The sequence below is a fragment of the Bradyrhizobium diversitatis genome, assembly GCF_016031635.1.
In the GTDB taxonomy this organism is placed as follows: domain Bacteria; phylum Pseudomonadota; class Alphaproteobacteria; order Rhizobiales; family Xanthobacteraceae; genus Bradyrhizobium; species Bradyrhizobium diversitatis.
This window is the reverse complement of the sequence record NZ_JACEGD010000017.1, coordinates 115,344-173,014: the sequence shown is the minus strand read 5'-3', so window position 1 is coordinate 173,014 and position 57,671 is coordinate 115,344. Positions and strand designations below refer to the sequence as shown.

Here is a 57,671-nt window from a genome sequence, read left to right as displayed (position 1 = left end):
GCGCTGCTTATTCTCAACCAGTCGTCGGCCGGAACGTCCGCGCTCCACGTCATGAGACCACGGGAGGCGATCGCGGCCTCCGTGCGCTCAGAGGTCAACAAGCCCGGCACCCGGAAAAAGGGAGCGAGTTTCTCCGGACTTCCGAGCGCAGTCCCGACTGCAGCGATCCCCCCGTCGATTTCCTGGCCTGCCTGGCCTTCCGTCATTCTTCCGAATGTGAACGGGTGACTTAAGCTATGCGTCCCAATGGTATGGCCTTCGGCCTCAACCTTTCGAGCTTCGTCCGGAAAGGTCGCCGCCATCCGGCCAACCATGAAAAACGTCGCTTTGACGCATCCCGAAGCGAGTATCTCAAGGACACGGTCCGTGTATCGCGGCGACGGCCCGTCATCAAAGGTGATGACGACCTCGTGGTCGGCGAGAGGCAGCGTTTCCGGATATTGCATGGTGCCAATCCGCGGATGGTCCTTCGGATCGACGGCGATGACGCGACTGGTGCCGAGCGCATCGGGCTTGCCATTGCACTCCGTCGCCGAACAAGATGTACTTACGCCAAGGCTCGCGAGGACCAGACCGACAAGAAACCTGCGCCCAACAGGTTGAACGGGCTTCTGCTTCGCTGCACTTCGGAAGATACGGATGGGAGAGACAATGCTCATTGATCGCGCTCCCCTCATACCGGCTCTCTCGGAGCCTGGACCTGCGCATTGGGAGATCGGTGGGGCGCCCAGCCGCGGCTGACGAAATAGGCAAGCGCGCTTAGCAATGCGATGCAGAAGCTGACGGGCCAATCGGTATAATAGGCGATGGCGATCCCGACCCAAGCCTCGGCCAAAGCAAAACCGATCGACAGCGCAATTCCGCTCCAAAGCCCGCCGACGAGCAGTTGCGCGGTTGCCGGCGGACCCACCATAAGGCTGAATACCAGGAGAATGCCGACGATCTGGGCACTCTCCGACACCGCCAGTGCGACGATTGCCAGGAAGGCTGTGGAAACAAAGCGCAGCGGCACACCCTTGGCTTCGGCGAGTTCCGGCTGCAGGCTGGCAAAAATGAGGGGCCGCATGATCGCGGAGAGAGCAGCCACCGTGATCAGGGCCAGCCCGGCAAGGACCGCGATCGTCGGACGGTCAACTGCAAGCACATTGCCAAACAGCAGCGAAGTGGCTTGGGCCGCGAAGGACGTATAGTAGTGCAGGAACAAAAGCCCAAGGCCGAGCGACAGCGCTAACACTACACCAATGGCTACATCGCGGTCGCTAACGCGTTCGCCCATCATTCCCATACCGACACCGGCGGCGACCGTGAGGCCGACAAGCCCCCAGACCGGTGGCACGCCGATCAGGATTGCGCCGGTGGCGCCCGCGAACCCGATATGCCCAAGTGCGTGTCCGGCAAAGGTTTGCCCACGCAGCACGAGGAAATAGCCCACCAAACCCGATACCACAGCTGCAACTCCGGAAGCAGCGAAAGCGTTTCTCATGAAATCGTATTCAAGCATGGCGTGCACGATCATGAGCAGGATGATCATGCATATCGCCGGAGCGCTCGAGGTCGCGGCCTCGCGACAGGACGAAGATGTGTCCATCGGCGTGCACAACGTCGATATCCGCGCCATACAGCTTCGATAACACCGGTGCCGTCACCACCTCCGACACGGTCCCTAGCGCAGCGTGGCCGTTACCGAGATAGAGCACGCGGTCGAGCGCGCCGATCAGCTGATTGAGCTCGTGCGCGCTGAATAACACCGTAATGTTGCGGTTGTGGACGAAGCGGCCAACCAGCTCGATGATCGACTCCTGATGGCGCTGATCAAGGCTGATCAGGGGTTCATCGAGCAGCAGCAGTCTCGGTTCGCCGAGCAGCGCTTGAGCCAGCAGCAGACGCTGACGCTCGCCGCCCGACATGTCCGAGAGCGCACGATCGGCGAGGTCGCGCGCGCCCACCGCCGTGAGCGTCTCGTCAATCGTCCTGCGGTCCGCGCGCCCAAGTGTCGGCAGACCCCACCGATCGCCGCGGATCGAGCTTGCGACGAAATCGAAGCCACGCACGCGCAAACCCGGCATGACCGTGCGCACCTGTGGAACGTACCCGATATCCGCATCGCCGCGCTGCGGGGTACGGCCGAACACGCGGATAGTTCCCGTGCTTGGCCGCAACAGGCCAAGGATGGCGCGCATCAGCGTGGTTTTGCCGGCCCCATTGGGGCCTAGGACGCCGATGAATTCGCCAGGCTCGATCGCGAAGCTGGCGTTCTCCAGGACGACCTGACCGCCAATTTCAATTGTTACGCGATCGAACTCGATGACGTTCATCAGCGGTTTCCGGCCAGCGCCTTCTCGGTCGCTTCAAGCTGTGTAAGCATCCAATCCTGGTATGAAAGCCCGGCCGGGGCAGTCTCCGTCACCCCCACGACTGGAACGTCGGATTGATGCGCAAGACCGACCAGACGCTGCACCATGTTGTCCGAAACCTGCTTGTTATAGAACAGGACGCGTACCTTGTGCATTTTCAGATCCTGTTCGAACGCGGCGATGTCGCTGGCGCTCGGCTGGGTATCATTCATGACCGCGAGCTGAAATTTTTGGTCGAGCATCGTCAGACCTAGCGAGGCCGCCATGTAGCCGAAGACCGGTTCTGTGGCCGTGACGGGGAGCCCGCCATATCTGCTGCGAATGGAAGTGATTTTGTCGTCGAGAGGCTGGAGCGAGGCAAGGAAGGATTTCAGCCGCGCCTCGTAATTGTCCGCCTGGGCGGGGTCAGCAGCTTTCAACGCTTGGGCGACCGCTTTTGCGACCGCAGGCATTGTGGCAGGGTCGTACCACAGATGCGGGTTGTCCCCGGCGTTCTTGTGCAAGAGGTCGGAGACCCTGATCAGAACGCGCCCGGGTTTCGGCGTAACCTTGAGCAGCCCTTCCATCCATGAATCGTAGTTGGCGCCATTCTGGATGACGACCTGCGCAGCGGCGACATCGCGAACGATGGAAGGGGAGGTCTCGAACAGATGCGGGTCCTGATCCCGGTTCTTCAGTATACTGGTGACCGAGACCGAATCATCCCCGATCTGCTGCGCGACGTCACCGTAAAAGTTCTCAGCCGCGGCAATTGCGATCTTGCCTTCGGCGGCGCATGCGTTCGTGAGAGCGCCAAGCATGATGAGGGCCGCCATCATGCTGATGTTCATCTTGTTCGTGACTAGTCGGGCTGCGCCGAGACACCTCATGGCTCACCCGGTGGTTTGGGTACGAGGGCCCGCTCGAATGCTGCTTGTAGTTCCTGGAGACTGACATCTGGAATTGGCTTATGCACGCGAGCGATGGTTGGCTTTTCTCCCTCTCTCAGAATCGCAACGACAGTTTCGACATCGTGACACCCTGCCTCACGACAGGAAAGTTCCGACACCGAGATCGTAACACCATCCGACAAGCCGAGCAGCTTCTGCGTCTGCAGCTTGAGGTGCTGAACTGCCTCAGGATAGCCGGTTCTCTGGATACGTCGGCCCAAGGCAAAAGCAGTTTTTGACACGATCAACCTCTGGGAATTTGTGTTGTCCGGGTCTTGCACAGGATGGCAAGAGACCCAGTCTCCTGCCATGCTGCGAATTTCATCAATGACCTGGACTCTGGCAGCGGCTAAAGCCCTCCTTGAGAATATCCTCGGGCAAGTCGCGCCCGATGAAGACCAGACGGCTTGTCCTCTGCTCGTCGGGCTTCCAGGGACGCTGATGGTCTCCTTCGAGCAACATGTGAACGCCCTGAATGACGAAGCGATCGGGGTCGTCCTGGAACTGAATGATTCCCTTCAGCCGCAGAATATCAGTCCCGAACTGACGAACGGTCTCCTGCATCCAGGGAAGAAATTTCGCGGGAATGAGAGGCGTCTGAGACGTTAATGACAGGCTTTTGACGTGGGCGTCGTGCTCATGGTCGTGGGCCTCTGTGAGAAAGCCCGGCTCGAACTCAAGAACCCTGTTGAGATCGAACGCGTTTCGATCCAGGACTTTCTCTAGGTCGAGCGCGCAGCGCTCCGTACGATGGATGACGGTATAAGGATTGATTGAACGAATTTTTGCCTCGACAAGCTTGAGGTCCGCTTCCGAAACCAGATCCGTCTTGTTGAGCAAGACAACGTCGGCGAATGCGATCTGCTCCTGCGCTTCGTGCGCCTGGTCGATCTCTGCGAGGAGATGCTTTGCGTCGATGACCGTGACGATCGCGTCAAGCTTCGTGTTGCGGCGAACGTCGTCATCGACAAGGAAGGTTTGTGCCACCGGCGCCGGATCGGCAAGCCCGGTGGTCTCCACGATGATTCCGTCGAACTTGCCACGCCGCTTCATCAGCCCTTCGAGAATCCTGATGAGGTCACCTCTCACGGTGCAGCAGATGCACCCGTTGTTCATCTCGAATATTTCTTCGTCCGCGTTGACGATCAGATCGTTGTCGATTCCGACCTCGCCGAACTCGTTCACAATCACCGCATAGCGCTTGCCATGGGTCTCGGTCAGGATCCGGTTCAGCAAAGTCGTCTTCCCCGCGCCCAGGTACCCGGTGAGGACGGTGACCGGCGTTTGTGAAATCGTGTCGTTCATGCTTAGTCCTTTTCAGCCTTTGGGGTTCGGTACGTCGTGGATCACGGCAGAGGGTTCGAACGGGGCGGTGGCGCGCCCGTGGAAGATGAGCAAGATTCCGGCGACCAGCGCCACGCCGAGAAGGCTCAAGCCAGCGGCAGTCAACACCAGTTCCGCTTTTGCGCGCGTCGAGAGGCCTGTTATCGTCGTGAACAGGTTCTTGACCGTCGCTTCATCGATGCCGTGGGTGATGACGACCATGCGCGTGCGACGATCGTCCGACGGCCAGGCCGGCAGCCGATATTGATGAATTGCATGCTGAACGCCGTGCACGACGAGCGGCCGATCCGGATCGTCCTCGAGTCCAACAAGGCCCTTGAGACGGAGCAGTTGCGAGCCCGCCACGGCATTGAGCAGCTTAACGAACGTTGCGAGGTTTCGTGCCGATACGGGGCGGTCTTCCAGCAACGCCAGAGTCTGGATGCCGGCCGCCGCATGGCGGCTTGCGCCTGCGCCATTGTCGTGAGCTTGCCCTTGCTCGGCCAACGCCTGCTCGAGAGCCAGCCATCCTTCAACATCGGCCCCCTGCTCGGAGGGAACGTAGCCGCGCGGCGCAAACGCAGTGGCGAATTCGAATTCAGCCCCGTGACGGTCCACGATGGGAGCCGCCGCATTGATCTTGCGGATCTGTTGCACCAGTTCAGAAATAGGGCGACGTTCTGCGGGCTCTGGGCCAACGTCCGTCTTGGTGAGCACGATGAAATCCGCAAACGCCACCTGCTTCATGCATTCGAAGTGCCGTTCCATCGACTCTTCGATCGTCGTTACATCGATTGCGCAGACGACGCCGGACAGTCGGAAGCATCTTGCGACAACATGATCCCGAAACCCCGCTGCCGGAAGACCGCCCGGTGTGACCTGATTGATGATCGGGGCCGGATCGGCCAGCCCGGTCGTCTCGACGATCACGCGCTTGAACGGCGGGACAGCCTTGCTTTCCACAGCATCGTAAAGTTCGAACAGGGAAGTCCTGATGTCGCTCGCGACCGTGCAGCAGAGGCAGCCCGTTGTCGTCACCATCATCTCGCGCTTGTTGACCCGAACAAGATCGTGATCGATGGAAATGTCGCCAAACTCGTTGATGATGACGGCGGTGTCCGCAAAGGACTCGCTTTCGAGGAGCTCGTTGAGCAGCGTGGATTTCCCCGCGCCCAGGAAGCCCGTGAGGATCGTTACCGGAATCGGCTGGTCCAGCTTCATTGACACGCAATCGAATTGCCCCGAGTAGGTAATGTTATAACGTTACATACAGGTGCGCAACAGCCCCCGGAAGCTCATCACGATGGATTGTGGTCGCCGCCTCACAGCGCGCGGGAAAGAGGGCCAAATCCAAATCGGGTCAACGAAATTCCAGCCTCAGCCGCCGCCACGCGATCACGACTCCGGTGATGCTGAACGCGACTCCAAACGTGCACAGGACGACAACCATCGCCGTGCGTAAGCTTGGGCGTGCCATCAAGGTGGGGAGATCGAATGTGTGCAGCGCGCGGTACAGCCAGCGATAGGTTCGACGCTGGGCGTCAAGCTTTTCCAGGTTGGCGCCGCTCGCGCCGTCGATCTGGTACCATACGTCCCCGCAAATGGATCGATACACGGGAGCTGGCGCAACTTCAGATGCAATGAAGTAGTCGTCATCTCGCTCGACAGCACTGGTGCTCGAGCAGCCGCCAACTACCTGGGAAATGGCGGCATTGACCTCATCGGCCTGCAAGAATGAGGAAGAAGGACCAGCAGATGCTGGAGCCGCCACCGAGAGCTGCTGCGCATCGACGCCCGTTCGAATGCGTCGATAGATGCGATCGCCGAAAGCGAACCACTCGATCTCGCGGGCGGCCGGTGACACGGACTCGGGCACTGACGTCAGTTCGCCCCACGACGGCATCCCCGCGATCCGATCTGCTTCCGATCTGGTGAGCGCGCCGGTGGAGAAGAGACGGCCATGGTCCATCGATAGCCAGCCGCTGACGATCCAGGTCATCACGAAGACCGCACACGCCAAACCAAGCCAATGGTGCCAAGCATGCCACTTTCGGTAGGGAGACACGATCCGGTCGCGCACCCGCTTGAGGCGCAGAAGGCCTACGATCAGGCCCGACAGCGCGGCGATGACCGCAGCAAGCGACAGCCACCACACCGTGACGTTCCAGGCCATCCAGTCCTTGCGCAGCGCAGTCGGATATATCCAGTGCACAACGCTTCCAAGGTAGTTCCAGACGCGTTCGCCGTGCGTCGTATCTCTCACGACCTCGCCGGTGCGTGACGAGACGTACAGTTCCGTTCCCGCAGGATCGTTCAGAGCAATACGATAGAGCGGTCGGTGCCCGTCGAGCCCGTTCGGGACCGTCCATTGATCATAGTCCGCGAGTTCTGCCAAAGCGGCGGCAGAGGTGTTCAGTCCACGCAGGCGTGCATGTTCGGACGCGATTGCGAGTGCCACCTGCCCGGAGCCGATGTCGGCCGCGCTCAAATCGTCCGCATGCAGGGCTTTCATTCCGGACGCCGCCGACACCAGGTAGACCGGACCGTCGCTGCGCTGCCAGAGACGCACGCACCTGACGTATTTGAGCGTGCTCGCCGCGACAGCTTCGCCGGGACTGTGCTTCACCCCGGAAACGTCGATGACAGGCAATCCTGCGAAGCGCTCCGCTTCGGTCAACTCCGGAAACGGCACGAAGTGCATCACGATGCCGGATGCAAACCACATCGCGAACAGCAGACAGAGCGGGATGCTCAGCCAACGATGGACAAGGACCAAGACGCGCAACGGGCGAACGCCGACCATCAGAACTTGAAGGAGGTTTCGATTTCGTAGGTGCGCGCCGCGCCGAGGAAGATCTGATCCGGATAGAACGGATCGCTCCATGCCGCATATTTCTTGTCGGTGAGGTTTCGGACCCGGAACGTCACCCGGGTGTTGTCAAAGGTCGGGAAGGTCTTCGACTTCGGAATGTCGACAAACGCGAAGGCATCCGCGGTAGTATAGGCGAGCATCGTCACGGTATTGGCATCGGTGGTGTAGCGGTCGCCGACATGCCGGACCGATGCGCCGACCTCGACGGGCAGCCAGCCCGGATTGAGGAAGCGATAGGACGCCCCGCCGTTCACGATGAGCGCGGGGATGTTCGGTGGCGCATTGCCGGAAAACGAGCCGCCGGTGAAATCGTAGTCGGCGTAGCGCGCGTGGACGTAGGCGACATTGCCCCAGAGCTTGAGCTCGGGGATCGGACGGACTGCTGCTGCGAATTCGACACCCTGCGACTTCACTTTTCCCGCGAGATTCAGGGTCTGGCCGGCCTGTGCGGAGTATACGTTGTCGCGCTCGATGTCGAACGCCGAGAAGGTCCACTCTGCGCGCCCGTTCCACAGCAGATTTTTGACGCCGGTCTCATAGCTGCGAGCCGTCGTCAGGGTCAGCCGCTGGGTGGGGCTCAGCAGGAAAATACTGTCGGCGGACAAGTCGCTCGCCGTTGCGTATTGGCTGTAGAACGTCATTCCTGGAAGCGCTTCCCAGGTATAGCCGATGCGCCCCGTCACAGGTTGCCAGCTTGCCGAATAGGGAAATCCGGCGTTGCTCGCGCCGAACTTGTCAGTCGAGGTGCGATCGAGTTCAAATGGATTGTAACGCAGGCCACCGATCAGGGCGAACGTCGGCGTGATCTTTAGCCGATCCTCGAGATTGATGGCCACACTGTCGATCGTGGCGGTCTGTCGCTTCGTCGTCAGCAGGCCATAATATCCCCGATCGGGATCGACCAACGCGACGTGGTCGCTCGGGAAGTTTGCCGCCCCGGGCCGGGTGAAGTCCAGGTGATAGGCCTCAACGCCTGTTACCAGGCGGTTTTCCATGCCGAAGAAGCGGGAGTTCCAGGTCACATCGGTGCTGTTGCCAACCGTGTTCTGGTTGTGATGCACGAAGAAGCGCTCGCGGTCGATCGGATTGTTAACCCGTGTGGTGTCGGTGTTGAAGGCGCTCACCTCGTTGTTGTACCAGTCGCGGCTGGCATTGTACTCGTAGGTCTGGCTTCGCAGCGTGACGTCGTTCGTCAAATTCCATTCAAAGCCGCCGCGCGCCCATGTCTCCTTGATGGTCTTGTGGTTGTCGAGCACGTTGTAGTTCGTGGTGAGGGTCCGGCTGTCGATGGTCACTGCTCCGAGATTGCTGGGGTTATAGTCCGACACTTTGGTGCCGGACACGATCCCGTTCGTCGCGTACGGACCGCTGAATGCGACCGGGACCAGCGGCGTCCCCTCGTAGGGATGGGCTTGATAGTCCTTGTATTCGACCGCACCAAACACCTTGAATGATTCCGACAGGCGGTAGTCGAGCTGGCCGGAGACGTGCAGATTCCTGGCGTCGGTGTCGTTGATGAAGCCATTGACGTCCGACCGGCTGATGTCGAAGCGATAATCCAGGCCCTTGATGTTGGTGCTGCCGCCGGACCCGTAGCCGGTACGGTAGCTGCCAAAGGAGTCGAAGCCAACAAATGCTTCGTTCTGGATGGGCCCCGTGTGCGGCGCCTTGGTGACATAGTTGATGGCGCCGCCGACCGCGCCCTGCCCTGACATCAGCGACGATGGACCCTTCAGGAATTCGACGCGATCGAGATTGAACGTCTCCATGGTCAGGGCGGTGAAGCCGGTGGGACCTATGTTGATGCCATTGTAGGTGACGTTGACCTGGTTGCCCTGGAAACCACGCATGGAGAACGACACGTCGTTCGGCGCGTCGCCAGCGGTTACGCCGGTTGCACCTTTCACCGCGTCGATCGTGGTGTGGTAGCCCTGCTCGCGTATCGTGTCCGCCCCGACCACTTCGACGCTTGCCGGGATTTCCCGCGAAGTCAGTCCCAGCCGGCTCGCGCTCGGCGTCACCACATTGGTGTTGAGCGGCGTTGCCGGCCCCTGCTGGGGACCTTGCGACTGCGGTGATGTCTCAACGGTGGTTGAGGGTCGCGGAGTTCTGCTTGCCCGGGCGATGCGGCTACTCTGCGAATTCGATGGGCGGGTGGTTCTGGCAGTTGTTCGTTTTTGCGGCGCATCGACGGTCACGGGTGGCAGCGAGTTCGCCGCCGGTCTGGCGGACGACGAGGGCGTCTGAGCTTGCGCTTGAGCGACGAAAAGGGGGACACCTGCCCCGGCCATCAAGAGACCCGATACAGACACTGAACAGAAAAGATAACGCATACTTGCCCCCAACCCGCCGGCCGCCTAGTACGCCGGCCGCCTAGTACCCCGCGTCACGGCTTCACAGTCTTGACGTAATGTAATAACATTACATTCGTCAAGTCCCCACGGGGGCCGCTACCGGTCAGTTGGAGTTTATGAGATCCATGCTCGATGCGATTGGGGTGACCAAGCAATTTGGCGCCAAACGTGCCCTGGACAATGTTTCGCTCAACGTGCTGCCCGGCGAAATCTATTGCCTGCTGGGGGCCAACGGTGCGGGTAAGACGACACTGGTCAATCTGTTCTTGAATTTCCTCCAGCCGACATCCGGTAGCCTGCAAATCGGCATGATCGACGTCGTGCGCCATCCCTTGGAGACGAAGCGGCTTCTTGCGTACATCCCCGAACAGGTCACGCTTTACGGCGTGCTTTCCGGCCTGGAAAATCTCGCGTTTTTCTCGTCGCTCGCAATCGGGGAGCGCTTGCCTCGGCTGCGTTTGCTTGAGCTGCTCGAGGCCGCTGGCCTGCCTCGTGAAGCCGCTGATGACAGGGTCGCGACCTATTCGAAAGGCATGCGTCAGAAGGTGGGAATCGCCATCGCACTGGCCAAGAATGCCAAAGCACTGCTGCTAGATGAACCGACGTCAGGACTTGACCCATCCGCAGCCAACGAGTTCTCGGAGCTTCTCGTCAAGGCCAGCAACGACGGCGTGGCCGTGTTGACGACGACGCACGATCTGTTCCACGCCAAGCAGACCGGAACCCGCCTCGGCATCATGAAGCACGGACGGCTGGTGGAAGAACTCAAGAGCGAGGACGTCAGCCACGCCGATCTCGAGGCGCTCTACCTCAAGCACATGAAGAGCTGACGTGTTCGCGATCATTGCAGCCAAGGATATACGAGAGCTGGCCCGTGACGGGCGTCTGCTCTGGGCCGGAGGGCTGGTCGTCGTCCTCATGCTGGTGGCTCTCGCTGCAGGATGGAATCGGCAGGTTCAGCTGAACGGCGAACGGTCGGCAGGCCAGGCCCTCGACTATGATGCCTGGCTTCACCAGGGCTATCGGCACCCGCACGATGCGGCGGAACAGGGCATGCACGTGTTCAAGCCTGAACCGCCGCTCGGCGTCTTCGATCCGGGCATCGGGCCGTTTGTTGGCTCGACCGTCTGGCTACAGGCGCATCGCCAGAGCGAAGTCAAGTTCCGGCCGGCCCAGGATGCAACCGGATTGCAGCGATTCGGCGAATTGTCGCCGGCGTGGCTTCTTCAGGTCCTGCTTCCCCTGCTCATTATCATCATCGGCTTCAACGCGTTGAGCGGCGAGCGCGAACGCGGAACGTTGCGCCAGCTTCTCAGCCTGGGCGTTCCCGCGCGGAGCCTGCTTCTCGGCAAGGCGGCAGCACTTGCGAGCTGCGCCGGCCTTCTGATTGCGCCGGTCGGGGTCGGGTTCGCGGTATTCCTTGTTGCGCGTCTTCCGGCCAGCGAGCGCCTCGACGTGGTCTATCGGATTGGCTGGCTTGCAGCGGGATACGGCTTCTATCTCGGCTTTTTCGTGTTTCTGACGCTGGCAGTCTCAGCCCTCGTGCGTTCATCGCGGGCGGCTCTGGTCATACTGCTCGGCTTCTGGGTCGCAGCAACGCTGATCGCTCCGCGCACGGCATCCGAGGCGGTGAGTATGCTCCATCCGACACCATCGCGCCTCGCCTTCGACGATCATCTGTCCCACGACATTGCCGACGCCGCCGGCAAGGCGTGGGCCGCGCATTTCGGCGCGCGGTCGCAGTGGGATGCGTCACTCCCGCTCAGCAAATGGGGCGCGGCGCTGAAAGTCGACGACGAGGCTGGTTATGGTGCCCTTGATGACAATTTCGGCGCGCTCTGGGACACGTTCGAGCGCCAACAGCGCGCGCAAGAGTGGGTCGGTCTTGTTGCCCCCGTCGTTGCACTCCGCGGCTTCTCCATGGGCCTGACCGGAACGGACTTTTCACAACATCGCGACTTCTCTACCGCGGCCGAAACGCAGCGGCGGAAGATTCAGGACATTGTCAGCGAGGACCTGGTCGAACACGCCGATCCCTTGGGCAACGCGCATTTCACCTACAAGGCCGGCCCCGAGCTGTGGGCAACCGTGCCGCCATTCAAATATCAACTTCCCTCCGTGTCATTTGCCTTGGCGCACCATTGGACGAGCCTTGCGTTGCTCGCTGTCTTGTTCTGCCTCTCCGTCGCGCTCGCGCGGTATGCCGTTTCTCGTCCGCTCATGCGCTAGGCATTCGAAATGACGTTAGTGAAGTCTCGTCCGCTCTCCGCCCTGTCGCTGATTGTCCGGCACGAAGCCCGCATCCTTGTTCGCGATCGAACGTTGCCGCTGGTGTGCTGCCTTCTCGTTCTGATGGTAAGTTACGGACTATTCGTGGGACTGGCGCAAGCAACGCTCCGAGAGCGGATGGTCGCTCAGGTCTTGAAGCATGAACAGGAAACCCAAACGGCAAACACCGGAACGCTCCAATCCGCTCTCGCCGGTAGGAGTGCGCTGGTTCCCTTCTCGAATCCGGCGAACCCCGCTGCCATGGCCGGCACTCTTGCCGGGCGCTTTGCCACGATTCCCAATGCTCCGCTCGCAGCCATGGCGATCGGTCAGTCGGACATGATGCCCAACTACTACCGCATCAGCTATTTGAGCAAAGTCCAGTTCATGTACGACACGGAGATCGAAAACCCCTGGAATCTGCTCAGCGGGCACTTCGATCTCGCTTTCGTCATTGTATTCGTATTGCCTCTGCTGGTTACCACGCTCGGGTATAACCTGCTGTCGGCGGAACGCGAACATGGCACCTTGCGCATGCTGTGCTCGCAACCGCTTTCCGTCGCCACGTTGCTAACCGGGAAGATCATCGTGCGCATGCTCGCGCTGCTGGCGATCGCAGTTCCCTTGCCGCTCATTGTCCTGCTTTTGATCCGTCCCGAAACCCGTGGCGCAGAGCAACTGGGCTTGATGCTGTCGTGGTCAGCGCTGATCACGGCGTATACCTTGTTCTGGTTCGCGGTCGCGGCCCTGGTCAACGCGACCGGCCTTTCCTCCTCGACCAATGCCCTGATCATGGTGGCACTCTGGACAACTTTTGTGCTCATCTTGCCGGTCACGATGAACCTTGTTGTTGGTCTGGTCAGCCCCGCCCCGTCCCGGACTGAACTGGCCAGCCGCACGCGCGTCGCAACGGCGGAATCTTTGCGCGAGTTTGAGAACCTCTATAGTGCGGATTATCGCTACGCTTCGGATCCGGAAGCACTGCTGGTGAAGGGCGAGCGCATCGAAGTCCCTTCGCGAATGCGTGCATTTTTTCTCGCCAAGCAAAAGGTAGACGAGACAATCGAGCCCCTTCTGGAGCGCTTTGATCACCAGCTGTTGCAACAACAGAGGCTGGTCGACCGCCTGAGCCTGCTGTCACCCGCGATCCTCGTCAATGAAGCGCTGAACTCCATCGCCGGCACCGACTCACGCCGCTTCGTCGCCTTCAAGGATCAGACAGAGGCATTTCACGAGCGATGGAGACGTTATTTCTCTCCCCGAATCCTGGAAAGCCGCGCCATGACCGTGCAAGACCTTTCATCCCTGCCTCAGTGGCACTGGATTGAAATACCTGCGAGCGAAACCAGATCGAGCATCTGGTGGCGGACCGCATTGATGCTGGCGCTCGCGTTCATGGTTGGTGGCGTCGCGCTTGCGCGCTCATCGCGCGGTTCGGCGGGATTTTGATCGGTGCCGACAGTCAGGTGGATCGCAATGCGTCTTCCGATGAACCGCCGAGTACTCTTAATGACCTTGTGTTCCGCAGCCGTCCTGTGGGCGCATCCCGCGCTGGCCCAGGACAAGGGCACGCTGGATCCCAAACCGCTGCCGCCGCTGGCCAATCCCAACGATCCGCATATCGGCGCCAAGGAACTTTTTGGGCGAAGGACACTCCCGGCGCCGTTAGCCGTTCGCTCCATCGGCTTCTATGCCAAGGGCTGCCTTGCCGGCGCGCAGGCGCTGCCGATCAACGGCAAGACATGGCAGGTGATGCGGTTGTCGCGCAACCGCAACTGGGCTCATCCGGACATGATCGCGCTTTTGGAGCGGCTATCCGACAAGGTGCACCAGGTCGCGGGGTGGCCGGGACTGCTGGTTGGTGATCTCTCGCAGCCCCGCGGCGGTCCGATGCTAACCGGCCACGCCAGTCATCAGGTCGGGCTGGATGCCGATATCTGGCTAACGCCGATGCCGGACCGGGAGCTGGCGCCCGAGGAGCGTGAGGAGATGTCCGCCGTCATGATGGTCCGCCCGGATCGCCTCGACATCGATCCGAAGGTCTGGACTCCGAGCCATCTGCTCGTCATCCGCGCGGCAGCACAGGAGCCCGCCGTGGAGCGCATCTTTGTCAATGCGGCGATCAAGAAGGCGTTATGCCGCGAGGCCAAAGGCGACCGAAGCTGGCTCTCCAAGGTGCGCCCGATGTACGGGCACGACTATCATTTCCATGTCCGGATCAAATGCCCGGCGGGGAGCAGCGAATGTCAGCCGCAACCGCCGCCATCGGACAATGAGGGCTGCAGCGCGGGCGATCTCGCCTACTGGTTCAGCGAGCCGGTACTGCATCCAAAGCCATCGACAGCCCCGGTGAAGCCTCGACGGGGACTAACGCTTGCTGAGCTGCCAGCTGCTTGCCGGCAGATACTGATTGCTCCTTGAAGCAGGCAAGCGAAGCGCCGCCAGTTAGGCCATGGACCCGCAAACACCAGCGGCTATTGTCGGCGAAGGCAACATCACCGTGCACCCCTACAGCAACCAAGTGCTGCCAAATATGTCCGGCCTCAGTGTACGGCTAACAGGAGGACACGACTACAGCGAGTTATCTCGACGGTCGTAAGGTCGTACACCTCCACGCCTCAACTTCAAGCTCGATATTTCCGACAAAGAAAGCTGACGTAGCGTCGATCGAGGATCGCTCGGCAAAATTCCTGGATAGCGCAGAATGGCCCTCTCAGCTTCGTCTGCCGATTGTGCGGCTACGGCAAAGAAAACGGAGTCCGTTTTCTTATCGACCGTAATCGTCGCAACGACAATCCAGCCTGACCTCGCCAGCTGCGTCGGTGGCGTATTGCATGTCTCGTCGACTTTTGATTCGACTTCCCTTTGTTGAGTTTGAGACATCAGATACTTGGCCTCTCTTGATCGGGCTCTGCTTCTTTTCGAGCCGACGAGATTAGAGGTGCACAGCGTTTGGAGCTATCAGGCTACGGGCGTGTTCTTGACCCACGCCCTAATAACGCACGGGTTCGCTCGTGCAGTCCGCACACTCTCCCTCCAACTCGATAATCGGGTGCAGAGGCTTGAAGCCCGTGGTCTTGGCCACACCCCGCAAGCCCCGTGCAACCAGGTCGGAAGCAGCTTCCTGAACCGCACCGCATTGGCTGCAGACCATGAATACAACTGTCTCGCCATTCCCATGGAGATGATCGCAAGCGAAATATGACGACTGAGAGGCCAGCCGATGGACACACCCAGCCTCCTGCAGGAACTCGAGAGCACGATAGACTTGAACCGCCTGCACTCTGCGCGCATCGCTCAGCTTCTCGGCAATCTCGTAGGCGGCCATGGGTTTTCCGGACGCAGCAAGCAAGGCCAACACCCGCTGACGCATCGCCGTGAACGGAAGACCCTTCGATGTCGCGTAGGCGCGGGCGCGGCTCTGTACCGCATCGGCGTCGATGGCATGACGATGTGCATCTGGGTGCACGCCGCTGGAACTCTGATCCGGATCATGAGCCATCTAAATCTCGCCTTGACGACATGGAATGTAATAATATAACAGGCATCATGTCATAATATTACACCCTGGAGCGTTCATGACCAAGCCCCAAGTCGCTCAAACGCCCAGTGTCCCCCGCGATCGCGAGCCGCTGATTGGCGAGCGATTGGGCGCGGTCGTTCTCGAAATTGACTTCAGGTCCAGGTGGCGCGAGCGTGTCTACGACTCGGACAAAATCTGGTCGGGGGAACACACGATCCTGGACTACACCGAGATGTAAGGGCGATCATTGCAAGACGTGCATTTGAATCGACGGGCGGCCGTCGCAGCAAGTGCCATTTGCATTTGCTGGTGCATGCTCCCGCATTCCGCGGCAGCCCACATCACCTCGACGGGCTCCGGCGGCTTCGGAAGCGGGTTTGCACATCCGCTCACCGGGCCAGACCATTTTCTTGCGATGTTCGCCGTCGGGCTGTGGGGCGCCCAGATGGGCGGTCGGCCGGTTTGGACCTTGCCGGTGACTTTCCCGCTGATCATGGTTGCCGGCGGTGCTGCCGGAATGTTCGGCCTGCCGCTTCCTAGCGTGGAGGTTGGCATCGCGCTCTCGATTCTCGCGCTCGGCTTGGCAATCACCTCTGCCTGGCATCCTGCCGAATGGATTGCGCTTTGCTTGATCGCGGTGTTCGCTGTCTGCCACGGATATGCGCACGGAGCCGAGTTGCCCTTTGCGGCCGATCCGGCCGACTACATCATCGGCTTCGTCCTCGCGACGGGCCTGATCCACGTTTTTGGTATCGGTGTTGGATTAACACTCAACAAGCCGCTTGGAGGTCGCCTGGCTCGCGGCCTCGGAGCGCTGATCGGCCTCGGCGGAGTCTACTTCCTTGTCACAGCACTCTCCGCCGCCTGAATCCGCCTTCGGCGCCCTCGCGATAAAATGGAGCGGCCCCGCTCTGACGGCGCTCGGATTCCTCACGGCGGCAGCCATCGCACTGACCCCCGCTGCGGGACGCAGCACGCTGATGTGGTGGATATTATCGAGTGCGCTCGCACCTGAGCGTATGCTGCCGCTGGTCGGCCTCGGCGTTGCCCTCGCCCTCGTGGACCGTCGTTACAGCCTCGGAGCACTTGCGCTGTTTGGCGGCGGCTTGGCCGTCGGCTTTTTCCGTAAAGACTGGTTGCTGTCGGTATTGGAGGCAATTCCGCGCGCAACAAGCCACCACTTCCTGACCGGGCCAATCTCTACTGTAATCGTCGGCGTGGCACTTGTGCTACCCGCTACGCGACTGCGTTCATGGTTTTTGCTCATCGCCGCTACCGTCGCCGGCAGTATGCAGGCGATTGCGATCGAGGTGAGTGACCCCAGCCTCCACGATGTTGCGATCCCTCTAGCGGGAGTGGTCGTCGGGTTTTGGATCGTCGTGGCCATCTCGCTGACCGTACGGTCGTTCTGGCGCACCTGGTTTCCAATTCCAGCGCGTATTCTCGGCAGCTGGCTCATTGCCATCGGCCTGCTTTATGGAGGCGCAGCGCTGATACCGAAACAGAAGTCGGCATTTCCACCGCCCCCTGAATCGGCGCCGAACATCATTCCGTTCCCAGGACCTGATCGCCTCCCTCCCGAGCTCCAACCACAGGACAGGCCCGGCGCTCGCGTCCCCCCAGATGGCCCTCAACAGCCCTAAAGAATCGCCGGATCGGAGACGACAGCAAATGTCGCCGCGTTTTCCGGAATATCCGGTTATGCTCCGCAAACTGAAACGGCGAGCGCACTCTGGTGCACTCGCCGTTCGATACCAATAGAAGTCAGATCCTAGTTTCGAACGATCTCCACCGGACCATGATCATCACAGTGATTGCCGTGAGGATGGTGCAAATGACCGTCGACGAGATAATCGACATGATCGCCGTGCGGGACCGCTTCGTGGCCGCAGCCTGGGCCATGGACGTGGGCAGCATCGTGTCCGGTGCAGTGGTGGTCGGGTGTGCAACGGTCCGGGTTCTTGTCGCTCACCTCAATGCGGTGTTCATCCACATGACCGGCGTGCGGGTGGTGAAGATGACCATCGTGGAGGTAGTCTACGTGGTCGCCATGCCGAATCGCGACGTGACCGCATTGTGGTCCGTGCGCGTGATCGTGGTTGGAATGATGAGGAAGATTGCAGGTGGTCATCTCGAAGTCCTTTCCGTGAGTCAGTGGTGTTCGCCAGCATGCGCGACGGCATTCTTGACGAGTTGGAATACGTGGTCATCAGCGATCGAATAGATCGCGTTCTTGCCTTCGCGCCGACGTTTGACCAGCCGGGCTAGCAGCAATACCTTCAGGCGCGCCGAAACGGTGCCGACCCGGTCGTGTTCAGCCTCGGCGAGTTCGCCGACATTCCGCTCGCCTGCAGCCAGAATGATGAGGGTGTGTAGTCGCCCGGGATCGGACAGAGCCTTGAACATGGCTGCGGTCTGCTCAAGGTGAGATCGATCAATCCGCTTGTCCATTGATCCTATCATTCTATCGTACGTTAGAATGTTGGACGACGCGCGGCTTGTCAAGTCTTGGTGGTGTGTGATGTAATAACATTACATCGTCCGGTAATCTCCTCCCTCCAGGCCTTCATGAGCAAACCCGATGCCCTCGCTGTTTCAACCATGGCCCGCTCGGCGCTGCTGCGCCTGGGCGCGGTGAGCGGCACCTTGGCGGCCCTGTGGCTGGCCATTCTCTGGGCGGTGGCGCGGCCATGAGCCCCAGCAGCATTCACTTGCAAGACGTCACGATCGCGTTCGACCGACATCCCGCGGTTCATCATCTCAGCGGCTCGTTTGTTCCCGGAAGTCTCACCGCAATTGTCGGGCCGAACGGAGCAGGCAAATCGACCCTTCTCAGAGCTCTGATGAACGACCTCCCGCTTGCGTCGGGCAGGATCGATCGCGGCCACGTGATGCCGACAGATATCGGATATCTGCCGCAGGCGGCGGACATCGACCGTCGCTTCCCGATAACGGTCGGCGACGTGGTCCTGCTCGGTTCATGGCGCCAGGCCGGGGCTTTTCGTGCAGTCTCCGAGGGGAGCGTATCGGAGGCGCGACGCGCGCTTTCATCCGTGGGGCTCACCGGATTTGAACAGCGACTTATCGGCACGTTGTCGGCTGGGCAGTTCCAGCGCGTCCTGTTCGCGCGATTGCTGCTGCAGAATGCCAAGCTGATCCTGCTCGACGAACCCTTCACCGCCATCGACGCTCGCACCACGCACGACCTACTCCAGGTCGTGAGGCGCTGGCACCAGGACGGACGCACGGTGATCGCGGTGCTGCACGATGTCGAACAAGTGCGCGCGCATTTTCCTCAGACCCTTCTGCTCGCGCGCGAACCCGTCGCATGGGGCCCGACCGCGACAACCATGACGTCCGACTATCTAATGCGGGCGCGGCTGATGGCCGAACGATGGGACGAGACCGCTGCCATCTGTGACGTGCCGGACCAGAGCGCAGCATGACGGTCTACCAGCTCTTCATTCTGCCGTTCGTCGAGTACGGATTCTTGCGCCGAGCGCTGATTGCCTGCGTTGCACTCGGGCTGGGCTCCGGACCCGTCGGCGTGCTGTTGATGCTCCGCCGCATGAGCCTGGTCGGGGACGCCATGAGCCACGCGGTGCTGCCGGGAGCTGCGATCGGATTCCTGATTGCCGGCGGTCTTTCGTTGCCCGCGATGGGGCTGGGCGGACTGGTCGCCGGCCTGAGCGTCGCGTTGCTTTCCGGACTTGTCAGCCGGTCCACCCCGCTTCGGGAGGATGCGAGCTTTGCCAGCTTCTATCTGACGTCACTGGCGCTCGGCGTTCTCATTGTTTCGTTGCGTGGCTCCAATATCGATCTTCTGCACGTGTTGTTCGGGACGATCCTGGCGATCGACGCGAAGGCACTTTACTTCATCGGTGCCATCACCTCGATAACCGTCATCACGCTCGCCGTCATCTATCGACCGCTCGTCGTGGAATGCTTCGATCCGGGCTTTCTGCGCGCGGTCGCCGGTCAGGGATCCCTTTACCATTTCCTGTTTCTCTTTCTCGTCGTCCTCAATCTCGTTGCCGGCTTTCAGGCCCTTGGCACGTTGATGGCGGTGGGCCTGATGATGCTGCCCGCGACGGTCGCCCAGCTATGGGCGAGATCCCTACCCGGCATGATGCTGACTGCGGCAGCTACAGCGGCCGTATCGGGCTACATCGGACTGATCGTCTCCTATCACCTCGGCTTTGCCTCGGGTCCGACGATCATCCTGACCGCAAGCGTGATCTATGGATGCTCGCTGCTGATCGGACCATCCGCGGCAATGCGCCGGCTTCTCCCGCGACCGCATCTAACTGGCTAAGAAAGAAAACATGAAAAACGTACCGTTCCGCTGTGCATTTTCGGCTCTGATAATCTGGGGAGCGATGGCCACATCGGCTTCGGCCAAGACGCTGAACATCGTCGCCAGCTTTAGCGTGCTGGCAGACGTGGTGCAGCAAATCGGCGGCGATCATGTGCAGGTCAAAGGGTTGGTTGGGCCCGATGGCGATCCACATCAATTCGAGCCGTCGCCGGACGATGCAAGGAATCTGAAAAACGCCGATCTTGCCTTCATCAGCGGCGAGGGCCTGGAACGCTGGTTTGAGAAGCTCGTCACGGCATCAGGCTATCAAGGCACACCGGTCATTGTCTCAACCGGGATCAAGCTGCGCGAGCGACAGCGCAAGGGCCAGATTTCGGACGACCCGCACGTCTGGAACAGTCCACTTAACGTCCTGGTGTGGGTAGCCAATATCGAGAAGGCGCTCGTCGCCGCCGATCCTGAAGCTGCCGACGACTTCAAGGCCAATGCTGCTCGTTACTCACGAGAATTGCGCGATCTCGATGGCTACGCCCACGCGCGCATCGACCCGATTCCGCCGCAACAGCGCAAAATCCTGACCAGCCACGATGCCTTCGGATATCTCGGTCGCGATTACGGCATCACCTTCCTGTCGCCGCTCGGCCTTTCTACCGAGACAGAAGCCTCGGCAAGCGATGTCGCACGACTAATCGATCAAGTGAAGGCCGAACATGTCAGGCTCTATTTTATCGAGACTTCCAATGATCCGCGACTGGTGCAACAGATTGCGAATGCGACCGATGCGCAGCCAGGTGGCAAACTCTACGCGGAGGCGCTCTCGCGCTCTGATGGACCGGCCCCGACCTACGCCCGGATGTTTCGGTGCAACATAGATCTCCTTGCAAAGGCGATGGTGCCGCCAAGCAATTGATCTTGTCCGTCGCACAGAGATAGGGGAACGCACCACGATGACCAACGCCGTCAACGAGATGACCGAGCGGATGCTCGATGATGCGCCTATCAGTGCGGGCATGCGCGTGCTCGACATCGGCTGTGGGCCCGGCACCGTCTCGATGATGCTCTCCAGACGCGTTGGAGATCACGGCCACGTCTTCGCGGTAGACCGCGATCCACAAATGCTGGAAGCCGCCCGTGCGCAGGCGCGCGATGCCGGTTTCCTCAATATCACGTTTGTCGAAGGCGGATTCGATGTCGTTCTTCCTGAACACGGCACGCTCGATGGCGCAGTTGGACGCCGGGTCTTGATGTATCAGCCAGACGCAGCGCACGCCGTAGCGCAACTCGCCCGCGCGGTACGACCGGGCGGCCTGGTCGCCTTCCACGAGCACGACACGATTGCCGTGAACGACGCCCCCGTGCGCCTGCCGCTTCATGACCAGGTCCGTAGCTGGCTCAGGGAGATGTTGCGAAAGGAAAAGGTCAATCCGCACATGGGTTTTGATCTGCATGGCGCCCTTTCGGCTGCGGGCCTCGAAGTCGAATGCGTACGGGCTGAAGCGAACGTTCTCACGCCGACGGCAGAGTATCCGGTGGCTTCGATCATACGCGCGGTGCTCCCGCGTCTGCTCGAGCACGGCATCGTGACGGAGACGGACGCCGACGTTGATACGCTCGACGAGCGCCTTCTGGCTGAGCGCAAGCAAAACAATGCCACCTGTGTGTGGGAATTGGTGTTCTGCGCATGGGCACGGAAGCCGGCAAGATGAGAGATCTCTCCCGGTTCGTTAGAGCAGGGCTGGGACGGCGCATCATCGCAACGACAATGGCTCGGCTTCTGCCTCGATTGAGGGCAGCGGCTCCCCGTCGAGCTTGGCCTCAAAACTCCGCAGCCGTTGGTAGATCGAGATCAGCTCGACGATCGTGCTCCAGGCGTTGACGAGATACTGAAACGAGGTTCGGACCTGCGTGAACGCGTTCAAGATCTGGTTCATCGTTCCCAGCGTGATCTTGCCGGCAATGATTGTCGGTGCGAGCAGGATGTAAGGAAAGATGACGTCGGTCTGCAGGTAAACAATCCGACCGATGTTGAAATACATGAAATTTAAGTAGAGGCGAAAATAGTTCCTGCGAATATCGCCGAACAGCACGCTCAGCGTCGGTGGATCGGCGCGAGCCGGATCATCCTCACCGAGCACCAGTTCCTTGCGATAGGCGGCTTCGACCCGCTGGTTGAAAAACTCGATTGCGGGCAGGCGAATACCGATTAGAGCCAGAATGCCGGTGCCAAACACCGACCAGATCACCGCAGCAAACACCAGCGGATAGGGGATTGAGCCGACCACGGGCAGCTCCGTGACGCTATTTGACAGCTTCACGAGAACGGGCAGGAAGGCCAGAAGCGTAAGCACGGCACTGATGAGATTGACGCCGAGACTTTCCATGGTGCTGGCAAAGCGCATGGTGTCTTCCTGAACGCGCTGCGAGGCGCCCTCGATGGTGCGCAACCGCGGCCAGTTTGCGACATAGAAATCGTTCATCGCTGTCCGCCAGCGGAAGATGTAGTGGCTGACGAAGAACCGCGTCATCACGCCAACCACGACCGCAACAAAAGCGATGCCGGCGAAGGTCGACAATTCAGCGTAGAACCGCTCGACCGTGACCGGCGCCGATTTCGACAGCGCGGCCTGGATGAGGTCGTAGAACGGTCCGTACCAGCTGTTGATGGCCACGCTGACTTGGACCTGAAAGTAGGACGTGAACAGGATCAGCGCGGAGCCGAGAATGGACCAATTCGCCCAGGGATGAGGCGCGAACAGCATCCAGGCAGCCGCGAAGACCACGGCACACCCAGCAAAATAGAGGTCGAACCAAAGAGCCGGCGCCGACCAGAACGTCGCCACTCCGATCGGCCTTTGAGTTGCTTCGAACAGATTGCTCGCGAAGCCATACCAGACCAACATCGCCAATGCGGTCCAAACGATGGCCGAGAGAAAGAACAGCTTGGGTCGGGGAAAGAACGAGACGAACATGGTCAGCACTGACAGGTCGGAGGATCCACGGCCTCTTGTACTATAGGAGACCTTCGACACGGCGAAGGAGCCAAGCGCTCAGATCGGCGGAAAAGAGCATTCATCAGCCGCCCAGCGACCGCGGCCGGCTCCGATCCGGCCAGCAGCGAGCTACGGGCCTGCCGCAAGAAATGGCGCGACAGCGTCCGCGACCTCAGCGGCAAACTCCTCATGTAGAGAGAGTTTGCCCTCCGGAAGACAGCTGCTCTGGATCGTGTCGACCTTCGCGATTGCCTCCATCTCGGCACGCGATCGCGGGGGCGTTTGATTGCCGTAGACCATCAGCATCGGGATCCCCGCCCGTCGCGCCAATGCCAGGAACTGCTCGCGTGTCTCCAGCGGATCGAGCTTCCCGGTCACGAACCTGATCGACGCATATCGAGCGCCGGCGGCCCGAGTGACCGCCAGCTTATCGCGCAGCCGCTCGCCGGTCAGCCATGCCGGATCGGCATAGACATGACCGGCGGCCATGAAGCGAACGACGAGGCGATTGACATTCAGCTTGTAGAGCACGGGTCCGACCACCGGCAGGTCGACAGCCTTGCAAAGCCGATCCAAGAAAGGCCGGCGTCCATTCATCATGGTCGGCAGAGGTCCGCGCCAAGTCGGCGCCAGCAGCACCAGCCGTGCGAACGAGCCGGTTCGGCTGCACGCATGGGCAAGCGCGTAGGTCGCGCCGTGACCCGCGGCAATGACGGCGCGGGGATGAGGAGCGATCGTGTCAAGAACATGTTCCAGGAACGTCGAATAGGCGTCAGGTGTCCAGTCGATCGCGGGGCGCGGCTGATCTCCGAACCCCGGCCAATCGACAGACACCGTTCGATAATGCGAACTCAGGCGCTCCTGCAAGGGCCACATTTCGTGCCGGCTCGAGATCGAACTCAACGCGGGCAGTAGCAGCACCGTGGGTCCTTGCCCGCAGGTATCGAAGTTAAGATCGATGCTCTTGCCGCGCCACGTCCAGCTCAGCTGTGCAGATTGCATCTGGATCATGGCTGAGCACCTTCTCGCGCTCGATGTAAACCTGATCGGTTCGAAAAAGCTGACGGCACCTTCAGCTTGGAAATAGCTTATCGCGAATGTAGCGCGAAGTCGGAGTCAATCTGATGCCGGGCGGCTTGCGCCAAACTGCTCTATCGATCTCCTTCTTATCGCCGATTTTCAAGCGGCCGGACGCTTTCGCTACAAGGAAAATTGCGTCACTCATTTGTCGGCCGGATCGGCGGTTCTTCCCCTTCACTTCCTTCCAGAGTTTCAGGCGTCCAAGTTTCAGTTCAGGCAACTCCTCTTCGATCTCTCGACGGAGGCAGCTCCTTTCACTCTCGCCCGCTCGCCTGCGGCCTCCTGGAAACATCCAGAGCCTATCACGCCTGCGTCTGACCAAAAGCACTCGTCCCTTCCTTGCGGTCACCAGTTTAGATGATTTCGCCATTTTCCGACGAGTTACCCTCGTGAATCATCAGCCATTATAGGGCTTTCAGCATCGTCATCAACGGCGTTGCAGCGCCCCAACAGCGCGCGCATCTCATGAAAGACATCTGTGTCGTTTGAGATTACATGACAGGCCGGGCGCGGCACCTAGGCAGACAATCGGCGCTCCTCTTTGTCGTCTTTTGAGTTGGCGACCGGAGCCCTCTTCAGGAAGCTGGCCAGAGCGGAGGCAGGCAGAGAGAGTGTCAGTCAACTCTCATTGAAACATAATGCGTTTTCGACCTCCCGATACCAAAACCCACCGTCTAAGCTACGGCCAGCGATTTGGGTTTTGCTTCCGGCGCGCAGTTTGGCTCAGCACTCCGGCAAGTTGACCGCCAATCCACCGAGACTCGTTTCCTTGAACTTGGCATTCATGGCTTCGCCCGTCTGCCGCATTGCCTCGATGCAGTTGTCCAGCGGCATGAAATGCGATCCATCGCCCCGCAGGGCGAGCGAAGCCGCCGCGACTGCCTTGATGGCGCCGATACCGTTGCGCTCAATGCATGGGACCTGGACCAGGCCCGCCGCGGGATCGCAAGTCATGCCGAGGTGGTGCTCGAGTGCAATCTCCGCGGCATTCTCAATTTGCTCGGGCGATCCGCCCAGCACCGCACAGAATCCGGCCGCAGCCATCGCGGCCGCTGACCCAACCTCTCCTTGACAACCTGCCTCGGCCCCGGAGATCGAGGCGTTGTGCTTGATCAACCCGCCGATCGCCGCCGCCGTCAGCAGAAAATCGGCAATCTTATCGGGCTCCGCCCCGATGCAGTGATCCAAGTAATATCTCAGCACCGCGGGCACGACGCCCGCGGCGCCGTTGGTCGGCGAGGTGACCACCCTGCCGCCGGCCGCGTTTTCCTCATTCACGGCCATCGCGTAGACGCTCAGCCAGTCTGCTGCCGCGTGAGGCTGAGAGCGATTGGCCCGCCGCTCAGCCATCAATTGCTGGTGAATCCTCGCGGCCCTGCGACGCACGCGGAGCCCGCCCGGCAGTTCACCTTCCTGCCTCAACCCCCGTTCGATGCACTCGTTCATGACCGACCAGAGACGGGCGACGCCGTGTTCGATTTCTTCTGACGTACGGAGGTGAGTCTCATTCGCGCGCTTCATGTCCGCGATGGACAACCCGCTCTCGCGCGCCATGCGCAGCATCTCGCTCGCGGTCGCAAATGGGTAGGGCCACGGTATAGCGTCAGCGGCAGCCGGCTGCGCTTCGCGCTCCCGTGCCGTCACCACGAAACCGCCGCCGATCGAATAATAGGTCTCGTTAAACAACACCGCTCCGGTGGCGTCGCGAGCGGACAGGACAAGCCCGTTGGCGTGACCGGCCAATGGCGGCCCGTAATCGAAGACGATGTCGAAGGCAGGATCGAACATGACCGACTGCAGCCCATTGAGGCGCAGGAGACGACTTCGGCGGAGATCTTCGAGCTGGCGCTCGGCCTCGTCGAAATCGAACTCGGCAGGCGTCCAGCCAAGCAGGCCGAGCGTCACGGCACGATCCGTGGCGTGACCTTTCCCCGTGAATGCCAGCGACCCATGCAGGGTCGCCCCGACGGCTGCCGCTTGCCGACCAGATGGATGCTGTCGCAAGAGGCTCAGGAAGTGCCCCGCGGCCGTCATCGGGCCCATCGTATGCGAGGATGAAGGACCGATGCCGATCTTGAAGACATCGAATACGCTCAGAAACATCACACGCCTCTAGTCGAATTCGCTTTTTTGCAGGGCAGGCCGTGCAGCAGCCGCCAGGCCTCAGACGTCAATTGCCGCTCCGTCGCGTTGTGGATATGCTCCGCCAGTACAGCGTTCATCAAGGATCCCGCAGCGAGGGAGGAAGGTCTGTACCGATCATTAAGAGTCATAGCCGGCGGCGGCGAACTCTTCACTGAGATAGCAGCGAAAGCGGTTCGAGATGTCGAACGCGTGAGACAACCCGCCATCTTTGTCCAACTCCTTCAATTATCCGGCGCACATCGTCCGGAATAACGCCGGGCAGGGAGCTACTCGGCGCATCGTCCTTCTTTGCCGAGCAGCGGCGCGGGATTACCCTGAGAGCTCCAACCAAAGGCGCACCAGCGCGGCCTCAGGTGTTAACTTGCCACCGTTTTCAATGCCACTCTCCCAAAGCGCAGCACCTGCAGCATACGCACCCGGCAGAAGCCCCCCGGCTTCGCAGCTGCTTACCGCGACGAGCCGACAACCCCGAGATATGGCTGCACTAAACGTGCGGAGCAATTCTGGATCATGCATCAGCGTGCCGGCACCGAAAACCCGAACCACCGCACCATCAAGTTCGCGAAGAGCGCTATCAACGGCGCTTACGCAGATGCCCGGCGAAAGAGTCAGAATAGCAAGCCGTCGAGGCAGAAAGTGACGCGGAGAGAGCCGCGCAGCACGTTGCGCCCAACCCTCAACTTCCGATTCTCGGAACGAGCTAGGACCTATAGAATGATATTTGACCAAACTGCGAGCACACATCAGCTTACCATCGAAGGCGAGCCAGACTCCAGGCGGCCCCTGTTCGGCCATTTGAAGAGCAAAACGAAGGTTCTCCTCAGCATGAGGCCCTACTCCAAGCGGCTGCATCGAACCCGTAAGGATCACCGGCGTTTTAATGCCCTCAAGCGCAAAGGATAATGCCGCCCCTGTAAATGGCATGGTGTCTGTTCCATGCGTGATAACGACTCCATCATTAGGCTGAGAGCCAATCAGGTCGATCAATCGATTCCAATGATCAGGACCGATGTCCGCGCTATCAACGAGTGGATCGAACGATATAACGTTCAATCGCACGGCGGCCGGCGAAATCCGATCAAAGGCGGCCTCGATAAGTCCCGCCATTGTCCCAAGACCATTTGGCCCGTCCGACATGGTGATGGTGCCGCCAGTATGAATTGCGAGAATGCCCGACACGTCTCAATCCTGAATGCTTGGCTCGCTCAAGATGCCGTTCGATCTATCCCGCGATCCTAAGGCTCTGTACGAATTCATTCGCCGTTTGATTCAAGTCGACAAATCGGTGACTGAGGATCTCCGACTTGGCGCCGGTGCTTTCAGCGACCGATCCCGCGGTATTAGCCTTACCCAGCACCTCCCGGACAGTTTCCCTAAGGTTATCCGTTCGGTTTGCGGCTTCCTGTGCGGCACGACTGATCTCGGCAGTCGCCGAGCTCTGCTGTTCAACAGCGGCGGCAATCGAGCCACTCGTTTCGCGAATCTTCTTGATGATCGATACAATCCCCTGGATCTCACCTGCGGCAATATTCGTTGCTGTTTGAATTCCAGCAACTTGCGACGAGATATCTTCGGTCGCCCGCGCGGTCTGGGTCGCAAGGCTTTTCACTTCCGCCGCGACAACAGCAAACCCCTTCCCAGCTTCTCCCGCTCGAGCCGCTTCAATGGTCGCGTTCAATGCAAGTAAATCTGTTTGGCCAGCAATATCGCTGATCAACTGCACAACATTACCGATTTGCGCCGCCGCGCTGACCATGCTCTCGACCATCGCCGCCGTTTGAGTCGCTCGATCCGCAGCGGAATTCGCTACCTCGTTCGCAGCATGGACACGACTACTGATCTCATGAATTGACGCAGCGAGTTGTTCAACTGCAGCCGCCATGGTTTGCACGTTGAGCGAAATCTGGCTGGCTACTTGCAACGCAACTTCGCTGCATTCGACGTTATCACGACTAAACGTGCCCAGACTTTGGACCGCCCCCGCGATGTCGAGCGCGACTGCCACTACCTCTGATAGGGCGGTCGCCACCGTCTTCTCAAAACTCGAAGTCGCGCGCGCAAGGGTAGCTTTTCTCTCGACTGCCGCCTCCTCCTTCAGCTTCTCCTGCGACGCTTGCAGAGCAACACGGTCAGCGGAATAATCTCTGAGTACAGCGACATGGAACGTACTGATAGCTTGCGTGATGCAGCTTAGCGATAAGGCGCCGATGGACGCGATCCGCAGCGAGCCAACCTTGGCATGTCGAAGTTCGTTAGCGATCTTCGCGATTCGATCCATACCGACATAGAAGCGATCGACTTCGGTAAAGAGGATCGTAGCCTCGTGACTTGGCACCAACCTGTTGCCCTCTCTGCGGAACAGCAGAAGCTTCATATCCGCTTCGAGGTCCTTGATCAGGCGGCTCACGGCCGGCTGCGTAATCTTGAGCATCTCGGCCGCGACCGACATGCTACCCGTGAGCATCACCGCTCTAAACGCTTCGATCTGCCGCGGATTCATTTGCATGATTACCTCGTAATCTTTCAGGCAGTGCCTCGCGTCGCGATGGGCTCGTCACTGCACGCATAACATATTGTTATAGAGATAGTAGGGCGTCTGCAGTTGAATTCATCAAGCCGACATAGCGTAATCAGAGCACTTAGCTGGAGCACACTCCGCAAAGCGGGAATCGCTTCAGCGTTCTAGGCGTGGCCAACCACCTTCATCGGCGCGAATCCGCTTGCTGCGATCACGTCAGTTCTGAGGACGCGCCGGATGTTATTGCAGGGTCTATCGCCATGGGGACTTATATCTTTCGTCGTCTATTGACGCTTCCACTTATGCTTCTGGGAGTATCTATCGCCGTATTTCTCGTGCTCCATCTGATTCCTGGCGATTCTGCGCGGATGCCGGCTCGGTCGTCTCCTTGACGATCGCAACGTGTTCAGGCAGTTCGGGCTCACGGCGAAGACCACTGTTCGCCGTGTCTTCCGCTGCTTGCGGGGCCTTGTCGGTCGGCCCGGTCGTCGTCGTCAGCGTTCCGAGCGTTGACCATCCGTCCGTTCGCGATGATCGACCCGACGACGCCGGATCAGGCGGCGGCAACACCCGCTCGGTAATCGGAGAGCGCAGACCCTGTCGTGGCCGGTAAGAGCTCTATAATCGCCTGAGCCAACTCGCGGTCGCGGGCAAAAGCCGTGATCGCCAACGGAATGAGCAGCACTCTGCGATCGGGTTTTGCCGCCAACGACTGTGCGGCGGCAACAACCTGAGGACGGTCTGCGCAAGCTCCAACGACGACCGTCAATGGAAGCGCGACTGGCGCTGGCCGAACCAGAAGCTGCTTGTCTGAAATTGCCGCAGCAAGCGCCGCATCGACGTATTGTTGCTCCAAGCACAATGCTTCGGCCGCCAAGCGGTGGTGAGGCGGATTGCCAGTTTTCAACGCCAGCTTCAAGACTCTCTTACGCGCATCCCTCGAGCCATTGCGGACGAGAACTCGCAACAACATCAGTTTGACGTCACGATCCTCAGTTTGGAATAGTATCTTGCCAATTTCGGAAACATACTCATCACCGATCTGTGGCGGCTGACTCAAGAGATAAGCAGCGCCATAGGCAATGCGGAAGTCCCGCTCCTCTTCATGTTGCGGTTGTCGGGGCTCCCATGTGTCGGCGGCCAGCTTCAATATTGCATCCATATTATCGACGTTTGGACGCTCTTGCAGTAGGGAGAGCACTTTCTCACGAACCCGGTGCCCTTTATCGCTCGCCAGGTTACGTAGCTGGGGGGAAAGGGGACCGGGGGACTGCTCAGCAAGCGAGCTGAGAGCCACTTCACGCACATCGGCAAACCGGTGGCTCAAGGCGGCTTCGACGAGCGGCCACATTTGACTTCGAGCGGCTATAGAAACCGCGCACACGGCAATCGCGATAGTCTTGCCGTCGTTCTTAGGCGAGCTAAGGATCTCTTTCAGCAGATGATCTACCTTAAAGCCAGCCCTGCTAAGCGCTTCCGCCTGAACGGACTTGAGCTCGAGATTGCCGCGCGTGTCCAACCGTTCAAATAGCAACAGCGCATCTTTGCTCAACTCGTCGAAGCTGGATGCGAACACGGCATTCGCCGCTTCCGCCAATGCGTTAGGTAAGGCAGCGAGAAATTGGAGGCCGAGAGCGTCGAAGTCGATGTTGTTCCTTTGAAGCTTCGCTTCCCTGACGTCGACAAACTCGAGCACCACTTCAATTACCCGCCGCACGTCGCCCTCTGCGACGAGAACTTCGAGCGCCGAGAATAATTGAGATGGCGCGGCGCACAGAGCCGTTTCTAGCACCTCAATCCTGACTTCCCGGATGGCACTCCCGGCAACCAATCGCTCCCTTAGAGGCTCCAAAAACTCCTCGGGGATCCCCTTCTGCATGGCTTGCCAAAAATCACACTCTTCCGCCCTGTCAAATGCGGCTCGTGCGATGGCGCGCCATTCGTCAATCGTGACGCCCGGAGCGCGCTCGGCAGTCCTTATCCAGAAATACAATAGATCCAAAGCATGCGCGTGATCGCGAATAGCGTTCCACCCGTCCCTCTCTCGTTTCTCCGCAACGTAAAACTCAAGAAATTCGTGCGCCGTCTGACCGTCTTCGGAGATACTCTCATAATAATGATCGCCGTAATCGCCATCGTACTCGCCGTTAGCGAGCTTAAGCTTGAATTCATCATCGGGTTTTCCGGCGAGTTCGCTGCGATATGAAATTGCCTGCGTTACAACCTCCTCAAAACCATTGAGATCGGCGAGCGCACCTGTAGCAATCAAATTGGCATTCGGGTTGTAGCCGTCCTGAACAATTGAAAGCGCCGCATCCATAAAGGCCGGCGTCAGATCAATGCACAGCTTCGCAACTTGGCCGGCAAACTGTGCGGGATAAGAGGGATTGTGGTGAGGTATTTCGCGTGTGATGAATGCGGTACAAATCGCTCGCGTCCTGTGATCGGCCGCAACTTTTTGGAACCAATCGAGTGACCGATCTGGCGCACTCCACTTGTCGAAGAACCAATATTCCTTGTCTTTCTTCTGATGTGTAAGCCACCTGGAAAGCTCTGCTGGGATCGAATTTGCAGAGCCCACGGATGCAGCGAGCTTCAGGTCCTCTCTGAAATTAGGCCCCGTCTCTGCCAATCGCGCATCGATCCAGGCATCCAGTTGCGACTGCCGCTCTGCTTGAAGTTCAAGTTGAACGATCGAACGTTCACGTACAGCGTAAACCAGCTGCGCCGCCCCCTCCGTTCCCCAGTCCGTCCCCGTTCTTTCATCCATGTCGATCAGCACTTCGACCAGATAGGACAGGACTCGCGCTGCGAGGCCCGGCTTCTCCTTGAGGGCCTCTTCAAGACCTAGCTCAACGCGGGGGTGCTGATAGGTCAGCGTTGCCTCTGACTGCCGCAAATTCCGCCCGGCAATCAAGAAATTCAAGTACGGCTCGAGGCCGTCTTCGAGATCGCTCTCGCGTTTGGTTAGACCTGCCTGGATGGAGGGAAGGACGTTGAATGTCTGACGCGCGCCTGACTTGAAGAGACCCCAAGTAATGGCTGCCCACGCCCATGTTCCACGCTGTCGAACATTATGAATGAGCGCGGATTCTATCGAATTCTGATGGGCATCGGACAGGCAACGCGTAATGTACTGACCACTGTTCTCGTCCTTCTCCAGCCCGTCAGAGAGAACGGCGAAATACCGGTGCATCTCAAGCGGCGTCGCGAGCCGATCGATAGCCTCAGTCCGAGACTTCAACACGATGGGTTGAAGATCCGGCGAAAGGCTAGGCAACCGGTTCTCAAAAAGCCTCGCTCGTTCGTCCGGGCCGTAGTTTTCGTCTTCGAGAGTTATAATCCACTTGTCTTTCAGCCGTAGCTTGCTCTCGTGCAGCACATCCGACCGGCTGGTGATCACGAATTTCCTCTCGGGATCGGCGGATTGGAGTATCTCGGCAATGGCGCCGTTCCAGGGCGCGGAGGTTGGCTCCAGCCGAAAGCGGCCCCAAGGGTCTTCAATCTCATAAACAACGGGTCGCGATGCCGAATCATCGGCTATTTTCTCAGGACCACCATGGACGACGACATGCTTGATGCCTGGTATCCGATCACGCAGGTGGGCGATCAGCGCTTTGGCCGTGCGCGTCTTGCCTGTCCCTGACGCACCAGCGATGACGATCGCGTGCTTCGTGTTGATCGCAGCTTTAAAATCGTCCCAATTTGTCGGAGGAACGAAGCCCTCCAAATCGGCAGATTCTCCCGCATAACCTCCCGCACTTTTTATCAGGCGCTCAACGTCAGAGCGCGTCCATACGCCTTGCGCCGCACCACACATGCGCAAAAGAGCTTCACTACGCAACGCCTCACGGCAGCTTCGAAGATTTGAATGGGGTACGCGAAAGCGCTGGCTTAGCAATCGCTCCGTGCGTGCATTGATCTTTTCCTGGTCCATTGCCCCAAGAATGGCGATCCGGCCGCCTGCATCTGCGGGCAAACTCCTCGCCATGTCGGCGGGCAGTGCGCTGGCCGGCGGCCAAACGCCGAGTGTCTCAACTTTGAGCTGGCGAGCGACACCGTCCAGGTCGGCGCTAGTGACCAGAAGATAGCGGATACTGCGGTCAGCCAGGCGGTCGCGAGCAGATTTTCGCCTTTTACCATGGGCGAGAAGACGGCTTAGATCCTCGTGCTTCCATGGCCCCGTGTTGCGCAGCTTGCACTGAAGAACCAAGCGGTATCCGTCGAGCACAACACTCTGTGACAGCGCGCCCGGTTCTTGTTCGATGTCGGCTTCAAGATCTTCCTCGGTTGCCGGCTCGAGTACGATCTCATTCGCCACCTTCTTGGCAAGAATTAGATCGAGCGCAGTGAGTATTGAGACGTCGAGCTGATAAACATAGCCTTCGAGCGATCGTCCGCCGCTGGAAGGAGAAAGCTCGTCTGGCCTATGCTGGGTGGAAGAAGGCTCATTCATGGATTGCTCCGGCAGCACCGGAAGGCGCGCAACAAAATTCCTTGACCTCCGTCACCCTAGCCACGCTCAATTCATAGACTCGTTTTTCACGCACGCTGTCAGCTTTACCACATCAATTCAACGTATGCCGGATCGGTGCATATAGGCAGGCCGATAGTCGCATCGCTATGAGCGAGCTAAAAGGGACCCGTCCAGGGCGACAAGCGATGAGCCTAACCGTCTCGCTTCGTTCAGAGACACTCGAGAACTAACCACGATAAAGATAACTGCAAGCGATAGCGCAACCCCGCCAACTACCTTTCTGCCAAGCAGCGTACATCCTGTCTTTCCAAAGGAAAGCCTCACTTCCGCTCCGCAGTATCCCGATCTCGCCGCGAGCGCTGTGCACGTCTTCGTCGGCGGCCCGCTGCTGAGTTGTGGTCCCGGCGTTCATGTTGACCGCGTTGAAACAACTGCGCCAACCCGGCTAGACCTCGCCCTTGCGAATGCGCGTGGCGAGCTCCCGCAGCTTGCGCGGTTCGAGAAACCCAAAAAGCGCGGCGGGTACGAAGGCACGGTCGACTCCTTTCAGGGCGGTGAAGCCGACGTCGTCATAGTCTCCCTTGTCCGCAACAACGGGCATTCCGGGATGGGAGCGCTTGGCTTTGTCCGTCGGCGTCGCCGTATGAACGTCTTGCTGAGCCGCGCCAAATGGAAGCTGATCATCGTAACCAGCCTCAAATTCCTGCACGTCCATGCACGCAGCTATTCGGGCGACAAGCGCTTGGCCGATGAGGACCGCGAATTCCTGCCGTTGCTGGTTTCGGTGCTCGATCGTCTGAAAGGCGAAAAACTGGAGGACGGCACGCCCAAGGTCTCGATCGTCGAGTGGGCCGAACTGCGGGAGGCGTCGCGATGACGGTCCGCGTCGCAGTGCCCGTGCGCGCCGCCCGGCTTCGGGTGTGGGTCGACAAGGGTAACGACTGGAGCGCAGTCGACCGCCTCGTCCTTTGGGCGCTGTCCGTTAAGCCCCGCAACTCAAAAGAGCTGGCCGATGTCGCCAAGGTTCCTGCGCGACTCTTGAACGGATTGATCCTCCGCCTGATGCGGGCCGGGTGGGTCGAGCTTGCCACCAACAGCGAAGGAGCGGCTTTCCGTACCAGCGCCGCCGGCAACGACGCCCTTGCTAACGCCGAAGCGCTACCGAGCGTTCCCCGGCCGGGCTCCCGCCTGCTCTCCTTCTGCGTCGAACCCTTCACGCTGCGGGCCTTCGGGCAGCGTGAGCTAAAGCCGTACCGGCCAAACGATATTGCGAAGATCCGCAAGGAGCACGACGTGCGCGAGGTTCTGGTCGAGGAGGCGTGGTCGAATTTGCCAGGATGGAAGCTGCATGAGACCGCCGAGACAATACTTGGCGATGTTGCCGGTGACGAGGAGCTGACGCAAATCGACTTCAACAAGTCGACATTCGCACCGGGCTACGCCCTATTTACCGTGTCCGGCAATGAGATCGGTGGCTTGCCGCGGGAAGCGCCTGGCGACCTGATCCGGGCGATCAGGCGCGCGGCGGCCGAAACGAAACGAGGAGCCTCGGTACGGCTTCGCACGCCGAAAATCCCGACCATCGCAGGCGTATCGGTCGCAAGCCCACCGATCGACCGCAACGACATCCTCCTGACAGGAGCCGAGCATGAGAAGCAATTGCTGGCCATTCTCAAGAGAGCTCGTTACAGGGTCGTCATTCATTCGACGTTCCTCGACAGCGCCGCGTTCGCGAAGCTCCAGGACGCATTTCGGGAGGCGGCCGACCAGGGTGCCAGCATCGATGTCTTTTGGGGCGCGGCGCGCGACGCTGTGACAATCAAGCGCAATTTCGAGCAGGCCATCGAGATCAACCAGATCATTCAGAAGGATCCGGTCCTGAGGGATCGAGCGCGCGTACACATGGTCTGCACGCGCTCGCACGCCAAGCTCGTGCTTGCCGACGACGGCTCGATCGGACGCTACGTCGCGATCGTCGGTTCCTGCAACTGGCTCTCGACCGGCTTCAAACGTATCGAGACTTCTGTCGTGCTGCGCCACTCTCACGCCATCGCCGATTGCGCCCAGGACTTCGCCGATCTCATCTTGGCTGCCATACCCGTATCCGAGACGGTCGGCGAACTCACCAAACTGGCGCGGGGGTTACGGAAGCTTTCGGCCCCGAGCGGGGCGAGCCGGATCAGAATGGTCCGAGGCGATATGCACGACGAGGCAATTCGTTTTGCGCGCAACAACGCCGCTCAGCGGATCATGGTGGGCGGGGACCGTCTGGGCCGTGGAGCAGAACCCAAAACCCTCATACCGCTTGTTTCGGCATCCAAGCGTAACGACGTCGAAGGTACGATCTACTATTCACGCGTATCGGCACCCGTCAGCAAGGCTGACGCCACTGCGTTGAAGCGCGAGACCGAAGCAACCCGCGTGCGTCTTATCGAAGTGCCGGACGGCGATCTTCATGGCAAGTTCCTCTTATGGGATGACGACAATATCATCGTGACCAGCCTAAATTGGTCGTCCGCTGATACGCGCCGCGATGCGCCGTACGCTGAAATCGGGGTTCATCTTACAGGTCCAGGTCTGGCTAAAGATATTGCTGCTCGCTTACTTGCTCGTTGTACGGAGACAGCACCGCGAGCGACGGCCATTCGCCCTTTTCATTTTGTAGCGGTGTCAGCCCGGCGATCGTTTTCAGGATCGCGTCAATCTCTGCGGGATTGTGATACGCAGGCATTTCCTCGTTGGCACCGTCCTCCTCCTGGACGTAGGGCATATTAACGATCACGATCGGTGACTTCGGAAGGTGTGCCGCCACAGCAACCGGCGGTGTACCTTTGAGGAACCTGTTTGCGACCTTGTCGGCGTCCTTCAGCCGGCCACCGTAGAAGCATTCGGAGATGACGGTCGATATCACCGGATGCATCCGGTGCTGATCCAGGAGCTCAGTTGCGGCCTGCAACCGCGTGGGATTTGCCTTTCGCCATTCGAGTTCGGGGACGACAAGGGCTTCAAAAAGGCGGATCATGCGCTGCGCCGCCTGGCAGGTCCGACCGAGTGCGTCGTCGTCCTCCATCAGGTCGATGAGTTCATCGAGCCCGTAGTCGTAGAAAATTCCCCCGACGAGTCGCCCGCTCTGCAGCACGGCATTTTTCACATTGGTCTGGTTGGCGAGGAATTCCAGCACGCGATCCGTGTCGAACGGCGGAAGCTGGTTGTGATCGCCGATCAGCAGCCGCCGCATGGAAAGAAGCAAGGGCGCAATCAACTCAGGGCCCGTCGCCTTGGCAGCTTCCTCGACGATAACCCAATCGAACTGGTTATGGTCGTTCACAAGGCGGGCGAGGTCCCCGGAGTTGGCGGTAGAGAACAGGATGTTCGCCGATCGCAGCACAAGGGATTCGAAGGAGCGCCGTTGTCGCCGCGACTCATGATCGGAGGCATTGCGTCCCTGCCGTGCATCATCTTTCATTGCCCGGATGGCAGTGGCAACCTCGATTGGCGCGCCGCGCACCAGCGGGCTGCCATCGAGCGCGTTGAGGTATTGCTTGACCCGGTCGGTCGTCTGTGCCCCCGACAACTCGGCGGCATTGTCGGCCCGCGAACGGACCAAAAGTGGGTCCGGATCGATGGCGGCTTTGGCAAGGGTCTTCTGCACACCCGCCGCGAGCTGATCGAGGGCCTGATGCGCCTGCGCGCTGAGGAGAATGCGGGCGGCCGGCTGCTGCTGCAGAACCCGGCGCACGATCTCGGTCACGAGCTTGGTCTTGCCGACTCCCGGCGGCCCGACGACGAGCTGCGTCGGGCCCGTTGTCCAGATCGATCGAAGTGCCTGCTGCTTGGACGCATCCAGGTCCCTGAAATCTTCATCCTCCAGCAACTCGTCGTGATACCGGCGAAGCCGCTTGCGCGGGGCCGCGAGCATAGAGAGAAGCTCTTCTTGCGTGGCAAGCGCGCCAAGCAGGCGAAGCCGCCGGTTGATGGCTCCCTCTGTCCCGGCATCGTCGACCTGCCGCAGGAATAGATCTGCCGTGGGCGGAAGTTCGCCAGTTGCGCTGAACGCGTAGACCCGCTCATTGTCTAACCGGACGGGTTGAATGAAACGGACCGTGACGCTCGCACGGCCGAGATCGCTGAGGGAGCCTGAGTCCGACAACAACCACTTGGCGTCGATATCGGCTTCTTCCTCCAGGAACATGCGGGACAGCGTGCGCTCCGGGCTGTCCACGCCGAGGGCTTCGACGAGCGCGCCACGCCGATCGTCGGACCGCGGCGACAGTAGTATCCGCTCCTCCCCGCCCGGCAGGCGCCGTTTCCTGGCACGGACCGGGATGATTTCGGCGGCCCTGAAAAGCGCCTCGGTCAACTGGGCCAGCAGTAGACCATGCTGCACTGCTTCGAGTGCCTCGTCATCATGGTCACCAAGGTCATCGAGCGCCGAACGCCAGTCGATGGCATCCCTGCGTATCTCCTGGAGACGCCGCCCCGCGCTTCCATAGCGGATCACCTCGATGCGGTGCGCGGGCAACTCGACCGTCCGATGCCGGCCGAGAAATATGTCCTTGCGCGGACGGGCGTGATCGCAGATGGCAACCCGCCAATCAGCCTCGGCAAAACCATCGGGCGAATATCCCGCCAGGCTATAGCCGAACAGCTCGGTCATGACGATCAGGCTGCCGTCGGCGGTTCGGACGAGCTCAGCGCCGCCAGCAATGTCGGCCTCGACGAAATTGATTTGCGCACTGTGGTCGTCGGCATCAAAGAGGTCACCTGAAGCGTCTCGGAGCGCTCGGGTGAGCAATGTGGATCCGGTCCGAATGGCGAGAAGGTAACGCCCCCGGTCTTCAAGTGCGGAAGCGGACAGATCCAGGATGACACGCTCGATGCGCCTGCAAACGATCTCGGCGTCAACCGCCCGATGGCGCGCAGGCTCGATCAGCCAGCGGAGCATGTCCCGCTCACCGGCCTCCAGCACGGCGAGTCGCTCGCCGGCGGCGTCGATTTCCTCCGTCGCGGAGAGGCCGCGGCTGAGGCGCGAGACGTCGAGCTTCAGGAGGCTTGCGAGCAACAGGCCCAGCGCGCGCCAGTCGTCGAGGAACGACATGATGATCGGCGCGTCAGCTGATTTCGCAAACACGACAACCGGGGCCTTGTCCGCCTCCGACAGCCGGACGCACCATTCAAAGCTGCCAAGCCGGAAGTCGGGCGCCGTGGCAGATGCCGTAAATACCGAGGAGCTGTCCAGACGGCCATAAACCAGCCCCTGATTGTGCACGGCTTCGAGCGCTTTTGCGAGGCGCTCGGCGTTTCGCCAGAGAACGATGCGCGAGCGCGGGACATCAAGATTGTTGAGCCAATGATCGGAGCGCGCGTGCCTGATCATGTTATCGAGCGGCGTAAGGTCCCTCGGCATGGCCAGAAAGAAGGCGTCTGACGCTTCGCCATAACGTAGCAGCTCGACGATGACCTTGTCGGCGCCTGGATAGGCGAGCACACGCTCGGCCTGACGCATTTCATGCTGCCAGATTTCACGAAGATCATCGTCGACAGCCGAGCCTGTCTTTTGCCAGTATTTGAGCACTACCGGCTGGTCCTCGCGCTTGTCGTGGGCCGATATGATCGCCGATTTGAGCGGCTCAGCGCCGGGGGCCGAGAGGTATTGATCCCCAAGGTCGAACTGGTCCGCCAACGGCCGCAGTTTCTTCAATGTGCTCGGCATCAACTATGAGCTCGGATGGAGCATCGCTTTGGCGAGGCGGGCGTTTGCATATGCAATGTTTTTTAGTATTCGGGCCGGCTACGCTGCCGTCGAAATTACATCGGCAGCGTCTCGGTCAGCCGGGGCAACCTGATTCGGCGAGCTAACTTTAGCAAGATTTTCCCGCCCGGCATTGGCGGAGGCAGCACTATACTCCGGGATATCCCCTACGAGCGCTTCGTCGTCCACACCCGCTCTACGTGCTTACCGTCTCGCTGGGAATACGGGGCTACTATGACTGGATTTCAGATTGAGCGACCGCCATCGCGATAAATCACTTATTTCTCAATACATTAAGCGTATGCTCGCATGACTGCATCAATGATACCGAGTGGCAATCGGATCCTTACTGTTAGTAGGCGTCGTGCAATTGCCTTACCTAGGCGCACGGCCTTCAAGCCGTCGGCGGGCCTCCCTCAGCCACCCCTCATCCAGGCGGAGCGAGCAGATCAAGCTCTTTTCATCTGTGATTCTGTAAACGGTGATCCGAGAAAAATGTTGAGCCTTGAGGTTCAGAGCGGCCGCGCGGCGCCGGCTACTCTCGGCCTGTTCATCCAGGACGCGGAGCATCGCATCAGGTAAAACGAAGAACAGCCGGCATGGCTCGATGTCGTCACCTGGACTGGACACAGTCAACCGCCAATTTGAAGCGCCGTCCTCGTCTAGCTGATAGTGGATGCTGGTCCACGGATCGGCCGGAGCCTGCATATGGCGGATCATCCGATCGGCATGATCCGCTTTTAGGAGAACGACGAAGCCGGTTGCCGATACACCGACGAACAGTTCGCCGATATTCCAGGCGGCTTCGAGCAGCGGCCGGAGCACCGGCAGTAATCCTCCGTCGGCCTCCTCTAGCGGCAGATCCCAAAGCTCACGTCTCAGTGTCGCGCGTATCCTTCTGAGAAGCTGTCCACGTGGCGTAGCCGACGCGATGCCGGCGAGCTCCATTCTTTCGATGTAATCGTGCAGGGCATCCCCAACGGTATCGATCGCCGAGCGCAACTCGTCGTATTCGTGGTGGGACAGGTCGAGAAGTGCGACCTGATGGGCAAGGGCATAGGCTTGTGCACCCGGCGTGAAACCCGATGTGGAACACAGCGCATATCGATAGCTGTAGCAGAACCCTCTCCCGCTATTCGTGACGTCTTCGCTTGTGCGCCCCGAACCGATTCCGACTGATCGCGCCTGCACCGTCACAAGCATCTGATTGACGTCCTGGAGGATGCCGACAGCGTGCCGTGCCTCGGGGATGCCCACCTTTCCCCGTCCCTGCCCTCTCCATTTCGCCTCGATGAAGAGGCGAATGGGATTTCCGAACGCCGGAGCCCATGTCAATTCGCCTAGTACGTCGGCCTGGTGAAATCCGCCGCGTCCGCGCACCTGAAGCCCATTGCCCATGAGGGCGAGGTCGTGCGGGTCATCTTCCGGCCTCGTCAGAAGACGATAGCCTGCGTTCCTGATCAGCGAAGCGACGACTTCTTCGAGAAGATATCCTTTTAGGACACCTGACGAGATCACCGCCCTTCTTGCCATGCCAGCCTTGCTCTCTTCCAGGACACAGGTCCAAGCTCGTGCCCTACACTACCCTGGCATCCCTCACAATGCGGCGGCCACGGTTATGCAGGCCTCCGTACCCTGCCCTCGTAAGACCGCCCGCTCTCGTTGCTGCGCAGCAAATCCTCGTTCCACAGTTTGGCAAACGTCTCCCCAATAAATTGGCCGTCGATCATCAGACCGAAAGGAAGCATTGTCGTGCCGACGCTGCGAGCGACATCACATCCAAATATTTCGAGGATCGGCGTCAATAGAAGGACGTGGATGCTGGAATGTCCGCGGCTTGGCGGTTGCGGATTAGCAACGCACGCGGCAGAAGCAGATTAGAAGCCGTATTTTTCGCGGCGAAGATTGAAAGCCGTTTTACCGCCCTCCATGATCCGTTCGATCGCTTCACGTACATTGGGCACGTCGATTGCCCCCTCACCGGCGACGACGCCGCGGGATTGATCGCCGGAAGTCCTGTAGTCGCACCAGGCAACAAGTTCAGCATCGCCGTTGACCACAAGATTCGCGTTGTGGCTTGCGAAGACAATTTGGCGCTTCTGTTTCGCCTTCCAAAGTTGCTCCACAATCTCAAGCATCACGGGATTGTCGAGGTCCTCTTCAGGCTGATCGATGACAAGGGGTGGTCCCACTTGGTTGAGCAGGGTCTTAAGCAGCGCAGTTGCCTGTTGGCCGGCGGACGCGTTGCCGAACGGGATGTATTCGTTCTCGCGCGCCCTGTATTCGAATATAGGTACGCTCGGGATGGGAATAAGCGACAGCGCCAACCACTGGTCAGGCTTGAGGCTACGTGCCAGACGATCGATTTCACTAGCGGTCAGACCGGCCGCAGAAAGCGATGGCGTTTCGGGACGGGGAGCATTTCCTTCGTTCTCCGGGTCGACTTCGGCGAGTTTTTCAAGATCGGCTAACACCGCGCTCCATTGGATGACGCCATCAGCGGCGGATACGATGCTTTCTCCCAGCGATTCAATTTTGCCGCCAGAAATGCGCGATCCGCTCAAAAATTGACGCAGACTGTTCACGAATTCCGAAGGATCGGCATACGATTTAACATTAGCGCGTATCATTCCATCGGAACTAGCTGTGAGCGACGCGCATTGTGCCCGCATGAGTTCAGCACGCTCTCGCCGCAAAGCTAGCCATGCTCTCCTTTCGGTTTCATAAACAGTCTCAGCGGTTTCAAGCCCGCGCAGTTCCTCGCGAAGACGGGCGGTCGCGCGGACGTGGCGCGTCAATTGCTCCTCAATCTGCCTCAGTTGCGTCATCCTCTCGGCATGTGTCGAGGAGCGGGCGACCGCAGCATTGTAGTCTGCCTTAAAGCCAGCAAGAGAGGCCGCCCATTGACGCCAAGGGCTGTCCGGCCCTACTGCCTCAAGTATGCCGCTTGCCCTTGCTATCAGCGTATCAAGCGCCGTCTGGGCATCGGTCAACAGGGCTTGTTGTTCCGCTCGAGCCGCCCGAAGCACAGCCGCGTCTGGCTCGGCTGGTGCCGGCGCCGATTGAGCGAGGCTGGACGTGACCATCGCGCGCAGACTCTCAGCGCCGGATTTGAACGTCGTAATGCTGTCGCGCCAAGACTGGACCGCCTGGTCGGCGGCATCAAAGGTCTTGCCCTTGGCGATGATGGCACGGTCATCTTCGGATAGGCCCGCCAAAGACGACTTAATTGCCTCGGCCTGTTCGCTGAGGGAGCGCTCTTCGAGCGCCCGCTGATCGAGGGCACGTACGAGCGCGCGCTGGCGGCTCCTTGATGCATAGGTCTGCCGGATGCGTTCGGCACGATCGGTGCTTCGCTGTTCGACGCGGCTCAATTCGGAGCGGATAGGTGCGGTAATAAATCGTGAGAGTTCATCAATACGCACGCTGACACCGCTTAGCTGCTTTTGGCTGTAACCCTGGATCGGCAGCAGCGCGCGTACCTCGTCCTCCGAACATGGGCGCATCTCGGCATCGGCGATCTTGATCTGAAGGCCTCCATCGCGGCTGTCGCGCCGGACGACATGAGGAACGCCGTTCACGTCGTAATTAATCTGAACTGTGGCGTTGACTGGCTTTAAGGTTTGTTCGATGAGCCGCGCGCGCCGTGCCAGATAATTCGGTGTATCTTCGTCGGCGATGCCGGGCGGTTGATCGCAAAGTGCCCAGCGCAAGTATTCGAGCAACGTCGATTTGCCGGTGCCGCGACCGCCGATCAGTGCGTTGTACTGAAAATTTAGCTCGAGATCGACAGGGCCGAGGAAAACACTGTTGCTGATACTGACGGACGTAATACCAACCGAAGGCAGCAGCGGCTGTTCTTGAGAAACTCGGGACTCCTGAGCAAGACAGGCTTGGCGAAGCGCTTCAGCTGTCGGCGTCGCCCACTTCACCCAAGTGGAGAATTTGGCGAGCTCACGATGATCCTCTCGGCGCGAGTCCGAGGTTTGGAAGATCGCGACCCGCTTGTTGCCCCATTCCTTAGCAAGGCCGGCAACTATTTTGCGATTTCCGTCCCCAAGCTTGTTGAGTGAACCGTCAACATAGCCGCCGACACAAGGCATCTCGGCGTACTTGCCGGCAAGGCCCTTGCGGAGAAGCGAAAATTGCCCGCTTTCGCCAACGTTTGGTAGGATGATGTAGCGATCGCGAAGATAGGTGTGCTCGTCTAGCTTTTCCTTCAGCTGCTTCAGGGAATGAATATTTTGAAGCCGCTCGGTGTTGGCGGTCTTGGCATCGCCGTTAGGGCTCGGATTGATCGTAAGCGCGGTCATCGCCAGCGAAAACAGATCAGCCGGAAAGTCGGCGTCAAAGATCAGCAGTGCCTGGCATGGGACGCCAAGCGTCAGTTCCATGCCCGGGAAGACCACAAGCCGCTTTTCCTTCACAAACGGCGCGCCACGCTCATCAGTCTCCTCCTCGGCGGCGCGGCGGATATACTCGACAAACGCCATGTCATGGTGATCGGTGATCGCGATAGCCTGCAACGCACGTGCTCGACAAGCCTGGACCAGTTGACTGGCGTAAGCCAGACGTTGGTCGTCCGAAACGGCATCGCCTCCTGTCCAATTATGGTCACGCGGCGTATGCACTTGCAGATCACAACGGTGAAAATGCGCTCCCTTGTCCATCGGTCCTCAACACGCTGCTCTTTGGTTTAAGACCTAGCAGATTTGCGGGGAGTACGCATATCCGTGTTGACGATACCCAACGATTTCGCGCCCTTGTCTGCAAATAGAGCCATAGGTTCAGGCTGGTGGATTATTGTAGCCGTCGGGCGGCGCCGCGCCCGTCGTTACACCAAATTTTCCACTGGCGGGGCCATAGAAGATGGTCCAAGCTGTAACGGGCTCACGCTCGTTGAGCTGAGCCTGAATCGTTTTTGGCGGATCGTAAGTTTCGATATGCAGCTTGATCAGGTCGCGCATGTAGCCGAAGAAATTCAAGCCTTTGACGATGATTGTATCGAGTTCTGCCCAGCTGATTTCTCTCACATCCTCGCCGTAACGCCGACGCAAACGCATGCCGTCCCTTACGAGAGTATAGTCGGCGTGAGCGATCGAGTTACGGAGATCGCTGTCGAAAGCTTCATTGAAGGTATCTGACAAATCATGAAGGCCAAGATTATAGGCGTGTCCCATTAAGACCTTCATAATGGCATTTGCGCTGGGAGAAATCGCCTTGCCGGTTTTCTTATGTCGCTTCACCAGCTTCTGAAAGGGACGGAACCGCACCAGTTTCGCACCAGAAACGACCTCATCGAAATGCAACAAACGCGATCGAATACAGGCGAAACCGCAGCAAAATCAACGAAGGTGATCGATAGTCTGCCGCTCATAACGGTCTGGTTCCTGGTTCGAATCCAGGCGGGCCCACCAGCTTCTGTTATGATGATGCAGCAGCCTCCTATACGTCCACTTTAAGAACGACTCGCTTGAGCTATAAGAGCGACTCGATTCCGGGGTTTAAGAACGACTCGATTTTGTAAGTCGATGCCCAGTCATCGGAAATCAGCGGCCAGCTCGGAAGCCAAACATTAACGCCGCGAAGATTTCGCCTGCGGTGATCGCAATCGATTTTTGATCGTTCTCTGGCGCCAGCAGCCGCTGGACTGCCAGCAATGCCGGTGGTCCATCGCGATGCTGGTGCTGGCTGCGGGTGCTGAGGATGATGATGACGGTGATGATGCCGCCATGATGATGGTCGGCATGCCGATGAGCAGCAGCATCATGCTGATCATCGGCATGGTGCCGCAATGATCGGCACCGGATATGCCGGCCTTGGTCGTTCGAGACCTACTGTTAGGCTCGGGCCGCGGTGTCTTTCTTAACGAAAAGCGGCTCCGCGCTGTCTACCACTTCTTTCGGAAGCATCCTCAGCTGTTCTGCGTCGAATGGCAGATGAGTGAGATAGTTCGCGACCAGAGCCCCGACAGCTTCCGCCTGCGCTGCGTCTCGTTGTCGCTTAAGCGGCTCCCTGTCCGCACGCCGGGACAGCCAAAGCTTATGCGCAGCCCAAACCCGCGGGTCTGGAGCGACGATGCGCACAGGTTCGCCCTTTTCGTCGATCGCGACCGCCTCGAAGGCGGGAGCATTCTGCAGCCAATCGAGTCCTTCGATTTGCACGGCGGTCAAATCTTCCGGGTCAGAGCCGATCTTGTCGGGAGCTTTCTTCCAAGGTGGGCTCTGCATTGGCTTAATCAAATCGACGAGATAGCCGTCCCTGTTTACAGCACGGAACGTCTGCTTGGCGCGTTCGAAGCTGGTGTCCACTCGCTTGAGTATCTTCAGGAGCGATGACTCGGAGACGTCGTCGTCCGCGAAAAACATAAGCCCGCCGCGCGCGTCGAACAGCAGATCGATGTCTTCAGTCGTGGCCAAGCCCGGATCGAGTCTGACACCGGAAGAGGCTTCATATCCGTAGATCGCGTTCGTCCCGAGAATCCGAATGCCAGAACCTAACATTCCGAAGCTGTCGAGAGCGCGCATGATCCGGGCTCCGATCAACGGTACACGACCCAAGCCGAGCGCACGATTGACTGCGGCCTGCCGCTCCATGGTATCGCGCAAGTTTTTTACGCGGTCGTCTGCCGCAGCGCGTTTAGCTTCGAAGTCGGCCTTCATCTTTTCAGTTTCGGGTGAACGCGGGCCCAGCGAGGCTTGCTTCCGGAGCCCGCCCTTGTCGTAGTAGCTCCGGACGAGGTATTCGCGGCCCTTGGACTCCACCCAGGTCAGGGAACCGCGATGAGTATCGTACGCCTCCTTGGCATCTCGCAGGGCCTGAAAGCGCTGCTGGCTATTGACCACCTCGCGGCGCTGATCATTGTTAAGCTCTTGAAAATCCATGGTTTCAACACTTCGATCAGTTTTAGCGGCCCTACTGTTGAAACCGTATTTATCCTTAAAAACCAAAGGTTTCAACAGTTCCATCGCGTATGACGCCAAACTGTTGAAACCGGGAACTTCGTCTCCCTTCATCGCGCTTTGCTACCCGCCTCCACCAAACCGGCGGTCCAGCGCCTGTCTATCGGTTTCCTCTTCCGCGCGCGCAACATCGCGGTCTAATTGATAGATCAGATCTGCCAAGTGCGATCGCACTAGGTCGACCGCTGCGTTTTCGATCACCCGCAGGGAGAGGCCTTCTTCGTAGTGCCTGAAAGCTTCTCTCAGATGTTTCGGCAGCCATCGTTCGTAGCTGGCAAGGTCGACCCGGTGGGCGCTGTCGTACCGGCCCCGGGCACAACGGCTACGGAGGAGTTCCTGATAGTCCTCGGCCCGCTTAGCTCGGGCTCTGGCCAGACGCGCTTGTTTGGAGATGGCGCTCCTCAGTTCGCGGACTGCGTGTAGCTCGGCCGTTGCCGCGCATTCCCCAAACGCGACGTATCCTCGATCAAGGGTACGCGCCAGGTAGGCGTGTTTCTCGGTCAAGCGCCCCTTGTGGCTCTTGACGAAGCGAGCTTCCCACATGTCGACGGCGATGCGCGATGCCACGCCCGGCAATATCTCGGAGTTGAGACGCCGTTCGAAATCGACATCACCGGGGTTTCCGGGCGACGCTGAAATGCTTTTGAAGGCGCTTCGGCAAAGCGGCAATTCGAGACGCTGCTTGCGAGCAGAGTCAAAGCCGTTCAGCAGGCTCGCTGGCCCTGGCGATGCCGCCAGCTTCTATTGAGCGAGGGATTTGAAGCAGGCTTGCATGTCGTCCTCCGCCTTGCGGATCTGATTGGCTATTGCCTTGGCGCGAATTCCGACCGGATGCCTGTCGATATTGTAATCATAGGCAGATAAGCTCTCGCTTGAGGCGACCCGCATGGCCGGCACTTGGATCACGACTGAGCTTAAGCTGTTACACTGCTGAATGAACTTATCCAGGACCGCTTTGCCCATTGTTCTATCCGCTTCAGGAAGCTCCGACATCTTGTTCTGGAGCGTCTTGAGGTAGGATTGCCAGGGCCTGACCGTCTGTGCCGGTACGCCCTTGTCGTACCAGTCTGACTGAATTTTCAATTCCAAGACGTCCAGCTCCGATAGAAGGGTCGCCTTGCTGACCAATATCTTTTCCCGAACGAGCGAGAACGTTGTGCCGACGAGCTGGGCACCGAGTTCCTGCACTTGCTTGGCGTAAGCTTGTTGAGCGATCTGGAGCTCGGCAATCTGCCGTTCCAGCGTGGCTTTCTGTTCGGTCAAGCTGCTCAAGCTCACCTGGCTTTCCGCAATGGAGCGCTGCAGGTCCTTTTCGGTCTGCTCCAGGCTCACAATACGTATATTGCGCAATGCCAACTCCGATTGGAGGTAGCTCACGAACGCCTGCGAGGTCTTCGAAAAGAAGAACCCGTAAATGGCCAAGATGGCCAGCGCCACGGCGCAGAGCGCAGATATGATCTGCGAAATGTTTCCCCATTCCGGGCGCCGTGTCTCTTGGCCCAAGCCTCACCTCCGCCACGTCTGCCCGAGTTCGTCGTCGAACCACATCTCAGCGTCGTAGTCCGCTCCCATACGGGAGCGGAAATTCAGGAAGTGCGAATAGTGGTTGCTGGAGAGCCACGTTTTGAACGCAGAGAAGCTCGGATGCTTACGGTCCTCTTCGGCAAGCGTGTCATACCACGTCGTTGCCAAAGCTCGAATTGCGCGCTCTGATTCGGCCTTTGCCATGACCTGACTTAGCAAAAAAAATGGATGCCGGTTGATCGAACCTAAATGCCAGGTTGGCACACCGGCAATTTACGGTGCACTCACATGCCGCGCGGCTTGCGCGGCTGCATCGTAGATCTCGACTTGCAGCATGGGAAATCGGCGCTTCAAATCCTGCGCCCCACCTTCTACGCCGTCTCTGGTCGCGAACTCGGCTTTCACGTGACCATCGACGATGATTGCATACCCGCTCGCTGGTAAATTGAGGCCAGGTTTCGACATTCTTCAGATCGCCAGGAAGTTATACCGTGTTTTGTGCTTAGAGTGAGTCTCCCAGCTGGGGCAAGTCGCTCTCCGCCTGCACCGTAGATTTTTCGCGATCGTGCGATCTGCAGAAGGCCCGAGCCTCCAAAGAGAGCCCCCGCTTCTGTCCACCGCGGAGCGGCTCGGCGTTACACTTACCGGACCGCCCCGGCGTTTTGCCAATCTTCGTGACGACGGCAGCATCCGTCGAGCGCCGCGCAAACGCTGGTGGCACGCTGCCGACCGCAGACTACTGCCCACCTCCAAGGATACCGGGAGCGGCCGTTGACGATATCTGAATCCTTCGAAAAATACCAGTTGCAGGTTCGCAGGTGCCTCGTTCGCAGCATCAAGCAGCTGCGGTTTAGCGCGGGCGGGTTGTCGGCAGTTCTTCGGCGTCGTCGGTTGCGATCGTCGGATCCGCCAGATCGTAACCGAAGCCTTCGTAAACGAACGCGCTGCGGATCAATTCGCAGTCCCGCTCGCTGACGCCCACCTGTCGGCAGACCCGATACCAGGACTCCCCAATGGTCGCTTTCATGCCGTCGACGACTGCAGTTGCCTCTTCTTTGGACAGGAGAAAACGTTCACACTGCGACAGCAAATTGAGCCGGTTGGCGTATCGTCCCCAGGTGCCAAAGGCCATCGCCAGGTCCCGGCGCTCCAAGGCAATCATCGGGTTCGGTGTGAGGTCGTATGCCGGCGAGAGCGACCAGGCCTGATCCTTTGCCAAAATGGCATGGTTGCGTGGATGATCGTCGGTGTTGGAGATGAGAGCATTGAAGCACACCCGCCGAAACAGCTCTGGCAGATCCTTCGACTGACTTCCGGATGCGGCTCGTCGGATTTCGTCGGCCAGCAGAAGATACGACCATTTTTGACGCTTATCGACAGTGTCGGGCGTGTCATCGGCATCGAGCAGCGTCAAGGCGCTCACCATCCTGCTGCGAAGGTACCCCTTCCCGGCCTTGTTGCGATCGAACCGCTTGATCAAGACGACGTCCTTGTCGCCGATCGTGGTCATCTGGCTCTCCGCGCACGAGATCCCGCACTCGCGAGCAAGGGTCAGCATGGCATGTTCGACCCGCGGGTTATTCCATCGATCGTCGCGATGCGGGAATTTCGCGAGCCAAAGCGCATCCTCGTCTTCGACGGTAGCCTTCGGCCGCGCGCCTCCCATCGAGGTGCCCGCGCGCATCAAGGCCTCGGCCTGTTCGGCGTCAGCACCAGCTGGTGCGGGTGCTGCCGGATCCTTTTCTGCGGCGACGATCTGGTCGGCCACCTCGATCAACCGCGCCAAGTCCAGCGTTTTGTTGAACGCACGAGCAGGTGCCGGCGGTTGCACGTTGAGACCGAAGCCTAAAGCGCCGGCGCGATCATCGGGTGAATTGAGCAGATATTGAATCTCGCTCGGCGATGGATTACCCAAACGAGTTTCGATGAGCTTGCGGCCCCATGCGTCCGGAGAGCTGTCCCGCAACGCCCCAAAATTGCCGCGCAGCTTCGTTGTCCGGAACGGAGGGACTTGAATCTTGAGCTCGACCGGGTCGAACTCGACGCGATCCTTTCGCTCAAGGTAGCTGCGGCCGTAGACGAATTGTCCGACAGCAGCACCTTGGCGTGTCGTGTCGAGCTGGTACCGCCCCGCCGTAACCGGTTCTGTCTGGCTTGGCAGCGTGATGTAGACGAAACACTCCTCAGAAGGCATTGCTTGGTTCCCCCCCTTGTCGCGCACGTTCACGCTCATCGAGGCCGCTTAGAGCAAGCCCCTCCTCATCGTTCTTCGGATTGGCAACGTCGGCAAGCGACGCGAGCAGGTTCATTGCCCACAGCATGCCAACATACACGCCGGCACTCGTGCTCAATTTGCCGTTCTCCGCGTCAGCGATGACGTGACGGTCTACCCCCAACTTGGCTGCCAGCTCCGCGTGGCTGAGGTTGCGGCGGAGGCGTGCGGTCCGAAGGTTGTTTCCTAGGCGCTTGATCGCCTCCTGGACGGCCGAGGGAGGCGCACTTATCAGTTGGCTGCGAGGAGGCATGGCGTCTTAAGGCTCCCTTAAATGCCTTTTTGGCATCTTATGGTCCCATTATTGTAATCGCTTTTCGCTGTTTGTCAACTTTTTGGCGCCTTAAGCTGCCGCAAACGGCGATATCGGCGCCTAAAGGCGCCATATCTCCGATGTACTGGGGAATACAATGACTTGATTATCGGCGTGATGATCGCGTCCACTTAGCGCGGTCGGCCGGCAATCAAGAATCCACACCCAACTTGATCATCGCCGTCGGCGCGGCAATCGACGCATATACTTGCTTGCACCAAGGCCGCCGTTCACGTGGATGCCAAATTCCAGCTGCACCTGGAACGATGGTCGCCGACAATGCGGATGAGCGAATCCTGTCAGTCGCCCTGGCAGGCATCGAGATTGCACAATCCGCAGCCTATCCCGCACCGATCAAGAGCAGACAATTGACTGATGCGCCCTTCAGCCAGCTCGCACCCGCACAGCAACGCTGCTTCCTGGCGAGGCAGGTAGCATGGGGATCGGCAGCTGGCTCAAGGGGCATGTCGTCGCCGGCTCGTCGGCCGACACAGTCTCCAGCCGATGACGCCGGACCGATCGCAAACGTCATTCAGCTCCATTCGCCGGACTTCTTCGGAATGAGCGTTCGCTGGCGCAACAGGTGCTTCACCTTGAAGTGGGCCGACGGCGGCCCCGACCAAGCAAGAACGTTCTGCTGGAATCCGAGCGTGTCTTACAGATCAGACAATAACCCATCTCTCACCCACACATTCCCGCTCTTCCGACCTCGGCAATCCCCAATATTCACAAGATCGCGCTTCGCCGAATCGGCTACATTGTAGCGGTTCGCTGGGGCCTGACGGAGGATCGCGATGAATCTCCTTTTCCGTCTTCTCGACCCGAAAGTGGCGCGTGCATTCTATGACTGGATGATGGGTTTGTGGGTGGCCGCCACGATCTTCGTGGGCGACGCGAACCTCGACCGTTTCCAAAGATGGCTCTGGGGCACGGCTCAGGAGCACCAGGTAACTCTATCGCCGGTCGACGACCCTGCTTTGACCGAAAACGTCCAGGCCCTGTTCGATCTATTTCAACGGCATATGGATGCTCAATACGGCGTGACCGTTCTTCGACGCCAGATGCTGACCTTACCGGCGGCTCCCGATCAGGGTTATTAAAGAGAGAGCTGCGCAACTCGCGAAATCGTCGCATCACCCGTAGATTTCGATCATCTTGAAATCCGGGATCCGCAGAAGCGTGAGCGCTTCGCCTTCTATTGTCCGGACGCTTTGAACCTTGACGTCGAATTGCTCGATGTGTCGGCGATCGAACCAATAGCTCGCCGACTCCTTCTTGACGGGTCCGACCCGGTTGACGCCTGCGAGCGACACGCTCACGCTAGATCTCAGATCGATATCGTCCCGAACCCTGAGACCTCCGACCGTGATTCCCGGCCATTGCCATTTCGTGCCTGCCAGATCCTTTGCGATCAGGATCAAAGGCTCGCGCGTCATCCGCATGATCCGGATGCCGGTCGCGGCCAGGCTGGCCGAGAACTCGTGCGCAAGTCCGACTATCGCGTCGAGCGAAACCTCTCCGATCGCATGAAGCTTCGGCTTAATGAGGTATGGAGGAAGGATGAGGTCGGCGGAATAGACGTCGGCCATTCGCTCGGCATTTCGCGAGCGCTCGTCCAAGGGACGACCGATGTCATCGGAACGGCAGACGAACGACTGGCCTCGGTGGTGATGCCAATGCCCGAGCTCATGACCGGTGCTGAACCTTTTCCTGTTCGGTCTCGCCCCATCGCTCACATGAATGATCGCGCGATCCTTGAAGCCGATGATCTGAGCCTCGCAGCCGACGAGCCGCCTGTAGAGAACTTGCGCGCCGACGCAATCGGCGATGGCGAGAAGGTCGATTTCCTTGGCCTCGGAAACGCCGAGTTCCACGAGGAGTTGTTCGGCTGGCCGCAAGAGGTCATTCCTTCAGCTTGCCGGACTCGTCAATAAGGCCTAGCCGCAGACAAGCTTCGAGGAAGCTGTCGAGATCGTCATCGGATTCGATGCGTCGGTTTCGCGCCGCGATGGTCATGTCGCCGGTGAGGTCAACTCTTTTCGTAAGGGCAGCGAGTATCTCGCGCTTTTTCGATGGCTCGAACGACAAGACCGAGGCGCTGAGGGGGGCTTGGGATTCACGCGAACGCTGCCGGGCAGCTGCGAATTTCCGGCGCTTCGCGGCGATTTCCGGATCCTGAAAAACCGCGTCAAAGCTTTCCAGAAGATGGTTCGGATCCATACCCAAGGCGAGCAGGTACTCGTCCAAGGCGGGTCCTTCGAGCGAAAGAATCTCCTGCTGTATCTCTTCCAGGAGCTCTTCGCGAAACGAAAGTTCACGATCGGTCTCCATCACAATTTCCCTTCCTTGTATAGGGAAGCACCCCACTTCTTCATTCTCTTCCTGACGGTTTCATAGTTCGTCACGTCCCAGCCAGTTTCGGCAAGGATTTCCGCCCGCGTCGCATTGTCGTCCAGGAGGAGCAGCAGAGTTTTTATCTCCTCGTCGTCGCACATTCGGTAGATCTGCTCGCGGAGGTACGCGTCATCCTGGGAGGGGCCCAGGTCCTGTGCGAGTTCGATCGGATCTGGCGCATCGACGGACGCGGCGACGAGCCGTTTCCCTTCACCACGACGGACCGTGGCGCTTCGGCGCCGATCATTGGACGCGATGCTGTTCACCGCGCCCGACAGAACTTCGAACGCATCGTTTCCGGCCGTCGAATCCGGATTCAGCCATCGCGCCTTGGCGCCCTGCAGGAGGTCGTCCGCCTCCAAGGTGGTGCCGCGGGCCTTCACCCGCGCCAAGGCAGCCAGCTTCTTCCGCTGGTCCGCGGAGAGCGTCAGCAATGCCGCCGCTTTGGGAAATTGATCGGTCAATCGGCTTCCTCCGAAAGCCATAGCTCGCGAATCGAGCGAAGTCGGAAATAAGATTTAGCGAATTTCGCGTCCGACTTCGCGCCGGTCGCGAGCTTTGGAAGGTAGGGGCTCACTTCGAGCCGGAACACCATTCAGAAAGAACGATATGACAGCCAAGCTGACCTTTCATCCTCTCGGAAATGCCGATTGCACCCGCATTGACATGGCCAACGGCCGCAAGATGCTGGTCGATTACGCAGACATGCGCAATCCCGCCGACATGTGGGACGCCCGCATCGACCTGCCCGAGGTGCTCAAGGCCGACCTGCGCGCCGCCAAGCGCGATTATTATGATGTGGTCTGCTTCACCCACCTCGACGACGACCACTGTTGCGGTTCGGGCGACTTCTTCTGGCTGGAGCATGCCGCGAAGTATCAAGGTGAAGGCCGGATCAAGATCGACGAGTTGTGGGTGCCGGCCGCGGCGATCCTGGAGGACGGCTGTGAGGATAGCGCCCGCATCCTCCGTCAGGAGGCGCGGCACCGGTTGCGCATCGGCAAGGGTATCCGCGTCTTTTCGCGCCCGACCAAGCTCAAGGAATGGCTGGAAAAGCAGGGTCTGACGCTGGAATCGCGCGCGCACCTCATCACCGACGCGGGCCAGTACGTGCCCGGCTTTTCGATGTTCGGTCCCGAGCGCGTCCAGCTCTTCGTCCATAGCCCCTTCGGCTGGCATCAGAACGAGAGCGAGATCATCGACCGCAACCAGCACAGCGTGGTTTTTCAGGCGACCTTCCTGGAGGGACGCCGCGAAACCTGCGCGCTGTTCATGTCGGACATCAACTACGACTCGATCAACCAGATCGTGATCACGTCCAAGCGCCACGGTAACCAGGATCGGCTGCTGTGGGATATCTTCAAGATCCCACACCACTGCTCCTACCTCTCGATTGGGCCGGAAAAGGGCATCGACGTCACCAAGCCGACCGACGAGGTCAAGTGGCTGTGCGAGACTCGGGGGCGCGAGCGGTCCATTATGATATCCACCAGCTGGTCGATCCCGTCCAAGGGCAGCGACGAGGACCTCGATCCGCAGCCGCCGCACCGCCAGGCCGCGGGCTACTATCGGTCGGTCGCCGATCTCAAGGACGGCCAGTTCAAGGTCACCATGGATCTGCCTTCGAAGAGCAAGCCCAAACCGAGCACCATCGAGATCACCGATCGGGGAGCCCAGTTGTTGCTCGTTTCGGCCACCGCGGCCGGCGCAGTGAGCGTCGCGGCGACCCCGGTGCGGGCGGGCTAGCCATGGCGATCCACACCTGGTGGACGGCCTTCGGCGCGGCGGTGACGATCGACGGCATCGCCTCTGGGCCGGCGCGTTCGTTCATGGAAGCCGCGCTCGCCGGGCTCCCGGCGACCACGCTCGTCGAGATCAAGGAGGACAGGACGACCGGGTATGTCGGCGTCCATGTCGAGATCGACGTGGAACGCCCCCAGGACCTCGCCTACCCTATCCGCGCCAGAGAGCCGATCGGCGTTCTCTTCTCGTCGCCGCACGTCCGTCCCGCGGTGCTGGCGCTGCGGGACGACTTCCCGCACACCATGCATCAGAACGGCGTGCCCGAAGAGATGCCGTTCTCGCTGTGCGTGGACGATCGGCCTTGGTCCGAAGCCCGCCTCACCCACACGCCGACGGAATTCTCGCGGCTCATCCAGCTTTGGCTCGCCAAGGCTGCGCGCGGCGAGCTCCACGATCCGGCGCAACCGCCGGATCCGCTTTTTTACGGCGCGGACATGGCTGTGGTCTTGCCGCGCAGCGTCTTCGAGGCCGGCTGCACGACCTCTGAGTTCGCTGGCTTCGTGCGTGCCGACAACCAGGGCCTGGTGTTCGCCATTCCATCCAAGCAGGCCGCGCCGGGCGGTATCACGCTGACGGTGATGGCTTTCGCGCTCCCGCCGCAGATCATGACCTCGATCCGGCGCCTGCCTCGGACCCTGGAAAGTCTGGCAGCGGAACTCGCGCCGACCGGCCTCAAGCTGCTCGACGAGATCAAGGAGAGATTGAAGGCCTGGACCGGCATCGCCGCCGACGGCGCCAGGCGGATGGCCGGCCGGCTCGCCATCGTCGTCGGTCTCCCCATGACCACCGAAGGAGGTCGCGGGGCAGACGACTTCCGGGCCTTCGTCACCGCCCACACCGCGGGCGAGATCGGGGTCCTGCTGGGCGTATTGCACGCCAACAACAGCAACATCGGCAAGGGTTACGTCCGGGCGTTCCCTGAAGCGCCGATCGGTAGAGCTTCGTTACCTGTCGCGCCGGCGCAGGTTCATTTCGCTTTCGATCGAGACCTCGCGGCTTCGATCGCCGGCAACGCGGTCGCGGACCGAAGGAAGGCCGTCATGATCGGCGCCGGTTCGCTCGGCTCCCAACTCGGCATGGATCTCGCCCGCGAGGGCGCGTTCGAGTGGACCATCGTGGACGGTGACGCGCTGTTGCCGCACAACATGGCTCGGCATGCGCTGTTGGCTGACGAGATCGGCGCGCCAAAGGCCAACGCGTTGGCCAGGCAGATTTCGGTACTGCTGAACGAGGCTCAATCCGCGATCGTCGCCGGCGTGCTCGCGCCGAACGCGGATCAGCAGAAGGCGCTGGATGCCGCCTACGCAGCCGCCTCCGTCATCATCGACGCATCGGCGTCGGTCGGCGTCGCCCGCCATTTGAGCGATCTGCCCTTTGCGGCACGGCGCGTCTGTGCCTTCTTCAATCCTTCCGGCACCGCCGTCGTCCTCCTAACGGAAGATGCAGGGCGCAACATCACGTTGCGCGATCTCGAGGCGCAATACCATCGTCTGATCCTAAGCGAGCCTTCTCTGGCCGAGCATCTCGACGTCTCGCAGGGTGGCGTGCGCTACAGCGGCTCGTGCCGCTCACTGACCAACAGGATCCCTGCGACCCGAGCCGCGCTCCTGAGCGCACTGGCCGCAAGGGGCATCGCCGACTCGCTTCTGCGCGATGATGCTAAGGTGACGGTCTGGACGCTGGGCGCGGATGGTTCGGTCTCCGTCGTGCAGCAGAACGGCGAACCCGTCACGCGCACCGAGATTGGCGCTTGGCATGTGAGCTACGATCGCGGGTTCTTGGATCAGCTATCCGCGCTACGCGACGTGCGTCTGCCCAACGAGACCGGCGGAGCCATCGTCGGCCTCGCCGACTTCAGCCGCAAATCTCTTCATCTCGCTCATGCGTTTCCCCAGCCGGAAGATAGTCTCGGCAGCCCGACGTGTTTCGAGCGCGGCGTGGTCGGCTTGGTCCAATCCATCGACGACGTCACCCGCCGGTCGATGCACCAAGTGCGGTATCTCGGCGAATGGCATTCCCACCCGCGTTATGCGAACGCGCGACCGAGCGATACCGACATCGCCCAACTCGCTTATCTGGGCGGCGAGCTCGCGGCGGACGGACTGCCCGGCCTGATGGCCATCGCAGCCCATCATGAGGACTTCTCGCTTCTCAGCTTCGACCCGTCGCTCTGCCGGGGGGAAGGACGCATCCTCAGGGTCGCCATTCACCGTGGGCACGATTGAGTTTAGGATGGAAGAAGCGATCTCGCCCAAAATCGGATTGGCTCTCTCGGGGGGCGGCTCCCGGGCAATGGCATTCCATCTCGGTTGTCTAAGAGCGCTCGACCGGCTCGGGCTGTTGCATCGGATCGATGTTCTCTCGACCGTATCCGGCGGCAGCGTCATCGGTGTATACTTCCACGCACACGACGGCGACTTCGCTTCGTTCGAAGCGAAAATGCGCGAGATTCTGTCTCGAGGCCTCGCCAAGCGCATGTGCCGGAAACTGTTCGGCCCGCTCGGCCTCAAGGTGGCTGCGGCCTTCGCGCTGATTGGCATCGTCGCCGTCATCGTGGCACTGATCAGGACGATGGTAGGTCTGCTCAAGCTGGTGATGCCTGAGTCACTCGCACGGCATTTCGAATCCTTCGACGTCAGGTCACCTCTTCATCGCTTCGCGAGCCGAACCAGCCTGCTCGAAGCGGTGCTGGACGAGCTTCTTTTCGGCGGCGCTTCGATGAGCGACCTGCGGCCGAAGCCTCGTCTTGTCATCAATGCCACCGAGCTTAGAACCGGCTCGGCCTTCCGGTTCGGGACCAAGGAATCGGGCTCGTGGCGTTGGGGGAAGTTGCATCGAAACGACGTGTCGGTCGCGCACGCCGTCGCCGCGTCGGCCGCCTACCCGCTGTTTCTTCCGGCCTTCGACGAAACATTCACGTTCGACCACAAGGGCACACTACGAGCCGAGCGCGTGGTCCTGACGGACGGCGGGATCTACGATAATCTCGGTCTCGGCTGCCTTTGGCCAGACCGCTCGCCGGACGTCAGCCTGAACGTGACGCCAGTCGATACGATCATCTGCTGCTCGGCGGGATACGGCCTACGGCAGGAGCCTCCGAGCCAGTTCATGCTCGCGCGGATGTCGAGTGTCTTCGGCGCGCTGTTCGATCGCGCGCAGAATGCCTCGATCCACCGACTGCATGAGGCGCAACGCTCGGGGCAGATCAAGCACTTCATCTTTCCCTATCTCGGCCAACTCGACAAAACCCTCCCGGACCCACCTTCGGACCTGGTACGCCGGGAGGAGGCTCATTTGTATCCGACCGATTTCAACGCGATGCCGACGGAATGGATCGACCGGCTCAGTATTCGCGGAGAACAACTGACGTTATGTTTGGCTCGCGCTTATATTCCGCATCTGATCGAAAAACCCGCAATCCGCTGAAATGAGGCCACGTAGGTCAGTGTGGCTTGCGCCGATTTCTTCTTTGTGCGTCATGCCAGCCGTGGCTTTTGGGC

At 59.8% G+C, this 57,671-nt stretch carries 51 protein-coding genes and 2 pseudogenes (1 of these 53 only partly in view); 19 read left to right on the top strand and 34 right to left on the bottom strand.

Going from position 1 to position 57,671, the window contains the following annotated elements:
- The 9 genes from H1B27_RS20085 to H1B27_RS20045 form a co-directional block, all read right to left on the bottom strand.
- Positions 1-659, bottom strand: partial view of a polysaccharide deacetylase family protein gene (locus H1B27_RS20085; protein WP_197967247.1) — the 5' portion only. It extends 337 nt beyond the left edge of the window; the window shows 659 of its 996 coding nt (coding positions 1-659); its start codon is at positions 657-659; the stop codon falls past the left edge of the window.
- 14 nt (positions 660-673) lie between these two features.
- A complete protein-coding gene (locus tag H1B27_RS20080; protein ID WP_197967246.1) occupies positions 674-1,531 on the bottom strand; it encodes a metal ABC transporter permease in 858 nt (285 codons plus the stop codon).
- Positions 1,494-2,315: a metal ABC transporter ATP-binding protein gene (locus tag H1B27_RS20075; protein WP_197967245.1), complete on the bottom strand. Its 822-nt coding sequence runs from the start codon at positions 2,313-2,315 to the stop codon at positions 1,494-1,496. The genes H1B27_RS20080 and H1B27_RS20075 overlap by 38 nt, the downstream gene beginning before the upstream one ends.
- Complete coding sequence (locus H1B27_RS20070) at positions 2,315-3,184, bottom strand: metal ABC transporter solute-binding protein, Zn/Mn family (protein ID WP_197967244.1); 870 nt, start codon at positions 3,182-3,184, stop codon at positions 2,315-2,317. The genes H1B27_RS20075 and H1B27_RS20070 overlap by 1 nt, the downstream gene beginning before the upstream one ends.
- Positions 3,185-3,219: 35 nt before the next feature.
- Positions 3,220-3,525: a nitrate reductase gene (locus tag H1B27_RS20065; RefSeq protein WP_197967243.1), complete on the bottom strand. Its 306-nt coding sequence runs from the start codon at positions 3,523-3,525 to the stop codon at positions 3,220-3,222.
- 82 nt (positions 3,526-3,607) lie between these two features.
- A complete protein-coding gene (locus H1B27_RS20060) occupies positions 3,608-4,588 on the bottom strand; it encodes a CobW family GTP-binding protein (RefSeq protein WP_197967242.1) in 981 nt (326 codons plus the stop codon).
- A 12-nt stretch (positions 4,589-4,600) separates the two neighbouring features.
- Entirely contained in the window at positions 4,601-5,827 is a 1,227-nt protein-coding gene (locus tag H1B27_RS20055; RefSeq protein WP_197967241.1) for a CobW family GTP-binding protein, read from the bottom strand.
- Positions 5,828-5,966: 139 nt separating this feature from the next.
- Positions 5,967-7,409 carry a PepSY domain-containing protein gene (locus H1B27_RS20050; protein WP_197967240.1) on the bottom strand — a complete coding sequence of 481 codons (1,443 nt, stop codon included), beginning with the start codon at positions 7,407-7,409 and terminating at the stop codon, positions 5,967-5,969.
- Positions 7,409-9,769 carry a TonB-dependent receptor gene (locus H1B27_RS20045; RefSeq protein WP_246515545.1) on the bottom strand — a complete coding sequence of 787 codons (2,361 nt, stop codon included), beginning with the start codon at positions 9,767-9,769 and terminating at the stop codon, positions 7,409-7,411. Before H1B27_RS20045 ends, H1B27_RS20050 begins: the two co-directional genes overlap by 1 nt.
- 188 nt (positions 9,770-9,957) lie before the next feature.
- Here H1B27_RS20045 and H1B27_RS20040 point away from each other — a divergent pair, with 188 nt between their 5' ends.
- Genes H1B27_RS20040 through mepA form a run of 4 tightly spaced genes read left to right on the top strand, consistent with a single transcriptional unit; the run spans position 9,958 to position 14,521 of the window.
- Positions 9,958-10,662, top strand: a complete 705-nt coding sequence (locus H1B27_RS20040) for an ABC transporter ATP-binding protein (protein ID WP_197967238.1) — start codon at positions 9,958-9,960, stop codon at positions 10,660-10,662.
- A gap of 1 nt (position 10,663) precedes the next feature.
- Complete coding sequence (locus H1B27_RS41020) at positions 10,664-12,061, top strand: ABC transporter permease subunit (protein WP_197967237.1); 1,398 nt, start codon at positions 10,664-10,666, stop codon at positions 12,059-12,061.
- A gap of 9 nt (positions 12,062-12,070) precedes the next feature.
- Positions 12,071-13,549, top strand: a complete 1,479-nt coding sequence (locus H1B27_RS20030) for a DUF3526 domain-containing protein (RefSeq protein ID WP_197967236.1) — start codon at positions 12,071-12,073, stop codon at positions 13,547-13,549.
- 39 nt (positions 13,550-13,588) lie between these two features.
- Complete coding sequence (mepA, locus tag H1B27_RS20025; protein ID WP_197967282.1) at positions 13,589-14,521, top strand: penicillin-insensitive murein endopeptidase; 933 nt, start codon at positions 13,589-13,591, stop codon at positions 14,519-14,521.
- A gap of 571 nt (positions 14,522-15,092) precedes the next feature.
- On the opposite strand, the gene H1B27_RS20020 is transcribed toward mepA, so the two are convergent.
- Positions 15,093-15,602 carry a Fur family transcriptional regulator gene (locus H1B27_RS20020; RefSeq protein ID WP_197967235.1) on the bottom strand — a complete coding sequence of 170 codons (510 nt, stop codon included), beginning with the start codon at positions 15,600-15,602 and terminating at the stop codon, positions 15,093-15,095.
- Positions 15,603-15,678: 76 nt separating this feature from the next.
- On the opposite strand from H1B27_RS20020, the gene H1B27_RS20015 reads away from it, so the two are divergent.
- From H1B27_RS20015 to H1B27_RS40225, 4 genes are all read left to right on the top strand, one after another.
- A complete protein-coding gene (locus H1B27_RS20015; RefSeq protein WP_197967234.1) occupies positions 15,679-15,861 on the top strand; it encodes a hypothetical protein in 183 nt (60 codons plus the stop codon).
- A gap of 18 nt (positions 15,862-15,879) precedes the next feature.
- Positions 15,880-16,491 carry a HupE/UreJ family protein gene (locus H1B27_RS20010; RefSeq protein ID WP_311976963.1) on the top strand — a complete coding sequence of 204 codons (612 nt, stop codon included), beginning with the start codon at positions 15,880-15,882 and terminating at the stop codon, positions 16,489-16,491.
- Complete coding sequence (locus H1B27_RS20005; RefSeq protein ID WP_197967233.1) at positions 16,466-17,266, top strand: DUF3824 domain-containing protein; 801 nt, start codon at positions 16,466-16,468, stop codon at positions 17,264-17,266. The genes H1B27_RS20010 and H1B27_RS20005 overlap by 26 nt, the downstream gene beginning before the upstream one ends.
- 191 nt (positions 17,267-17,457) lie before the next feature.
- Positions 17,458-17,847: a hypothetical protein gene (locus H1B27_RS40225; protein ID WP_246515541.1), complete on the top strand. Its 390-nt coding sequence runs from the start codon at positions 17,458-17,460 to the stop codon at positions 17,845-17,847.
- Here the strand turns inward: H1B27_RS40225 and H1B27_RS40220 are convergent.
- Positions 17,775-18,074: an ArsR/SmtB family transcription factor gene (locus H1B27_RS40220; RefSeq protein WP_246515539.1), complete on the bottom strand. Its 300-nt coding sequence runs from the start codon at positions 18,072-18,074 to the stop codon at positions 17,775-17,777. The genes H1B27_RS40225 and H1B27_RS40220 overlap by 73 nt on opposite strands.
- Positions 18,075-18,191: 117 nt before the next feature.
- Between H1B27_RS40220 and H1B27_RS40835 the strand changes: the two genes are divergently transcribed.
- Genes H1B27_RS40835 through H1B27_RS19980 form a run of 5 tightly spaced genes read left to right on the top strand, consistent with a single transcriptional unit; the run spans position 18,192 to position 21,647 of the window.
- Complete coding sequence (locus tag H1B27_RS40835; RefSeq protein ID WP_283817019.1) at positions 18,192-18,317, top strand: hypothetical protein; 126 nt, start codon at positions 18,192-18,194, stop codon at positions 18,315-18,317.
- Positions 18,314-19,069: a metal ABC transporter ATP-binding protein gene (locus H1B27_RS19995; protein ID WP_197967232.1), complete on the top strand. Its 756-nt coding sequence runs from the start codon at positions 18,314-18,316 to the stop codon at positions 19,067-19,069. The genes H1B27_RS40835 and H1B27_RS19995 overlap by 4 nt, the downstream gene beginning before the upstream one ends.
- A complete protein-coding gene (locus tag H1B27_RS19990; RefSeq protein WP_197967231.1) occupies positions 19,066-19,938 on the top strand; it encodes a metal ABC transporter permease in 873 nt (290 codons plus the stop codon). The genes H1B27_RS19995 and H1B27_RS19990 overlap by 4 nt, the downstream gene beginning before the upstream one ends.
- Positions 19,939-19,948: 10 nt before the next feature.
- Positions 19,949-20,851, top strand: coding sequence for a metal ABC transporter solute-binding protein, Zn/Mn family (locus H1B27_RS19985; RefSeq protein WP_197967230.1), 903 nt, complete (start codon positions 19,949-19,951; stop codon positions 20,849-20,851).
- A 37-nt stretch (positions 20,852-20,888) separates the two neighbouring features.
- On the top strand, positions 20,889-21,647 hold the full coding sequence (locus tag H1B27_RS19980; protein WP_197967229.1) for a methyltransferase domain-containing protein: 759 nt from the start codon (positions 20,889-20,891) through the stop codon (positions 21,645-21,647).
- 42 nt (positions 21,648-21,689) lie between these two features.
- Here the strand turns inward: H1B27_RS19980 and sbmA are convergent, their stop codons facing one another.
- The 8 genes and pseudogenes from sbmA to H1B27_RS19945 form a co-directional block, all read right to left on the bottom strand.
- Complete coding sequence (gene sbmA / locus H1B27_RS19975) at positions 21,690-22,910, bottom strand: peptide antibiotic transporter SbmA (protein WP_197967280.1); 1,221 nt, start codon at positions 22,908-22,910, stop codon at positions 21,690-21,692.
- A gap of 150 nt (positions 22,911-23,060) precedes the next feature.
- Positions 23,061-23,942, bottom strand: a complete 882-nt coding sequence (locus H1B27_RS19970) for an alpha/beta fold hydrolase (RefSeq protein ID WP_197967228.1) — start codon at positions 23,940-23,942, stop codon at positions 23,061-23,063.
- 61 nt (positions 23,943-24,003) lie between these two features.
- Positions 24,004-24,381, bottom strand: coding sequence for an NUDIX hydrolase (locus tag H1B27_RS19965; RefSeq protein ID WP_197967227.1), 378 nt, complete (start codon positions 24,379-24,381; stop codon positions 24,004-24,006).
- Positions 24,382-24,734: 353 nt separating this feature from the next.
- Positions 24,735-26,114, bottom strand: a complete 1,380-nt coding sequence (locus tag H1B27_RS19960; RefSeq protein WP_197967226.1) for an L-serine ammonia-lyase — start codon at positions 26,112-26,114, stop codon at positions 24,735-24,737.
- 351 nt (positions 26,115-26,465) lie between these two features.
- A complete protein-coding gene (locus H1B27_RS41015) occupies positions 26,466-27,335 on the bottom strand; it encodes an asparaginase domain-containing protein (RefSeq protein ID WP_311976962.1) in 870 nt (289 codons plus the stop codon).
- A 43-nt stretch (positions 27,336-27,378) separates the two neighbouring features.
- Complete coding sequence (locus tag H1B27_RS19950) at positions 27,379-28,662, bottom strand: methyl-accepting chemotaxis protein (protein ID WP_197967225.1); 1,284 nt, start codon at positions 28,660-28,662, stop codon at positions 27,379-27,381.
- A gap of 372 nt (positions 28,663-29,034) precedes the next feature.
- A pseudogene (locus H1B27_RS40215) lies at positions 29,035-29,253 on the bottom strand (conjugal transfer protein TraG); the annotation flags it as partial.
- The gene (locus tag H1B27_RS19945; RefSeq protein WP_376708989.1) at positions 29,228-32,494 is read right to left on the bottom strand and encodes an nSTAND3 domain-containing NTPase; all 3,267 of its coding nucleotides are present in this window, start codon (positions 32,492-32,494) and stop codon (positions 29,228-29,230) included. The pseudogene H1B27_RS40215 and the gene H1B27_RS19945, both read right to left, overlap by 26 nt.
- Before the next feature lie 1,018 nt (positions 32,495-33,512).
- Here H1B27_RS19945 and H1B27_RS41010 point away from each other — a divergent pair.
- Positions 33,513-34,028 (top strand): C-terminal helicase domain-containing protein, encoded by a 516-nt coding sequence (locus H1B27_RS41010; RefSeq protein WP_311976961.1) that lies wholly within the window; start codon positions 33,513-33,515, stop codon positions 34,026-34,028.
- A pseudogene (locus tag H1B27_RS40205) lies at positions 34,025-35,218 on the top strand (phospholipase D-like domain-containing protein); the annotation flags it as partial. The gene H1B27_RS41010 and the pseudogene H1B27_RS40205, both read left to right, overlap by 4 nt.
- A 514-nt stretch (positions 35,219-35,732) precedes the next feature.
- On the opposite strand, the gene H1B27_RS19935 reads toward H1B27_RS40205, so the two are convergent.
- The 12 genes from H1B27_RS19935 to H1B27_RS19880 all read right to left on the bottom strand — a co-directional run bounded on the left by H1B27_RS19935 (position 35,733) and on the right by H1B27_RS19880 (position 49,914).
- Entirely contained in the window at positions 35,733-38,864 is a 3,132-nt protein-coding gene (locus H1B27_RS19935; RefSeq protein WP_197967223.1) for an AAA domain-containing protein, read from the bottom strand.
- Positions 38,865-39,278: 414 nt separating this feature from the next.
- Positions 39,279-40,436: a hypothetical protein gene (locus H1B27_RS19930; RefSeq protein WP_197967222.1), complete on the bottom strand. Its 1,158-nt coding sequence runs from the start codon at positions 40,434-40,436 to the stop codon at positions 39,279-39,281.
- A 344-nt stretch (positions 40,437-40,780) separates the two neighbouring features.
- The gene (locus tag H1B27_RS19925; RefSeq protein ID WP_197967221.1) at positions 40,781-43,573 is read right to left on the bottom strand and encodes a TrlF family AAA-like ATPase; all 2,793 of its coding nucleotides are present in this window, start codon (positions 43,571-43,573) and stop codon (positions 40,781-40,783) included.
- A 117-nt stretch (positions 43,574-43,690) separates the two neighbouring features.
- Entirely contained in the window at positions 43,691-44,212 is a 522-nt protein-coding gene (locus H1B27_RS19920) for a hypothetical protein (protein WP_197967220.1), read from the bottom strand.
- Positions 44,213-44,452: 240 nt separating this feature from the next.
- Positions 44,453-44,698 carry a hypothetical protein gene (locus H1B27_RS19915; RefSeq protein ID WP_197967219.1) on the bottom strand — a complete coding sequence of 82 codons (246 nt, stop codon included), beginning with the start codon at positions 44,696-44,698 and terminating at the stop codon, positions 44,453-44,455.
- A gap of 45 nt (positions 44,699-44,743) precedes the next feature.
- On the bottom strand, positions 44,744-45,919 hold the full coding sequence (locus H1B27_RS19910) for a GSU2403 family nucleotidyltransferase fold protein (protein WP_246515537.1): 1,176 nt from the start codon (positions 45,917-45,919) through the stop codon (positions 44,744-44,746).
- Positions 45,920-45,928: 9 nt separating this feature from the next.
- Positions 45,929-46,432, bottom strand: coding sequence for a hypothetical protein (locus tag H1B27_RS19905; RefSeq protein ID WP_197967218.1), 504 nt, complete (start codon positions 46,430-46,432; stop codon positions 45,929-45,931).
- 174 nt (positions 46,433-46,606) lie between these two features.
- Positions 46,607-47,368 carry a hypothetical protein gene (locus H1B27_RS19900; protein WP_197967217.1) on the bottom strand — a complete coding sequence of 254 codons (762 nt, stop codon included), beginning with the start codon at positions 47,366-47,368 and terminating at the stop codon, positions 46,607-46,609.
- Positions 47,369-47,371: 3 nt separating this feature from the next.
- The gene (locus tag H1B27_RS19895; RefSeq protein WP_197967216.1) at positions 47,372-47,593 is read right to left on the bottom strand and encodes a hypothetical protein; all 222 of its coding nucleotides are present in this window, start codon (positions 47,591-47,593) and stop codon (positions 47,372-47,374) included.
- A gap of 69 nt (positions 47,594-47,662) precedes the next feature.
- A complete protein-coding gene (locus H1B27_RS19890; RefSeq protein WP_197967215.1) occupies positions 47,663-47,854 on the bottom strand; it encodes a hypothetical protein in 192 nt (63 codons plus the stop codon).
- 385 nt (positions 47,855-48,239) lie between these two features.
- A complete protein-coding gene (locus tag H1B27_RS19885; RefSeq protein ID WP_197967214.1) occupies positions 48,240-49,583 on the bottom strand; it encodes a type II toxin-antitoxin system HipA family toxin in 1,344 nt (447 codons plus the stop codon).
- On the bottom strand, positions 49,573-49,914 hold the full coding sequence (locus H1B27_RS19880; protein WP_197967213.1) for a helix-turn-helix transcriptional regulator: 342 nt from the start codon (positions 49,912-49,914) through the stop codon (positions 49,573-49,575). Before H1B27_RS19880 ends, H1B27_RS19885 begins: the two co-directional genes overlap by 11 nt.
- A gap of 854 nt (positions 49,915-50,768) precedes the next feature.
- Here H1B27_RS19880 and H1B27_RS19875 point away from each other — a divergent pair.
- On the top strand, positions 50,769-51,074 hold the full coding sequence (locus H1B27_RS19875; RefSeq protein ID WP_197967212.1) for a hypothetical protein: 306 nt from the start codon (positions 50,769-50,771) through the stop codon (positions 51,072-51,074).
- A gap of 33 nt (positions 51,075-51,107) precedes the next feature.
- Here H1B27_RS19875 and H1B27_RS41430 read toward each other — a convergent pair whose 3' ends face one another.
- Genes H1B27_RS41430 through H1B27_RS19860 form a run of 3 tightly spaced genes read right to left on the bottom strand, consistent with a single transcriptional unit; the run spans position 51,108 to position 52,832 of the window.
- Positions 51,108-51,848, bottom strand: coding sequence for an ImmA/IrrE family metallo-endopeptidase (locus tag H1B27_RS41430; RefSeq protein WP_512699749.1), 741 nt, complete (start codon positions 51,846-51,848; stop codon positions 51,108-51,110).
- Positions 51,849-51,876: 28 nt separating this feature from the next.
- A complete protein-coding gene (locus H1B27_RS19865) occupies positions 51,877-52,305 on the bottom strand; it encodes a hypothetical protein (RefSeq protein WP_197967210.1) in 429 nt (142 codons plus the stop codon).
- Complete coding sequence (locus H1B27_RS19860; protein WP_197967209.1) at positions 52,305-52,832, bottom strand: hypothetical protein; 528 nt, start codon at positions 52,830-52,832, stop codon at positions 52,305-52,307. The genes H1B27_RS19865 and H1B27_RS19860 overlap by 1 nt, the downstream gene beginning before the upstream one ends.
- Before the next feature lie 145 nt (positions 52,833-52,977).
- On the opposite strand from H1B27_RS19860, the gene mblB reads away from it, so the two are divergent.
- The 3 genes from mblB to H1B27_RS19845 are packed head-to-tail and all read left to right on the top strand — an operon-like array spanning position 52,978 to position 57,597.
- Positions 52,978-54,114, top strand: a complete 1,137-nt coding sequence (gene mblB / locus H1B27_RS19855) for an anti-phage 6A-MBL system MBL-fold protein (RefSeq protein WP_197967208.1) — start codon at positions 52,978-52,980, stop codon at positions 54,112-54,114.
- 2 nt (positions 54,115-54,116) lie between these two features.
- Positions 54,117-56,396: an anti-phage 6A-MBL system cap2_3 protein gene (gene cap2-3, locus H1B27_RS19850; RefSeq protein ID WP_197967207.1), complete on the top strand. Its 2,280-nt coding sequence runs from the start codon at positions 54,117-54,119 to the stop codon at positions 56,394-56,396.
- Positions 56,397-56,403: 7 nt separating this feature from the next.
- Positions 56,404-57,597, top strand: a complete 1,194-nt coding sequence (locus tag H1B27_RS19845; protein WP_197967206.1) for a patatin-like phospholipase family protein — start codon at positions 56,404-56,406, stop codon at positions 57,595-57,597.
- Positions 57,598-57,671: the final 74 nt, after the last annotated feature.

Excerpts from the sequence above, each read along its gene's own strand:
- H1B27_RS20080 (WP_197967246.1), bottom strand. The coding sequence starts at position 1,531 with ATGATCATCCTGCTCATGATCGTGCACGCCATGCTTGAATACGATTTC.
- H1B27_RS20075 (WP_197967245.1), bottom strand. The coding sequence starts at position 2,315 with ATGAACGTCATCGAGTTCGATCGCGTAACAATTGAAATTGGCGGTCAG.
- H1B27_RS20070 (WP_197967244.1), bottom strand. The coding sequence starts at position 3,184 with ATGAACATCAGCATGATGGCGGCCCTCATCATGCTTGGCGCTCTCACG.
- H1B27_RS20060 (WP_197967242.1), bottom strand. The coding sequence starts at position 4,588 with ATGAACGACACGATTTCACAAACGCCGGTCACCGTCCTCACCGGGTAC.
- H1B27_RS20055 (WP_197967241.1), bottom strand. The coding sequence starts at position 5,827 with ATGAAGCTGGACCAGCCGATTCCGGTAACGATCCTCACGGGCTTCCTG.
- H1B27_RS20050 (WP_197967240.1), bottom strand. The coding sequence starts at position 7,409 with ATGGTCGGCGTTCGCCCGTTGCGCGTCTTGGTCCTTGTCCATCGTTGG.
- H1B27_RS20045 (WP_246515545.1), bottom strand. The coding sequence starts at position 9,769 with ATGGCCGGGGCAGGTGTCCCCCTTTTCGTCGCTCAAGCGCAAGCTCAG.
- H1B27_RS20040 (WP_197967238.1), top strand. The coding sequence starts at position 9,958 with ATGCTCGATGCGATTGGGGTGACCAAGCAATTTGGCGCCAAACGTGCC.
- H1B27_RS20030 (WP_197967236.1), top strand. The coding sequence starts at position 12,071 with ATGACGTTAGTGAAGTCTCGTCCGCTCTCCGCCCTGTCGCTGATTGTC.
- mepA (WP_197967282.1), top strand. The coding sequence starts at position 13,589 with ATGAACCGCCGAGTACTCTTAATGACCTTGTGTTCCGCAGCCGTCCTG.
- H1B27_RS20020 (WP_197967235.1), bottom strand. The coding sequence starts at position 15,602 with ATGGCTCATGATCCGGATCAGAGTTCCAGCGGCGTGCACCCAGATGCA.
- H1B27_RS20015 (WP_197967234.1), top strand. The coding sequence starts at position 15,679 with ATGACCAAGCCCCAAGTCGCTCAAACGCCCAGTGTCCCCCGCGATCGC.
- H1B27_RS40225 (WP_246515541.1), top strand. The coding sequence starts at position 17,458 with ATGACCGTCGACGAGATAATCGACATGATCGCCGTGCGGGACCGCTTC.
- H1B27_RS40220 (WP_246515539.1), bottom strand. The coding sequence starts at position 18,074 with ATGGACAAGCGGATTGATCGATCTCACCTTGAGCAGACCGCAGCCATG.
- H1B27_RS40835 (WP_283817019.1), top strand. The coding sequence starts at position 18,192 with ATGAGCAAACCCGATGCCCTCGCTGTTTCAACCATGGCCCGCTCGGCG.
- H1B27_RS19995 (WP_197967232.1), top strand. The coding sequence starts at position 18,314 with ATGAGCCCCAGCAGCATTCACTTGCAAGACGTCACGATCGCGTTCGAC.
- H1B27_RS19990 (WP_197967231.1), top strand. The coding sequence starts at position 19,066 with ATGACGGTCTACCAGCTCTTCATTCTGCCGTTCGTCGAGTACGGATTC.
- H1B27_RS19985 (WP_197967230.1), top strand. The coding sequence starts at position 19,949 with ATGAAAAACGTACCGTTCCGCTGTGCATTTTCGGCTCTGATAATCTGG.
- H1B27_RS19980 (WP_197967229.1), top strand. The coding sequence starts at position 20,889 with ATGACCAACGCCGTCAACGAGATGACCGAGCGGATGCTCGATGATGCG.
- sbmA (WP_197967280.1), bottom strand. The coding sequence starts at position 22,910 with ATGTTCGTCTCGTTCTTTCCCCGACCCAAGCTGTTCTTTCTCTCGGCC.
- H1B27_RS19970 (WP_197967228.1), bottom strand. The coding sequence starts at position 23,942 with ATGATCCAGATGCAATCTGCACAGCTGAGCTGGACGTGGCGCGGCAAG.
- H1B27_RS19965 (WP_197967227.1), bottom strand. The coding sequence starts at position 24,381 with ATGGCGAAATCATCTAAACTGGTGACCGCAAGGAAGGGACGAGTGCTT.
- H1B27_RS19960 (WP_197967226.1), bottom strand. The coding sequence starts at position 26,114 with ATGTTTCTGAGCGTATTCGATGTCTTCAAGATCGGCATCGGTCCTTCA.
- H1B27_RS19950 (WP_197967225.1), bottom strand. The coding sequence starts at position 28,662 with ATGCAAATGAATCCGCGGCAGATCGAAGCGTTTAGAGCGGTGATGCTC.
- H1B27_RS19945 (WP_376708989.1), bottom strand. The coding sequence starts at position 32,494 with ATGTGTGGTGCGGCGCAAGGCGTATGGACGCGCTCTGACGTTGAGCGC.
- H1B27_RS19935 (WP_197967223.1), bottom strand. The coding sequence starts at position 38,864 with ATGCCGAGCACATTGAAGAAACTGCGGCCGTTGGCGGACCAGTTCGAC.
- H1B27_RS19930 (WP_197967222.1), bottom strand. The coding sequence starts at position 40,436 with ATGGCAAGAAGGGCGGTGATCTCGTCAGGTGTCCTAAAAGGATATCTT.
- H1B27_RS19925 (WP_197967221.1), bottom strand. The coding sequence starts at position 43,573 with ATGGACAAGGGAGCGCATTTTCACCGTTGTGATCTGCAAGTGCATACG.
- H1B27_RS19910 (WP_246515537.1), bottom strand. The coding sequence starts at position 45,919 with ATGAAGGGAGACGAAGTTCCCGGTTTCAACAGTTTGGCGTCATACGCG.
- H1B27_RS19895 (WP_197967216.1), bottom strand. The coding sequence starts at position 47,593 with ATGGCAAAGGCCGAATCAGAGCGCGCAATTCGAGCTTTGGCAACGACG.
- H1B27_RS19890 (WP_197967215.1), bottom strand. The coding sequence starts at position 47,854 with ATGTCGAAACCTGGCCTCAATTTACCAGCGAGCGGGTATGCAATCATC.
- H1B27_RS19885 (WP_197967214.1), bottom strand. The coding sequence starts at position 49,583 with ATGCCTTCTGAGGAGTGTTTCGTCTACATCACGCTGCCAAGCCAGACA.
- H1B27_RS19880 (WP_197967213.1), bottom strand. The coding sequence starts at position 49,914 with ATGCCTCCTCGCAGCCAACTGATAAGTGCGCCTCCCTCGGCCGTCCAG.
- H1B27_RS19875 (WP_197967212.1), top strand. The coding sequence starts at position 50,769 with ATGAATCTCCTTTTCCGTCTTCTCGACCCGAAAGTGGCGCGTGCATTC.
- H1B27_RS19865 (WP_197967210.1), bottom strand. The coding sequence starts at position 52,305 with ATGGAGACCGATCGTGAACTTTCGTTTCGCGAAGAGCTCCTGGAAGAG.
- mblB (WP_197967208.1), top strand. The coding sequence starts at position 52,978 with ATGACAGCCAAGCTGACCTTTCATCCTCTCGGAAATGCCGATTGCACC.
- cap2-3 (WP_197967207.1), top strand. The coding sequence starts at position 54,117 with ATGGCGATCCACACCTGGTGGACGGCCTTCGGCGCGGCGGTGACGATC.
- H1B27_RS19845 (WP_197967206.1), top strand. The coding sequence starts at position 56,404 with ATGGAAGAAGCGATCTCGCCCAAAATCGGATTGGCTCTCTCGGGGGGC.